Annotated in this window: 73 protein-coding genes, 4 tRNA genes, 2 pseudogenes and 1 other annotated feature (1 of these 80 only partly in view); of the genes and pseudogenes, 6 read left to right on the forward strand and 73 right to left on the reverse strand. The window is 49.7% G+C overall.

The window, feature by feature from the left end:
* The 7 genes from VNA68_00290 to rplJ all read right to left on the reverse strand — a co-directional run.
* Window positions 1-345: hypothetical protein (locus tag VNA68_00290; protein ID HVE80574.1), on the reverse strand; the 345-nt coding region annotated here is incomplete at its 3' end.
* 2 nt (window positions 346-347) lie between these two features.
* Window positions 348-830 (reverse strand): GtrA family protein, encoded by a 483-nt coding sequence (locus tag VNA68_00295; protein HVE80575.1) that lies wholly within the window; start codon window positions 828-830, stop codon window positions 348-350.
* 48 nt (window positions 831-878) lie between these two features.
* Window positions 879-2240, reverse strand: coding sequence for a replicative DNA helicase (gene dnaB / locus VNA68_00300; protein HVE80576.1), 1362 nt, complete (start codon window positions 2238-2240; stop codon window positions 879-881).
* Complete coding sequence (dnaX, locus tag VNA68_00305; protein ID HVE80577.1) at window positions 2233-3675, reverse strand: DNA polymerase III subunit gamma/tau; 1443 nt, start codon at window positions 3673-3675, stop codon at window positions 2233-2235. Before dnaX ends, dnaB begins: the two co-directional genes overlap by 8 nt.
* A gap of 130 nt (window positions 3676-3805) precedes the next feature.
* Window positions 3806-4318 (reverse strand): hypothetical protein, encoded by a 513-nt coding sequence (locus VNA68_00310; GenBank protein HVE80578.1) that lies wholly within the window; start codon window positions 4316-4318, stop codon window positions 3806-3808.
* A 107-nt stretch (window positions 4319-4425) separates the two neighbouring features.
* The gene (rplL, locus tag VNA68_00315; GenBank protein ID HVE80579.1) at window positions 4426-4812 is read right to left on the reverse strand and encodes a 50S ribosomal protein L7/L12; all 387 of its coding nucleotides are present in this window, start codon (window positions 4810-4812) and stop codon (window positions 4426-4428) included.
* Between the two features lie 108 nt (window positions 4813-4920).
* On the reverse strand, window positions 4921-5451 hold the full coding sequence (rplJ, locus tag VNA68_00320; GenBank protein ID HVE80580.1) for a 50S ribosomal protein L10: 531 nt from the start codon (window positions 5449-5451) through the stop codon (window positions 4921-4923).
* Window positions 5444-5565, reverse strand: a sequence feature (ribosomal protein L10 leader region). It overlaps the preceding gene by 8 nt.
* A gap of 101 nt (window positions 5566-5666) precedes the next feature.
* Between rplJ and thyA the strand changes: the two genes are divergently transcribed.
* Genes thyA through VNA68_00335 form a run of 3 tightly spaced genes read left to right on the forward strand, consistent with a single transcriptional unit; the run spans window position 5667 to window position 7509 of the window.
* Window positions 5667-6575: a thymidylate synthase gene (gene thyA / locus VNA68_00325; GenBank protein HVE80581.1), complete on the forward strand. Its 909-nt coding sequence runs from the start codon at window positions 5667-5669 to the stop codon at window positions 6573-6575.
* Entirely contained in the window at window positions 6572-7060 is a 489-nt protein-coding gene (locus VNA68_00330; GenBank protein HVE80582.1) for a dihydrofolate reductase, read from the forward strand. The genes thyA and VNA68_00330 overlap by 4 nt, the downstream gene beginning before the upstream one ends.
* On the forward strand, window positions 7057-7509 hold the full coding sequence (locus VNA68_00335) for an HIT domain-containing protein (GenBank protein ID HVE80583.1): 453 nt from the start codon (window positions 7057-7059) through the stop codon (window positions 7507-7509). The genes VNA68_00330 and VNA68_00335 overlap by 4 nt, the downstream gene beginning before the upstream one ends.
* A gap of 27 nt (window positions 7510-7536) precedes the next feature.
* On the opposite strand, the gene VNA68_00340 is transcribed toward VNA68_00335, so the two are convergent.
* From VNA68_00340 to rplC, 49 genes and pseudogenes are all read right to left on the reverse strand, one after another.
* Window positions 7537-8379: a deaminase gene (locus tag VNA68_00340; protein ID HVE80584.1), complete on the reverse strand. Its 843-nt coding sequence runs from the start codon at window positions 8377-8379 to the stop codon at window positions 7537-7539.
* Window positions 8376-8966, reverse strand: a complete 591-nt coding sequence (locus tag VNA68_00345; GenBank protein HVE80585.1) for an adenylyltransferase/cytidyltransferase family protein — start codon at window positions 8964-8966, stop codon at window positions 8376-8378. Before VNA68_00345 ends, VNA68_00340 begins: the two co-directional genes overlap by 4 nt.
* 95 nt (window positions 8967-9061) lie before the next feature.
* Window positions 9062-10138, reverse strand: a complete 1077-nt coding sequence (rplA, locus tag VNA68_00350) for a 50S ribosomal protein L1 (protein ID HVE80586.1) — start codon at window positions 10136-10138, stop codon at window positions 9062-9064.
* Between the two features lie 61 nt (window positions 10139-10199).
* A complete protein-coding gene (rplK, locus tag VNA68_00355) occupies window positions 10200-10631 on the reverse strand; it encodes a 50S ribosomal protein L11 (protein ID HVE80587.1) in 432 nt (143 codons plus the stop codon).
* Window positions 10631-11170: a transcription termination/antitermination protein NusG gene (gene nusG, locus VNA68_00360; GenBank protein HVE80588.1), complete on the reverse strand. Its 540-nt coding sequence runs from the start codon at window positions 11168-11170 to the stop codon at window positions 10631-10633. The genes rplK and nusG overlap by 1 nt, the downstream gene beginning before the upstream one ends.
* A 273-nt stretch (window positions 11171-11443) precedes the next feature.
* On the reverse strand, window positions 11444-12655 hold the full coding sequence (locus VNA68_00365; protein ID HVE80589.1) for a hypothetical protein: 1212 nt from the start codon (window positions 12653-12655) through the stop codon (window positions 11444-11446).
* A 76-nt stretch (window positions 12656-12731) separates the two neighbouring features.
* Window positions 12732-14750, reverse strand: a complete 2019-nt coding sequence (locus VNA68_00370) for a collagen-like protein (GenBank protein HVE80590.1) — start codon at window positions 14748-14750, stop codon at window positions 12732-12734.
* A gap of 88 nt (window positions 14751-14838) precedes the next feature.
* Window positions 14839-15195 carry a hypothetical protein gene (locus VNA68_00375; protein HVE80591.1) on the reverse strand — a complete coding sequence of 119 codons (357 nt, stop codon included), beginning with the start codon at window positions 15193-15195 and terminating at the stop codon, window positions 14839-14841.
* Window positions 15195-16598, reverse strand: a complete 1404-nt coding sequence (locus tag VNA68_00380) for an amino acid--tRNA ligase-related protein (GenBank protein HVE80592.1) — start codon at window positions 16596-16598, stop codon at window positions 15195-15197. The genes VNA68_00375 and VNA68_00380 overlap by 1 nt, the downstream gene beginning before the upstream one ends.
* 56 nt (window positions 16599-16654) lie before the next feature.
* On the reverse strand, window positions 16655-17836 hold the full coding sequence (locus VNA68_00385; protein HVE80593.1) for an FAD-dependent oxidoreductase: 1182 nt from the start codon (window positions 17834-17836) through the stop codon (window positions 16655-16657).
* Window positions 17833-18399, reverse strand: a complete 567-nt coding sequence (locus tag VNA68_00390; protein ID HVE80594.1) for an ElyC/SanA/YdcF family protein — start codon at window positions 18397-18399, stop codon at window positions 17833-17835. The genes VNA68_00385 and VNA68_00390 overlap by 4 nt, the downstream gene beginning before the upstream one ends.
* A gap of 288 nt (window positions 18400-18687) precedes the next feature.
* Window positions 18688-18764: transfer RNA gene (locus VNA68_00395), tRNA-Trp, on the reverse strand.
* A gap of 39 nt (window positions 18765-18803) precedes the next feature.
* The gene (gene rpmG, locus VNA68_00400; protein HVE80595.1) at window positions 18804-18965 is read right to left on the reverse strand and encodes a 50S ribosomal protein L33; all 162 of its coding nucleotides are present in this window, start codon (window positions 18963-18965) and stop codon (window positions 18804-18806) included.
* Window positions 18966-18982: 17 nt separating this feature from the next.
* Window positions 18983-19057, reverse strand: a tRNA-Thr gene (locus tag VNA68_00405).
* Between the two features lie 12 nt (window positions 19058-19069).
* A tRNA-Tyr gene (locus VNA68_00410) sits at window positions 19070-19155 on the reverse strand.
* 54 nt (window positions 19156-19209) lie between these two features.
* Window positions 19210-19285, reverse strand: a tRNA-Thr gene (locus VNA68_00415).
* A gap of 53 nt (window positions 19286-19338) precedes the next feature.
* Window positions 19339-20010: a hypothetical protein gene (locus VNA68_00420; protein HVE80596.1), complete on the reverse strand. Its 672-nt coding sequence runs from the start codon at window positions 20008-20010 to the stop codon at window positions 19339-19341.
* Window positions 20004-20897, reverse strand: coding sequence for a hypothetical protein (locus VNA68_00425; protein ID HVE80597.1), 894 nt, complete (start codon window positions 20895-20897; stop codon window positions 20004-20006). The genes VNA68_00420 and VNA68_00425 overlap by 7 nt, the downstream gene beginning before the upstream one ends.
* A 7-nt stretch (window positions 20898-20904) precedes the next feature.
* Entirely contained in the window at window positions 20905-21801 is an 897-nt protein-coding gene (locus VNA68_00430; protein ID HVE80598.1) for an RluA family pseudouridine synthase, read from the reverse strand.
* A gap of 116 nt (window positions 21802-21917) precedes the next feature.
* A complete protein-coding gene (locus VNA68_00435; protein HVE80599.1) occupies window positions 21918-22907 on the reverse strand; it encodes a TrkA family potassium uptake protein in 990 nt (329 codons plus the stop codon).
* A gap of 258 nt (window positions 22908-23165) precedes the next feature.
* Window positions 23166-23591: a 30S ribosomal protein S9 gene (gene rpsI, locus VNA68_00440; protein ID HVE80600.1), complete on the reverse strand. Its 426-nt coding sequence runs from the start codon at window positions 23589-23591 to the stop codon at window positions 23166-23168.
* Window positions 23584-24024: a 50S ribosomal protein L13 gene (rplM, locus tag VNA68_00445; protein HVE80601.1), complete on the reverse strand. Its 441-nt coding sequence runs from the start codon at window positions 24022-24024 to the stop codon at window positions 23584-23586. Before rplM ends, rpsI begins: the two co-directional genes overlap by 8 nt.
* Entirely contained in the window at window positions 24021-24515 is a 495-nt protein-coding gene (gene rplQ, locus VNA68_00450; GenBank protein HVE80602.1) for a 50S ribosomal protein L17, read from the reverse strand. Before rplQ ends, rplM begins: the two co-directional genes overlap by 4 nt.
* Window positions 24515-25444, reverse strand: a complete 930-nt coding sequence (locus tag VNA68_00455; GenBank protein ID HVE80603.1) for a DNA-directed RNA polymerase subunit alpha — start codon at window positions 25442-25444, stop codon at window positions 24515-24517. The genes rplQ and VNA68_00455 overlap by 1 nt, the downstream gene beginning before the upstream one ends.
* 113 nt (window positions 25445-25557) lie before the next feature.
* On the reverse strand, window positions 25558-26175 hold the full coding sequence (gene rpsD, locus VNA68_00460; protein ID HVE80604.1) for a 30S ribosomal protein S4: 618 nt from the start codon (window positions 26173-26175) through the stop codon (window positions 25558-25560).
* Window positions 26175-26570 carry a 30S ribosomal protein S11 gene (rpsK, locus tag VNA68_00465; GenBank protein ID HVE80605.1) on the reverse strand — a complete coding sequence of 132 codons (396 nt, stop codon included), beginning with the start codon at window positions 26568-26570 and terminating at the stop codon, window positions 26175-26177. Before rpsK ends, rpsD begins: the two co-directional genes overlap by 1 nt.
* 11 nt (window positions 26571-26581) lie before the next feature.
* On the reverse strand, window positions 26582-26968 hold the full coding sequence (gene rpsM / locus VNA68_00470; GenBank protein ID HVE80606.1) for a 30S ribosomal protein S13: 387 nt from the start codon (window positions 26966-26968) through the stop codon (window positions 26582-26584).
* The gene (gene rpmJ / locus VNA68_00475) at window positions 26968-27081 is read right to left on the reverse strand and encodes a 50S ribosomal protein L36 (protein ID HVE80607.1); all 114 of its coding nucleotides are present in this window, start codon (window positions 27079-27081) and stop codon (window positions 26968-26970) included. The genes rpsM and rpmJ overlap by 1 nt, the downstream gene beginning before the upstream one ends.
* A gap of 11 nt (window positions 27082-27092) precedes the next feature.
* The gene (gene infA / locus VNA68_00480) at window positions 27093-27314 is read right to left on the reverse strand and encodes a translation initiation factor IF-1 (protein ID HVE80608.1); all 222 of its coding nucleotides are present in this window, start codon (window positions 27312-27314) and stop codon (window positions 27093-27095) included.
* 66 nt (window positions 27315-27380) lie between these two features.
* On the reverse strand, window positions 27381-28694 hold the full coding sequence (gene secY / locus VNA68_00485) for a preprotein translocase subunit SecY (protein ID HVE80609.1): 1314 nt from the start codon (window positions 28692-28694) through the stop codon (window positions 27381-27383).
* Window positions 28691-29167 (reverse strand): 50S ribosomal protein L15, encoded by a 477-nt coding sequence (gene rplO, locus VNA68_00490; GenBank protein ID HVE80610.1) that lies wholly within the window; start codon window positions 29165-29167, stop codon window positions 28691-28693. Before rplO ends, secY begins: the two co-directional genes overlap by 4 nt.
* Before the next feature lie 2 nt (window positions 29168-29169).
* On the reverse strand, window positions 29170-29697 hold the full coding sequence (gene rpsE / locus VNA68_00495) for a 30S ribosomal protein S5 (protein ID HVE80611.1): 528 nt from the start codon (window positions 29695-29697) through the stop codon (window positions 29170-29172).
* The gene (gene rplR / locus VNA68_00500; GenBank protein HVE80612.1) at window positions 29698-30045 is read right to left on the reverse strand and encodes a 50S ribosomal protein L18; all 348 of its coding nucleotides are present in this window, start codon (window positions 30043-30045) and stop codon (window positions 29698-29700) included.
* Window positions 30046-30047: 2 nt separating this feature from the next.
* Window positions 30048-30587, reverse strand: coding sequence for a 50S ribosomal protein L6 (gene rplF, locus VNA68_00505; GenBank protein ID HVE80613.1), 540 nt, complete (start codon window positions 30585-30587; stop codon window positions 30048-30050).
* Between the two features lies 1 nt (window position 30588).
* A complete protein-coding gene (rpsH, locus tag VNA68_00510; protein HVE80614.1) occupies window positions 30589-30984 on the reverse strand; it encodes a 30S ribosomal protein S8 in 396 nt (131 codons plus the stop codon).
* A gap of 6 nt (window positions 30985-30990) precedes the next feature.
* The gene (locus VNA68_00515) at window positions 30991-31176 is read right to left on the reverse strand and encodes a type Z 30S ribosomal protein S14 (protein HVE80615.1); all 186 of its coding nucleotides are present in this window, start codon (window positions 31174-31176) and stop codon (window positions 30991-30993) included.
* Window positions 31176-31721: a 50S ribosomal protein L5 gene (rplE, locus tag VNA68_00520; GenBank protein ID HVE80616.1), complete on the reverse strand. Its 546-nt coding sequence runs from the start codon at window positions 31719-31721 to the stop codon at window positions 31176-31178. The genes VNA68_00515 and rplE overlap by 1 nt, the downstream gene beginning before the upstream one ends.
* 2 nt (window positions 31722-31723) lie before the next feature.
* Window positions 31724-32047, reverse strand: coding sequence for a 50S ribosomal protein L24 (rplX, locus tag VNA68_00525; GenBank protein ID HVE80617.1), 324 nt, complete (start codon window positions 32045-32047; stop codon window positions 31724-31726).
* A complete protein-coding gene (gene rplN / locus VNA68_00530; GenBank protein HVE80618.1) occupies window positions 32044-32412 on the reverse strand; it encodes a 50S ribosomal protein L14 in 369 nt (122 codons plus the stop codon). Before rplN ends, rplX begins: the two co-directional genes overlap by 4 nt.
* Entirely contained in the window at window positions 32409-32660 is a 252-nt protein-coding gene (gene rpsQ, locus VNA68_00535; GenBank protein ID HVE80619.1) for a 30S ribosomal protein S17, read from the reverse strand. The genes rplN and rpsQ overlap by 4 nt, the downstream gene beginning before the upstream one ends.
* Window positions 32653-32865, reverse strand: a complete 213-nt coding sequence (gene rpmC, locus VNA68_00540) for a 50S ribosomal protein L29 (protein HVE80620.1) — start codon at window positions 32863-32865, stop codon at window positions 32653-32655. The genes rpsQ and rpmC overlap by 8 nt, the downstream gene beginning before the upstream one ends.
* Window positions 32865-33290, reverse strand: a complete 426-nt coding sequence (rplP, locus tag VNA68_00545; protein ID HVE80621.1) for a 50S ribosomal protein L16 — start codon at window positions 33288-33290, stop codon at window positions 32865-32867. Before rplP ends, rpmC begins: the two co-directional genes overlap by 1 nt.
* Before the next feature lie 3 nt (window positions 33291-33293).
* A complete protein-coding gene (gene rpsC, locus VNA68_00550) occupies window positions 33294-33989 on the reverse strand; it encodes a 30S ribosomal protein S3 (protein ID HVE80622.1) in 696 nt (231 codons plus the stop codon).
* A gap of 80 nt (window positions 33990-34069) precedes the next feature.
* Window positions 34070-34399: pseudogene (gene rplV, locus VNA68_00555) on the reverse strand (50S ribosomal protein L22).
* Complete coding sequence (gene rpsS / locus VNA68_00560; protein ID HVE80623.1) at window positions 34399-34671, reverse strand: 30S ribosomal protein S19; 273 nt, start codon at window positions 34669-34671, stop codon at window positions 34399-34401. Before rpsS ends, rplV begins: the two are co-directional and overlap by 1 nt.
* Entirely contained in the window at window positions 34671-35504 is an 834-nt protein-coding gene (gene rplB / locus VNA68_00565) for a 50S ribosomal protein L2 (protein ID HVE80624.1), read from the reverse strand. Before rplB ends, rpsS begins: the two co-directional genes overlap by 1 nt.
* Window positions 35504-35788 carry a 50S ribosomal protein L23 gene (gene rplW, locus VNA68_00570; GenBank protein HVE80625.1) on the reverse strand — a complete coding sequence of 95 codons (285 nt, stop codon included), beginning with the start codon at window positions 35786-35788 and terminating at the stop codon, window positions 35504-35506. Before rplW ends, rplB begins: the two co-directional genes overlap by 1 nt.
* Window positions 35785-36489, reverse strand: a complete 705-nt coding sequence (gene rplD / locus VNA68_00575; protein ID HVE80626.1) for a 50S ribosomal protein L4 — start codon at window positions 36487-36489, stop codon at window positions 35785-35787. The genes rplW and rplD overlap by 4 nt, the downstream gene beginning before the upstream one ends.
* Complete coding sequence (gene rplC / locus VNA68_00580; GenBank protein ID HVE80627.1) at window positions 36482-37150, reverse strand: 50S ribosomal protein L3; 669 nt, start codon at window positions 37148-37150, stop codon at window positions 36482-36484. The genes rplD and rplC overlap by 8 nt, the downstream gene beginning before the upstream one ends.
* 232 nt (window positions 37151-37382) lie before the next feature.
* Between rplC and VNA68_00585 the strand changes: the two genes are divergently transcribed.
* On the forward strand, window positions 37383-37601 hold the full coding sequence (locus tag VNA68_00585) for a hypothetical protein (protein ID HVE80628.1): 219 nt from the start codon (window positions 37383-37385) through the stop codon (window positions 37599-37601).
* A 57-nt stretch (window positions 37602-37658) separates the two neighbouring features.
* On the opposite strand, the gene VNA68_00590 is transcribed toward VNA68_00585, so the two are convergent.
* From VNA68_00590 to VNA68_00600, 3 genes are all read right to left on the reverse strand, one after another.
* Window positions 37659-39437 carry a hypothetical protein gene (locus tag VNA68_00590; protein HVE80629.1) on the reverse strand — a complete coding sequence of 593 codons (1779 nt, stop codon included), beginning with the start codon at window positions 39435-39437 and terminating at the stop codon, window positions 37659-37661.
* On the reverse strand, window positions 39434-42028 hold the full coding sequence (locus tag VNA68_00595; protein ID HVE80630.1) for a hypothetical protein: 2595 nt from the start codon (window positions 42026-42028) through the stop codon (window positions 39434-39436). Before VNA68_00595 ends, VNA68_00590 begins: the two co-directional genes overlap by 4 nt.
* A gap of 139 nt (window positions 42029-42167) precedes the next feature.
* Complete coding sequence (locus tag VNA68_00600) at window positions 42168-42482, reverse strand: hypothetical protein (protein ID HVE80631.1); 315 nt, start codon at window positions 42480-42482, stop codon at window positions 42168-42170.
* 94 nt (window positions 42483-42576) lie between these two features.
* Here VNA68_00600 and VNA68_00605 point away from each other — a divergent pair.
* Window positions 42577-42765 (forward strand): annotated as a pseudogene (locus VNA68_00605) (general stress protein).
* Between the two features lie 252 nt (window positions 42766-43017).
* Here VNA68_00605 and VNA68_00610 read toward each other — a convergent pair.
* The 11 genes from VNA68_00610 to VNA68_00660 all read right to left on the reverse strand — a co-directional run bounded on the left by VNA68_00610 (window position 43018) and on the right by VNA68_00660 (window position 49706).
* The gene (locus tag VNA68_00610) at window positions 43018-43464 is read right to left on the reverse strand and encodes a chromate transporter (protein ID HVE80632.1); all 447 of its coding nucleotides are present in this window, start codon (window positions 43462-43464) and stop codon (window positions 43018-43020) included.
* 67 nt (window positions 43465-43531) lie between these two features.
* Window positions 43532-43993 carry a hypothetical protein gene (locus VNA68_00615; GenBank protein HVE80633.1) on the reverse strand — a complete coding sequence of 154 codons (462 nt, stop codon included), beginning with the start codon at window positions 43991-43993 and terminating at the stop codon, window positions 43532-43534.
* Between the two features lie 3 nt (window positions 43994-43996).
* Entirely contained in the window at window positions 43997-44128 is a 132-nt protein-coding gene (locus tag VNA68_00620; protein HVE80634.1) for a hypothetical protein, read from the reverse strand.
* Window positions 44129-44200: 72 nt separating this feature from the next.
* Window positions 44201-44866: a hypothetical protein gene (locus tag VNA68_00625; GenBank protein HVE80635.1), complete on the reverse strand. Its 666-nt coding sequence runs from the start codon at window positions 44864-44866 to the stop codon at window positions 44201-44203.
* 56 nt (window positions 44867-44922) lie between these two features.
* Complete coding sequence (locus tag VNA68_00630) at window positions 44923-45078, reverse strand: hypothetical protein (protein HVE80636.1); 156 nt, start codon at window positions 45076-45078, stop codon at window positions 44923-44925.
* 181 nt (window positions 45079-45259) lie between these two features.
* Window positions 45260-45598, reverse strand: coding sequence for an ASCH domain-containing protein (locus VNA68_00635; protein ID HVE80637.1), 339 nt, complete (start codon window positions 45596-45598; stop codon window positions 45260-45262).
* Between the two features lie 485 nt (window positions 45599-46083).
* Window positions 46084-46770, reverse strand: coding sequence for a hypothetical protein (locus VNA68_00640; protein HVE80638.1), 687 nt, complete (start codon window positions 46768-46770; stop codon window positions 46084-46086).
* Window positions 46771-46783: 13 nt separating this feature from the next.
* Window positions 46784-47551, reverse strand: a complete 768-nt coding sequence (locus VNA68_00645; protein HVE80639.1) for a hypothetical protein — start codon at window positions 47549-47551, stop codon at window positions 46784-46786.
* 3 nt (window positions 47552-47554) lie between these two features.
* Entirely contained in the window at window positions 47555-47896 is a 342-nt protein-coding gene (gene rpsJ / locus VNA68_00650; GenBank protein ID HVE80640.1) for a 30S ribosomal protein S10, read from the reverse strand.
* A 25-nt stretch (window positions 47897-47921) separates the two neighbouring features.
* Window positions 47922-49100: an elongation factor Tu gene (tuf, locus tag VNA68_00655; GenBank protein ID HVE80641.1), complete on the reverse strand. Its 1179-nt coding sequence runs from the start codon at window positions 49098-49100 to the stop codon at window positions 47922-47924.
* Between the two features lie 183 nt (window positions 49101-49283).
* Window positions 49284-49706, reverse strand: a complete 423-nt coding sequence (locus tag VNA68_00660; protein HVE80642.1) for a hypothetical protein — start codon at window positions 49704-49706, stop codon at window positions 49284-49286.
* Window positions 49707-49861: 155 nt separating this feature from the next.
* On the opposite strand from VNA68_00660, the gene VNA68_00665 reads away from it, so the two are divergent.
* Window positions 49862-50824, forward strand: coding sequence for a hypothetical protein (locus VNA68_00665; GenBank protein ID HVE80643.1), 963 nt, complete (start codon window positions 49862-49864; stop codon window positions 50822-50824).
* A gap of 41 nt (window positions 50825-50865) precedes the next feature.
* On the opposite strand, the gene fusA is transcribed toward VNA68_00665, so the two are convergent.
* From fusA to VNA68_00680, 3 genes are all read right to left on the reverse strand, one after another.
* Entirely contained in the window at window positions 50866-52947 is a 2082-nt protein-coding gene (fusA, locus tag VNA68_00670) for an elongation factor G (protein ID HVE80644.1), read from the reverse strand.
* A gap of 107 nt (window positions 52948-53054) precedes the next feature.
* On the reverse strand, window positions 53055-53546 hold the full coding sequence (locus tag VNA68_00675) for a hypothetical protein (GenBank protein HVE80645.1): 492 nt from the start codon (window positions 53544-53546) through the stop codon (window positions 53055-53057).
* Window positions 53547-53624: 78 nt separating this feature from the next.
* On the reverse strand, window positions 53625-53676 hold the 3' end of the coding sequence (locus VNA68_00680; protein ID HVE80646.1) for an NUDIX domain-containing protein. 611 nt of this gene lie beyond the right edge of the window; 52 of the gene's 663 nt are visible here — the last part of the coding sequence; the start codon falls outside the window, past its right edge; the stop codon is at window positions 53625-53627.

The raw sequence follows: 53676 nt of genomic DNA on the forward strand, positions 1-53676 counted from the left end.
GCTGCCAAACCAGCTCTTACCCCAGGCATAAACAGCTATAACGGCAGCTACACCAATAATTGCGGGGGCTATACGGAGCGCAAGAATGCTGTTGCCCAAGAGTCCGACAAATATAGCCTGCAAATAGAAGAACAGCGCCTCTCTCGGTCCGTTCGTATCATAAAGCGGTCTAAAATCTAGATTATCGAACATCCTGAAGACATCCAGTCCATTAGCCGCTTCATCTGGATGCAGTCCTGGAGGTAATGAATCAAGCTGCCAGAAGCGCAGGAATATGGCTATTAAAATAATAAGGACAAGCGCTGTGCGGTGACGGTCTATAAATAATAAGCGCAGCTTCTTCATTCTTAACTCTTAAAAGCCCAAAATTTGTAGAGTAGAAAGTTCCAGCTCATGCTGGCTATAGTGGCGAGCCCAAAGGCGACGGTTTTAATTACAAAAGCTTGAGTAATGACTGCTGGCAGCAGGGCTGTTACGCCCAGGCTAGCCGCAATCAGGTAAAACAACTGGCCAATATCGGGGAAAACACTTGAGAAGAACTGCACCAGACCCAACTGAATAATAAAGACGCCCACTAGGGTTGAAACCATAAAGCGAGCGAACTGCTGCCCGGCATGCTTATTGCCGGATTTAAATACCCAAGTTTTATTAAAGTAAAAACTATTAGCCATAGCTAGAGCTCCAGATACCAGCTTGGCTGTCCATACCCTGTCGAGTGGTATAGAGAATAGCTTAGTCAGCCCTATAAAGACCACATAATCGATGACTGTATTGAGCACACCAATCAGCCCGAAACGACCGACTTGAGCACCTGTTTTCTGTTTTGCCATAGCGTTTCCTGACTCAAGCATAACCGCTACAAATATCTTTTGTAAAGCTTAAACTGCCGGTGCAACATGTACACGGTCGATATCTCGGAAGATCAGCTGCTCTGGCTGGAAGTAGAGTTCAGCATCGCCAGTGGGGCCGTTACGGTGTTTTCTAATCAGAATGTTAGCAATTCCCGGCTGTTGAGAATCTTTATTGTAGTAGTCCTCCCGGTAAATAAACATCACCACGTCAGCATCTTGCTCAATAGAGCCTGATTCACGCAGGTCAGACAGCTGCGGTATCTGCGGGCTACGCTGCTCTACCGAGCGCGACAGCTGGCTGAGTGCAATTACCGGTACATTTAATTCACGGGCCAAGCCTTTTAGGCCACGAGAAATTTCAGATATCTCCTGTACCCTGTTTTCCTGTGAGTGGCTCCGGCCGCTCATTAGTTGCAAGTAGTCGACCACTATCAGCCCCAGGTCATGCTCACTCTGCAGGCGCCTGGCCTTGGTGCGCATTTCCATAACATTGGTTAGCGAAGAGTCGTCTATGAAGAAAGGCGCATCTGAAAGGATCGCCATGGCATCATTAATTTTGGGGAAGTCACTGTCTTCAAGCCGGCCGTTACGCAGCTTCCAGGAATCAATGCCAGATTCAGCAGCCAGCAAGCGATCGATCAGTTGCTCTTTACTCATCTCGAGAGAAAACAAGCCGACTGGAATCCCTTGCTTTACAGCTACCTGCTGGGCAATATTAAGCGCCAGGGTTGTTTTGCCCATACTTGGCCGTGCAGCCAGAATGATTAAATCTGATTTCTGCAGACCGGCCAGGTGCCTGTCTAGCGCTTTAAAGCCGGTGGGGATACCTCTTAAGGTATTTTTATCTTTATGTAGCTCGTCGATGCGGTCGAATGATTCAGCAAGTACCTCGCTAATTGGAATAAAGTTTTGCTTTAAATGTTTTTGTGAAACCTGAAAAAGCGTCTGCTCGGCTTTATCCAGCAAGCCGTCAAGCGGTTGGTCTTCTTTGTAGCCAAGTCCCGTAATGCTGGCAGCAGCGTTAATTAAGCGCCGCAGTGTGGCCTTATGGGCCACTATATTCGCGTAATGCACTACATGGGCTGCAGTTGGAACAGAATCAATCAGGCTGGTCAGGTAGGCTGCGCCACCAATACGCTCCAGCTCTTTGGCCTCCTCGAGCTTGTTAGAGAGTGTTAAGAGATCAAGCGGTTGCCGGCCTTCATATAAATCAGTAATAGCGCTGAATACGAGCGCGTGTTTGTCTACGTAAAAATCATCGGCTGTGATTATATCGGCTATTTTGATAATCGCCTCTTTATCTACCAGCAAAGAGCCTAGCAGGCTGGTTTCGGCCTCTATGTTCTGCGGCGGTACTTTTGAAGGCATTTTAGAGCTTTGGTTAGTCATGGGCCACCTCTCCCCCTAAAATCTCCAGAGCCGAGGCTACTAACTCATTGGATTGATCGGTTTGAGCAACACGCGGAGATGCCTCTACCTGAACTTGTACAAGAAGCTTGCGGCCATAAACCCTGGCTAGGGCAGTCTCTATAATCAGCATGTTTTTCTGCTCTTTCAGGCGGTCACGGTGGAACCCGAATCTACAGCCTAGAATCACATTATTATTGTCGAACGTAACAGTGCAGGAAGATCCCAGTAGGGCGTATAGCGAATTATTGCGCTGTTTAATTTGAGCTAGAGCCTTCATCCACAAATCTTTATCCTCTACCTGCTGCTTCGGCAGCGCTTGCGGCTTGGCTGCCTCCGGCTTGGGCACTGCTGGCGGCTGCGGCTTGGCAGTAGCTGGGTGCGCCTGAGGTGTAACAAATGTTGTTTCACCCAGGGCCAGCCTGACTACAGCTGCTTCTAGCGCCAGATCCGGAAGCGGCTGGCGGCTAGCGATGATTAGGGCTTCAAACAGCTTGACGTATTCACTAAGGCTGGCCTCTGGCGGATTTACCGATAAAGCCTTACGAATAGCTTCACGACAGAAGCGCATAAGCTGTAAAGTTAGCTGCTGGGGCTGAGCGCCTTGGCTTAGGCAGTCGTCGATTAGAGCCAAGGCCTTGGCTGGCTGGCGCGCAAGTACAGCGCCTACTATACCTTCAATTAAGTCCTGACTGCTCCAGCCAAGCATACGGCGGATAGTTTCGTAATCGATCTGGTTGCCCGTCCCAGCTGCCAGTTGATCTAGCAGGCTAATTGCATCCCTGAAGCCCCCATTTGAAGCTTCGGCCAGAAGTGCAGCTGCATTTTTATCCAGTCCTATCTCTTCTCTTTTGGCGATATATAGAAGCTGTTTAACCATATCGGTAACCGTTATAGGCTGGAACTGGAACCGCTGTGTGCGCGATATGATGGTATCAGGCAGCTTGTGAGACTCAGTGGTAGCCAGAATGAATATCGCGTGCGAAGGGGGCTCCTCTATGGTTTTAAGAAGCGCATTAAAGGCCTCGGTAGTCAGCATATGGACTTCATCTATGATGTATACCTTATACTTCCCCATGGCCGGCGCCAGACCGATTTTCTCTCGCAAGCTTCTAGCGTCATCGATTCCGCGATGGCTAGCAGCATCTATCTCTATTATATCGAGGTGAGTGGAGCCAGCCAGGCAGTTTTGGCATTTCTTACAAGGAGCCTCTCCCGTACCGGTGCAGTTGACGCTTTTAGCCAGCACTCTGGCAACAGTTGTTTTACCTACCCCCCTGGGGCCAGTAAAAAGATAGGCATGGCTCACTCGGCCGGCATTAACGGCACCCTTGAGGGCGGTAATAATATGATCCTGTCCTATTACCCCCTTGAAGTCATCGCTTCGGTATTTTCTGTATAAGGCTATCTCGCTCAAATCACCACAAGCATTACTATTAAGACCCAGTATAGCTTTTTGAGCGTCTAGCTACTAGAGGGCAAAATGACGAATAATGTGCAAAAAACTGTGCAAAAAGCAGTAAATGGCAAAATAATGTAATTTTAGGCTAAGCGATGACGGCTTCTATAGCCGCCCATTCAGCATCACCATCATCTGGAATAACGACTGTTACCTGATCTCCCGGCTGGGCTTTATAGTAGCTGACGCTGGCAAAAAGCACCTTGTAGTCCTTGCCCTGGGCCTCGACGTAGTACTGGCCATCTTTCAGATTCAGGGTACCTATTAGTTTACGGCGCTCTGCCGGAGATATTTGCTTGTACAAAAAGGTGCCGTCCTCTTGGATGGTCAGCTTTAAGGTGTCATTCTGAACTAGCTTCGATTTAGAGGCATAATTAGCCGGTACTGGATATAGCTTACCGTCTGGGCCTATCATATTCTGCCCATCAAAGACACCTTCTATGATTTTACCCCCACTGGGCAAATCTGGGCTGGCTGGAGTGACAGTCTTTTCGTCACCCACCAAGCCAACCAGCAACTCTTTAGCGCCAGCCAGATTAGCTTCAGCTGTTTCAATCAGTTTTTTGAGCGTTTTTAGTTGTTTATCGGCTAAATCTGCCACACCATTTTCCTTTTGTTTTGGTATTACCGTAATTAACTACATTCAAACACACTTACAGTGTAAAGTAAAAACTTTTTACAGATTGAGCCAGATTGTCTCTACGGGTCTTACTGTAGTTCGACGGTAGCGCCAGCTTCTTCCAGCTTCTTCTTAGCCTCTTCAGCCTCAGCCTTGGGTGCGTTTTCCTTAACTGCCTTAGGAGCACCGTCAACGATGGCCTTACTCTCAGCCAGGCCAAGCCCGGTTACTTCACGTACGGCCTTAATGACGTTAATCTTCTGATCTCCGGCGGCGCTCAGCATAACAGTATAGGCGCTCTTTTCTTCAGCGGCTTCTTCACCGCCACCAGCTGCAGGAGCAGCAGCCACAGCTGCAGGAGCAGCAGCGGAAACACCATAGTGGTCCTCTAGAACTTTTACCAGCTCACTAAGCTCGAGAACGCTTAGTTTATCGATTTGGCCTACAAGGTCTTTGAATTTAGCAGGAATTTCCATTTTTTCTTCTTTTTCTTCCCTTGCCTCAGTCTTAGTCTCTGCCTTTTCTTCTTTCGCTTCTTCTTTATTCTCTTCTTTTACTTCTTCAGCCATAATGACTCCTTTCAATTATTCCTTACTATTTTTAATTGCGTCCAGCACTGTGACTATTCCGCGTACGTTGCCGCCCATAACCCCTACTAGCCCGCTCATTGGTGCTGTAAAAGTTCCTACCAGCTTGGCTAGAAGCTCTTCCTTGGTTGGCAGTGTAGCCAAAGCCTTAACCTCCTCGGCCGAGAGCAGCTTGCCGTCAGCTGTAATGGCGCCGACGATATCGAGCGCTTTATGTTGAGCGGCGTACTGAAACACTACCCGGGCCGGGGCGATTTCATCATCGGCCGATACGGCTAGTGCCATGGGGCCGGTAAATGAACTTGGATCTATATGCGCCATTGCCGGCGTGTCTTTAACGGCAATACGCAGCAGGGTGTTCTTGGTTACCCTGTAGCTAATGCCTTCTTCACGCAGCGTGTCTCTTAGCTCGTTAATCTCAGCTACGCTTAAGCCGCGGTAATCAGTAAGTACCGCTAGCTTCAGCTGGCTTAAATCCTGCTTGAGCTGCTCTACATTCTGCTGTTTGACTTCCTTGGTTTTGGCCATAAAAAAATCCTTGGGTGTACCAAAGACATGAGTGCGCCGGAAGTGGCGTTTTACCTCGGGAGCGGATTAAGCCCTGAAGGCTGCTCCTGTCTTTGGTGAACTAAAGTATAATAGCGATTTTACTCCCTGGTGTCAACGGTTTTACAGATACAAACGCAAATGCTATTATCCAGGCAGCTTTGTGAGCGAGTGATCCCTACAACTTGAGAGGTAAAATGCCTGAATATCTTCCGTACTCAGAAAGACACCCCTGTATTCAGTACCAAGACCTACTTCGAAGCATCATTAGAGATGGAGAGAAGGTAGCAACCAAGCAAGGGCCGGCTGCCTACTCCAGAATCGGTGTACAGATGCGCTTTAACCTGGCTCATGGATTTCCGATAATCGTCCAGCGCGACATGAGTAAGTTCTGGCGCAGTGGCATCGGTGAGCTGTGCGCGTTCATAAATGGTGCACGCACCCTAAGCGAGCTTGCGCAGTTCGGCTGCAAGTGGTGGGGGCCTTGGGCCACAGAAGACAAATGTCGTTCGCGCGGTCTGGAAGCCGGCGATCTTGGCCCCGGTTCATACGGACATGCCTTTAGACATTTCACAACTTCAGATGATCCGAATGAGGAAGGTTTTGACCAGTTCGGCCATTTGATACGCAAGCTCCGTGATTTGCCCGAGGATAGGACGGCCCTGGTAAGCCCCTGGGTGCCGCCGTTCAACCATCGTGAATATGGCATTAAGTCCCGTAATACGATCGCCCCATGTCATGGCTGGATTCAGGCTCGTGTTATGAATGGCAATCTGCACCTCCATATGAAGCAGCGTTCAGGCGATACGCCGGTTGGCGTGCCTTCTAATATGGTGCAGTATGCCGCTCTGGGCCTCATGATCGAGCATCTGACGGGCTACAAGTTCACGGAGTATGTGCACTACATTGTGGATGCGCATATTTATGAGGACCAAGAAGAACATGCACGTGAGATGATGGTGCGATGGCCAAAACGTCTGCCAGCGGTGGTTCTGAATGAAGCTGGCCAAGCCGTAAGTGACATTCATGATTTCCGGGCAGAACATTTTGATCTGTACGATTACGATCCTCATCCGGAAATTTCGGGCATACCGGTGTCGGTATGAGCGTGGTACTGGTAGTGGCTCACAGTCTAAACCGAGTTATCGGTAATAAGGGGCAAATTCCCTGGCACATCCCTGCAGACCTAAGGAGGTTTAAGGAGATGACAATGGGTCACACGGTCGTTATGGGCCGTAAGACCTATGAGTCGCTCCCAGACAGGTTTAGGCCATTGCCGGGAAGAATCAATGTAGTTGCTACCCGCAACCCTGACTACCAGGCAGAAGGCTGTATTGTCATTCATGACCTTCCTGCTATGCTGAAATCTGCCAGCTTGGAGTCTGCCATATATGTGATCGGTGGATCTGAAATATATGCAGACTCCCTTGCACTGGCTACCAGTGTAGAACTGACTCTGGTGGAGATAACCTGCGAAGGAGATGCAGTTTTCCCAGAACTGGATCATCAATGGCGGTGCACGTACCAAGGTCCGCATCAAGAAGATAACGACATCTGCTTTAGCTATGTAAGGTTCGAAAGGAAGTCATGAGTCTCTACAACGTCGAGGCTGCGCGCACTCCCGAGCAGCTCGAGAAAATGAGGCAGCTGGAGGATGAGGGTATCTGTGTATTCTGCTTGGAATATTTTGCTCAGTATCACACAGAGCCAATCTGTATGGATGGTCAATATTGGTACGTTACCAAGAACGACTATCCATACCAGGGAGCCTTGGTGCATCTGCTAATTGTAGCCAAAGAGCATGTGACGGCTATTACAGAAATGCCGACGGAAGCCGGCAGTGAGCTGTTCGCCATGCTGGCAACGCTCAGGCAAGCGCATCAAGCTTCAAGCGAAGCGATTGTGGCAAGAAGCGGCGATATGAGGTTTAATGCCGGCAGCGTGGAACATTTACATATTCATTATGTGATTGGTAACCCCGCCTTGGCTGAGAGCTCCCCTGTACGGTTCAAGCTCAGCTCAGCTCCGAAGAATAATTAACCCCCCGACCTAAAAAAGTCGGGGGGTTTAACTTTGCAAATCTACCCGGATTATCTCTACACCTTGCTGATCCAAGACATCTTGGCCATCTAGCACAGCGTAGCCCTCCGAGTAGTACAGCCTGCTAATGCCGCTGTAGGCTACCTGCTTGGCACATGGGGGGCAAGGGAAATCTGTAACGTACATTTCCGCGCCTTCCAGGGATACTCCCAGCCTGGCAGCCTCGGCAACAATCCTAGCCTCGACATGGATTACCGTCGAAAGCTCGAGGTGTACTCCTTGGTAAAAGTTGCCCCTCGGGTCGCCATTGGCATATGGGGTATGCTGCGAAGGTACATGATCGTTCCTGGCACTCAGCAGCACCTTACCATCTTTTACTGCTAGTCCGCCGACATGGCGCCACCAGTCCGAGCTGCCTTTTGCAAGCTCCTTGGCCTGGGCCATGAACTGCTTGTCTAGCTCACTGACGGGTATGGCCCTATGCGGCTGGACCTCATTCAGGGCAACAGTATTACGGCGATCCCAGCGCAGGAATACAGTGTCGTACATGATGTGGCAGCGCTGAAAGTACTTCTCGGCAACCATCCGGCTGATGTCCTCATCTGGGAGTACTAACCTTGGATTCCCCATCGCTAGCTGTGAGGCTCCCATGGAATCCAGAATTTCGACTGAGTCGCATATGCCAAGTGCATTAATAGCAAATGCCATATCAATAGCTCGTAAGGCCCTGATCTCTTTTTCGATTGGCCTATATCCAGCTGTCAGCTCCGGGCCAATCAAAAGGAGTCTGCCTCCGTATGCATGGCGCTTAATAAAACTAACATAGCCGCTATGCAGCACCGGGATATAGGCGACCGCCAACTGGCTCATCGTTTGCCCCTGGCAATGTCGTCGATCAGCTGTGGCAGTATTTCCGCTAGTTGCGGGCCGAGCTTTTCGCCCAGATGCATAAACATCTGCCGAATCCGCTCACTGGTTGTAGTAGTAGACTGGCGCTCCATCACGGCTATTTCACCGCAGAACTTCTTCAGCGCTTTCATTTCTCCCGGCTTGTAGCCATGATCATTTGATAGCACCAAAACATCCGGCTGGACAGTACTGATCAGAGACCAGCGCTCGTCGTCAGCACCTTTCACATAAAGGATATCCACTGGTCTCTGGTAGGCCAGTGTTTCCAGTCGCTCGTCTTGCGGGACCATCGGCCTGTCTGGGCCTTTACGCCGGCGAATTTTTTCGTCGCCGTCTACCCCTACAATCAGAACATCGCCCATGTTTTTCGCGAGCTCCAGATACTTCAAGTGCCCGAGGTGGATCAGATCGAAAGAGCCGGAGGTCAAAACAATCTTTAGTCCGATGCCTTTCAGATGCTCCACCAGCTGACATAAATCTCCTAGCTCGGTAATGTAGCGATCACTAAAGTTCGCCTCATCACCGAAGATACCGCTGGTGATTGCCATCCCTGCTCCTAGAGTAGATTTCAAGGTAAGGTAAGCCGTCTCACCTCACCGACTTTACAGGGTGGATATTACCATAGCGGGTTTAGGTTGGGCAATTAGGTATTACGCGGGTTAGAATCGGCTATGGCCTTTTGAGCATCCAGTTTTATACCCGGGCCCATAGAAGTAGTTAGCGATATCGCCTTAATATATGAACCTTTAGTGCTCGATGGTTTGGCTTTTAGGATGCCATTCACGACCTCTTTGATGTTTGCCAGTAGATCTTCCTCCTTAAAGCTTACCTTGCCGACAGGCGCGTGAACAATAGATTGCTTATCAACCCTAAACTCGATCTTGCCGGCCTTGGCCTGTAAGACGGCGCTTTCTATATTAGTCGTTACGGTACCGCTTTTCGGGTTCGGCATAAGGTTTCGCGGGCCTAGCACCTTGGCTACCTTTCCTAACTTCGGCATCATATCGGGTGTGGCAATCAAAACGTCGAAGTCGAGCTTACCCTTTTCTATTTGCTCCAGTAAATCGCCATCACTTATAATATCGGCTTCGGCTTTCTTGGCCTCAGCGTGTTTATTAGCTGTAGCAAGTACCGCTACGCGAGCCTGCTTACCGGTTCCGGCTGGCAGCACTACGCTAGCCCGTACCATTTGGTCGGCCTGCTTAGGGTCAACACCCAGATTAACATGCAGCTCCACTGTGGCATCAAATTTGACTTTTGAAGTCTTCTTGGCCAGCTCAACTGCCTCACTCAGGTCGTACTGCTTAGTTTTGTCAATTAGCTCACTAACTGCCAGATAGTTCTTGCCGTGACGGTTTTTGGGGTTTGGCTTGTGCTCTGGCTTCTTTACAGCTGGCTTTGGCTCGGTTTCAATATTTTCCTTGCGGTCTGCTTCATCATCAGCCTCCCTGACCGACTTCGCTGAGCGCTTACCGGCCTTGGCCGCAGGCTTTTTAGGCTCTTTCCCCGGCTTGTCCTCCGCTTGCTCTTCCTCTATTTTTTCATCCTCATCCTCGTTGCGCAAAATATGCTCACCCGTAACATCTGTTGTGTCCTTAGGTGTCGGCAGTGCCGATGCATCTATATCTTCGGAGCCGGATTCTAGATCTAGTACTTCTTCCCGCTCGAAGGCTTCAGCTTCTAGTTCTTGTTTCTTTTCACTTTTATCTTGTTTAGCCATTTATCCTCCTGTGGTACAAGCCCCTTCGACTTCTCTCAGGGTCCCACTGTCATATTAGTTATTAATCGTCTACCGTTACTCCCATGCTTCGGGCCGTCCCGGCAATAATCTTGGCGGCGGCGGCAGGATCATTGGCACTCAAGTTGGGCATTTTCTGAGCAGCAATATCAGCTACCTGTTGGCGAGTTAGGTTGGCTACCTTTTCTTTGTGTGGTACCCCTGAGCCCTTTTCTATTCCCGCAGCTTTACGGATTAAATCGGCTGCCGGGGGTGTTTTTGTAACGAAAGTAAAGCTCTTGTCCTCAAACACGGTAACCTCCACTGGAACGATTTGGTCGCCTAGGTCCCGTGTCTGCTCATTGAAGGCATTAATGAAATCCATCATGTTCAGGCCATGCTGACCTAGGACCGACCCAACTGGAGGCGCCGGAGTGGCCTTACCGGCCGGTACCCGGATTTTGATTTTAGCTGTAACTTTTTTTGTAGGCTTCATTAGATTTTCTTTACCTGCAGGCTGTCTAGCTCTACCGGGGTTTCGCGGCCGAACATGTTTACCAGCACCTTAATTTTACCTTTATGTTCATCAATCTCATTTACAGAACCATCAAAGCCCTTAAACGGCCCGTCGATTATGTTTACAGGCTCGCCAATAGTGAAATCGATCTTGTATTTTGGCTCCTCTACTCCCATTCGCTTCTGTATCTGCCGCACCTCATCTTCTGGAATCGGTGTCGGTGTGATACCGCTACCCACAAAGCCAGTAACATTCGGTGTGTTACGTACTACAAACCAAGAATCTTCGGTTACGATCATCTGTACAAGGACATATCCGGGGAATATACGGCGCTCTACAATCCGCCGGCGTCCGTTTTTAATCTCTATCTGATTCTCCTTGGGCACGATCACATCAAAAATCTTATCTTCGTATCCGAGGGAAACAATCCTCTGGCGCAGGTTTTCTGCCACCCGGTCTTCATATCCGGAGTAGGTGTGGATTACATACCAATGTTTTTGCTCTGTAGCTTTTGTCATTGCAGCAGCTATCTCCCTTTTAGTAATACAGTCTGAGCGAGTTGAGCTAATAGATAGTCAATCGCGCCCAGGAAAAAAGCCATGACCAGGGAGAAAATAATGACTACCACTGTCAGCCTGAGGGCTGTACGCCTGGTTGGCCAAACGACTTTTAGCAGTTCGGCTTTGGAATCCCTTATATAGGCCAGTAGTCGCTTCATGTATCCCTTTTAAAGCAATTTTAAAAAGCCTCTCGGCTTCTTCTGTAATTGTATATCTATAATGAGTCTTTCGTCAAGGTTTGGTCTTGGATACACGACCGGTTAAAAGCTTGAGCCGTAAGTGGGGCATAAACTGGGGTGCTAGCCGTCGGTAGCGCTTAAGCCAAAGTGCAATCTCAACCTCTAGAAAACCAAGTACGGCTATAAATATAGCTGTTGCCACTCCGCCGGCAATAATACTAGCTGCAATCTCAGCTGGCTGACCTAAAGATACAAGGTAGCTGCCGGCTACAAGAGCTACTGCGGCTGCCAGGATGATAACTCTCATAATGACGGTTTCAAAACCTGAGAGCAGCATGGCCGCACCTTCGCGCCAATACATCCGCCAGGCTAGCTGAAGGGCCCGGCTCGATGAGAAGCCCCCGATAACGACTGCCGGAATGGCTATATGTCTTGTGACATACAAGCCGATTACAGCCCAGGACGTAAGAGCATTTGTTATTAGCAGAAAGGCTATTTTATAGTTTGTATCCAACGGTATCAATTTGGCTATCTCAAAGAAGCCATAGCCAGATAGGGCTAGAAACAATAAGGCCATAATTGAAGTCAGGTTGATGTTTATTACATCCATAAAGCTGGCCCGGGCAGCCATCCACCATTGGCTTCTCGGCAGCGGGCGGCCGTTACCAGCAGCTGCCTTGCCATACAGCAAGGCACATTCGGTTAATACGAATGTGATAAATACCATTACTAGAGCAGCTGCGGCGGCGTAGAGAATAATGTCGCTATCGAACTTCAGCCAGACAGCGGCTCCGATTACTGCCCCCGTTGGGACTGCGACTCCTAAGGCAGTTTTTACGGCTACTAGTAGGCTACGGGTGGAGGGGGTCTCAAAAACCGGCTTCTTAGATGGGCCGGGCGTAGGCTTTGATGCTATTTTTGCTGCCGGTTTATAGGCAGTTTCCTTTGGTTTTTTAGCATTTGCTACTGGAGTGGCAGCAGGCTTTGTCGGAGCCGTAGGCAGAGTATCAGTAGAAATCGGTTCAGCTGCGAAGTGTTTAATGGAAATATCTCCTACCGGTTTACTGGCGGGCTTATTAAGCGCTACCGGTGCCGATGTTTTGGCTGGGCTAACATCTTGCATGATTCTGGGCCTGGCGGTGGGTGCAGCTACGACCTTTGCGGTTTTAGAAGCCGACTCACCAAGCTTATGCCCGCAGTTAATACAAAACTGCTGGCCTTGAATACCGACAATGTCATTTGATCCGCAACTTGGGCATACCATAGTGATATTTAACCATTATTGAACCATAAGCACAATTAGCACATACATTGCATAACACTGGCGCCAAATTAAGACTTTACGGCCCTACCCTTCTCGGTGTAATACGTAACCAGCGGTGCTGCACAGTTGAGTTAGCCGCTATCCCAGTCCGGTATTTCGAAGTTACGGTTACAGCGCTAAGACCAGTGTGTAACTTTTCCCTGGAAAGGGAGGCTTGGACCCGTTCGAACTGAGATTCGGTGTTCGTTATCCAGATTGAATCAGCATCGGTTGCGGGGGTTGCTCCGATTTGATAGCTCATAAAGGTAGAATGCCAACTTACGTTATTGGCCAGCATGTTAGAGCCGTGAGAAATAATGTAATCTCCGGCCAAGGGCAGGGTTATGGACGGCCCCACCGTAGCCAAATCGTGATAGGCGGTGCCATTATTATTTTCGGCAGTATCTATTTGACTCATCAGGTCTCCGCCCCCCATAAACTCCCACTTATGCGCACTAGCCGACCCCGCCCGATATCTCAGATGCCAGTAAACACCATTAGTGGCATCGGCTTGGTAGGTTACTTCATCGCCATCGCTGGGGCTAGAGGGTAGCGTAGTAACCACAGGCGCAGACACGGCACTCCAGGCTCCGTCCACACAAACCTTACCTTGCTTGGTAGAAGAGTTGTAGTACACGGCTCCGCTAGTGCAGGTCGGGTCCCCGGCCGTGTTCTTTGTACCCAGCACCAGCAGTACTGGTGTGGCTGAGGCTGCGCCTAGGGTGATCTTTAGGCCGGAAGTATCTACCGTAAAGATAGCAGCCGAAGAGGCGTTTTGGACTTGGAAGGCGGTGGTGGAGTCTGTAGCTGTTTTAACCAAGAAGTCGTCATCCGTCTTCAGTTGATTAGCTGCCCCTCTGTACAAATTAACGTCACGTCCTGACCCAAATAATATTCCATTAGCTTCGTTGGTGAATGTCCCACCAGCTCCAAGCCATAGCGCCGCATTGTCAGCACCATCAATCCTAATACCAGCATCGAAACTAGAGCCGGCTATCTGGTTGTCTATCCTAATTCCATAATTGTTTAAGATATTTCCGCCGCCAGATGGATTCTGAATGTGAATACCCCTCGCCTGCGTAACAGTTCCCGTTGTCTTGTCCGATCCTACTAAAACCTTAATGCCGTTCATTTCGGTAACGTTGCCACTTTCAGTAAAATCATCATCATTGAAAGCCAGAATATCTAAGCCGTTTAGAAATTGGACTGTTCCTGTTCCATAATGCGTAGCTTTCGCATAAACACCATCCATTTTGTGAACATTGCCGGTAGTCGAATTATTTTCTGTAGTAACTTCACCCATGACCCCTATGGCATCAACATCTTGTGTCTCCATATCTTGTGTTGAAACAATCCTAATTTTCCCGATGACGCCTCTTAGATCCATGGGAGCAGTTAATGCCGCCGAGGGCGTATAGGTAACACGGAAATGTCCGCCATATATATTAGAACCTGAGGTCTTTGTGAATAGTTCATGCCCATCAACAACAGCATCATAATTGCTGGTACTTGGATATTCACTAGTGGATCCGAATACCCCCTTACCATTTGCAGTAACATCACCAATAACATTGAAACGATTATTAACTGTATCGATTCTAACAACTGCAATTCCCGCCGCATTCTGCACCTGAAAAGCTGTAGTGGAGTTAGTATTATTCTTAAACGCCTGATTATTACCAGTGAAAGTCTGTGAGTTTCGGTCAAGTAACGCTACATTGACTGAAAGCTGAGAATCATTAATGCTGCCACTAGGGCCTTCGGGCCCGGTTGCTCCAGTTGCACCAGTAGCTCCGCCGGAGCCTTGGAGACCCTGTGAACCAGTGGCTCCTGTTGAGCCTTGCAGGCCCCGGGCTCCCTGAGGGCCGATGGAGCCATTTGCACCAGTGAGGCCGGTCAGACCAGGGGACCCGGTGGGGCCTGGGGATCCTTGAATACCGGCCTCACCCCTTTCACCGGGGTAGACTAGGTGCTGGTCGGCCAAAAAACCAGAGGTAGCGCCAATTATAGTGGTGATTACAGACAGAACTGCGAGTTTGCTAAAAGTAAGCTTCACAGGCAATAGCTCCCACCAGAAAAATACGCGGATGTATACTCCAACATAATCCCATTATATTGCTTATGCTGATCTGATGCAACAGGGCTTATATGTGGTGCAGACGTCTGGCTGTAATGTATAAACCGACCAGCACCAGTGGGATTAGCAGTATCCAATATTCTGGAGTTTCATCGGCTGGGGCATCAGATGAGGATTCCACCTCACCCTGCATATATATCTTAATTTGCTCACCTGAGGCCGGGCTTTGCAGAGCCTCACTTCCTGCGGTTTGCTGGGCACCTGGTGCATTCTGGCTGGCCTGTAGACTGCTTGGTGCTGGCTGCAGGGTTGCTGCTTGCACCGACCCCTGTCCCCCACTAGCATTTGCAGCCTGTAGGTTATCCTGGGCAGAAACAGTGGCCGGCAGGGCTAGAAGGCCGATTATAATAACGATTCTGCGCACTAGTTGCCTTTGTCTTTTTTGGGCGGCTTTACTTCTATATGGGCTTCTGTCAGATGATCACGGGTAATAGGCGCCGGGGAGCCTGTGAGCGGATCGCGCCCGTCGCCCGTCTTCGGAAATGCAATAACCTCCCTAATGTTTGGCTCGCCTGCCAGAATCATTAGTAAACGATCAAATCCATAAGCTATCCCGCCATGAGGGGGTGCTCCATATTCAAAAGCTGCAAGCATGTGGCCAAACCTCTCTGTGGCTTGCTCTTCCGTCAAACCCCAGGCTTTAAACAGCTTGCTTTGCAGATCGGCCTGGTGGATTCTAATAGATCCGCCGGCAATCTCTTCCCCGTTCAGAACGAGATCATAAGCCAGGGCTTTAACGCTGGAAGGATCAGTATCTAGTTTCGGTATATCCTGCGGTTGAGGTGAGGTAAATGGGTGGTGAGCCGGATTTAAATTGCCGGTTGCCTGATCGCGTTCAAACATTGGAAAATCAACCACCCAGGCAAATGCTAGCTCTTCTGCGTCTTGCGGGTCTTTGCGCAGGTCAGGGCGGTCAGTCTTATGCTTTTTTATAGCCTCATCATAGCTTAAGCGCGGGAAAGGAGCAGAACTGATTTTTTTATCTGGGGCAATGGCTTTTACAATATTCCGCATCATATCCTCGTTCAGCTGCAAAATAGCCTCTTGATCAGCAAAAGCCAGCTCAATATCAATCTGGGTAAATTCCGGCTGGCGGTCGCCACGCTGGTCTTCGTCTCGCAGGCATTTAGCGATCTGATAATACCTACCAATACCACCGACCATCAGCAGCTGTTTAAACTGCTGGGGCGATTGCGGCAGCACATAAAACTCACCGGGGTGCAGCCTGGAGGGCACTAAAAACTCACGCGCTCCCTCGGGCGTTCCTTTTGTAAGCAATGGCGTATCGACCTCTATAAAACCAGAGCCATCCAGGTAGGCCCGTACCGTCTTCATTAGATTGTGCCGGAGCTTAATATTCTTTATCATGCGCTCGGTTCTTAGATCCAGGTACCGATGCTTAAGCCTTAGCTCCTCATTAATACCTCTTGTGTCCTTACGGACCTCAAAGGGCAGCTCAAGACTAGGGCTTATGACCTCTACCTGGCTTACATCTAATTCAACAGTACCCGTGGCAAGCTTGGCATTAATATATTGCTGGCTACGGTTCTGCACCTTACCAGTAGCTTCTATGACATACTCATTGGCTAATTTCGGAAGCTTATCGGGCTGTGTAGTAACTAACTGCAGAATGCCAGTGTGGTCCCTCAGCTCTACAAAGGCAATTTGGCCGAGATCGCGCACATTATGCACCCATCCTTTTACGGTAACGGTTTGGCCAACATGACTCAAACTCTCTATCGCGATGATAACGCTCGACTTACTCATAATTCCTCATAGTTCAAAGCATACCCAAAACGGCTGGCAATTGCGAGAGTCCCCGTTCACAGTTTACTCCTACGACAAATGAGGCATGATTCTTGCATGTGACTGCCTTGTGTCCAGGTTTTGATGGCTAACCGGAGCGGTAGTAGCCCGATGTACAAATGTAAATCGGCTAAGCGCCGAATTACCCAACCGGGCCGGCCAAACAGCTGCCCACCCTTAAACTGCACTCCGCACCACTCGATGCCTACCGGGACAGCGCCAATCGGAGCCAGCGGACGATAATCAGGTACCGGCTTGCCCGAGAGCTGAAGCTTAAGGCTGCGGGCTACGAACTCGCCATCGTAAATTGCGGTTTGAGCCCAGCCCGAATATTGAGTGGCAGCACTGTCACCTATGACATAAATATTCTGGGCAGCGGCGAGAGAAGCACTAACGGCCACTTTGCCATGCTCAAACTGAAATAGGCTTCCCTGCGCAGCGTAGAAGGGATGATTGCTAACCCCGGCAGTCCATATAACTGTGTGTGTTTTAATACTCCCCTCGGGCAGCTGCAGCTTACCGGCGCTTTCGCCCTTAACAGCCGTACTGGTGTATATCTTTACCCCCAGCTTTTTCAGGCGGGCGGTAATCCGAGCCGAAAAAGAAGCATGCATGCCCGGTAGTATCCTTGGGGCCGCCTCCACAAGATTAACCGCAAAGGGCTTGGTAATATGATGGTTTCTCCTGATGCGGCGCAGGTAGCCTACAAGCTCGGCTGCTAGCTCTACGCCGGTAGGGCCGGCTCCTACCACAACATAATGCAGGTCAGGCTTGTTCGAACTCAGCTCCTTGTGCAGGTGCTCCTTGAGGCTTAGAGCCGCTTCTATATGCTTAACACCATAGGAGAATCTGTCTAGCCCTTGGATACCGAAGTATTCAGTTACTGAGCCCAGTGCCAATATTAATTCGTCGTATGCATACTTGGCGCCAGATTCACAAACTAACTGCTTGCTCTTTACATCTATCGTCTGGGCAGTATCTTTTACTAGGCTAATATTTTGCCGGCGCCCGAAAATCCGCTTGAGTGGTATTAGCACCTCAAGTGGTGATCGGCCGGTTGAAGTACGATACAGAGCGGCATGGTATTCGAAGTGGCTGCGATCACTGATTAAAGTAATGTGAAACCTCGGATCGCGCGCCAGACTGCTGGCGGCTTTGATACCGGCAAAACCACCCCCTACAATTACAACTTGCCTCACACCCAGCCTTTAAGTTTGTAATAGATCATTGCCAGGGGCTCCTTGCCGCGCCACTCCCCTAAACTTCTGGTCCACTTTTGGCTAGATGAGAGATCGAACTCCACCCCGCCGCGCAGTTCACTCGTTACAATCGGCTTAATTCCAAGCTTTTGGCAGACTGCAACCACCCTCGGTATATGATAGGGATGCGCTAGAATTACTGCACTCTTCCACTTGTGACGGTCCATGATCTGTTTGGCTTGATCTGCCACCTCTCTTGTGTCCAGATATCCCATTATTTTGCGGCTAGCATAGACCCGAAAAATCTTGCGGGGATCATTGCAGTCAGGAGCCTCCATGTCGCAGTAGGCCTCAGCAATTTCGATTTGAAATATTTTAGGCAATTTGCCATATCGGCGCATGGCGATACTAGCCAGATCTTGATTGCTAAGCCCAGGCTTTGCCTGCTTGCGCTTGCCTCGATAGCCAAAAGCAAATCCTATGACGCAATCGGCATACTCGGGATTTCCATACACAGTGTAGCGGCCGGTCCATGACTGGATTATGCTTTTTGCCAAACTCATAGCCCTAGTATGCCTTACTGGATTTGCTCCGGTCAAGATAACCCTTATGCTTTTTGACGAAACTGCAAATTGAAAGGCCTCCTCAAAATCGAGGAGGCCTTGGCCTTTGCTTATGACGGCTTGGCTGAATCTTGCGCTGTTTGTTGCACTTTTTCTTACGCCTGCGCGTCAAAATGGAAAATATGTCTTGTAGGTTCATTTTGCAACCCAACCTCCTGTTTCTTCTTTTTGTAAAACAAAATGGTCTTGCCAGAATGAAACTTTGCAGTAAACAATCAGTAATTTGTATGGCAGGGGTGGCAGGAATTGAACCCGCGGCCTTCGGTTTTGGAGACCGACGCTCTAGCCAACTGAGCTACACCCCTATGCAGACCTGCCTTGCAGGTCAAAGATATTGTAGCAGTTTATTTGCTCTCTTTGTGCTGGGTATTCTTACCGCAGTGCTTGCAAAACTTATTCAGCAGCAGGCGATCGGTAGTGTTTTTGGGATTTTTACTGGTCGTGTAATTGCGGTTGTGGCACTCGGGGCACTCCAGTGCAATAAACGGCCGATTGCGTTTAGGCATTATATCTCCTTGCTTTATGGAGCCCAAGAGGAGATTTGAACTCCTGACCCCTTCCTTACCATGGAAGTGCTCTACCCCTGAGCTACTTGGGCGCATAATTAAAATGGTGCCGGGTGAGAGATTTGAACTCCCGAAGGCATACGCCAGCTGATTTACAGTCAGCCCCCGTTGACCACTTGGGTAACCCGGCACATCAGTATGCTATTTAAGCTTACGATATTGGTTCATATTGTACAAAATGAACTGGAGCCGATGGAGGGACTCGAACCCACAACCTGCTGTTTACAAAACAGCTGCTCTAGCCGTTGAGCTACATCGGCATATTCGCTAAAAACGAATTTTGCCCGTTTTTAACCTGAAAAGAATACCATTATCAGCTGGCCTTTTCAACCTTAATGGCCTTCGCTTTTGGAAGCACTTTAGCACGAGGATGCTTGGCACTGAGGGTATGTAGTTTCTCCTGCACTTCACGCAATTCGTCTAAGCGGCCATGATTGCGCAAGGCTGCCGCCAGAGCCTTTAGCACCCGACCGGTGTCGTCTAGCTCGGAAGCCTGGCGTAATGCATCAAGCGTTTTTTCGGTATTACCCATTTTCTCATGAGCCTTGGCTAAAGCCAGGTAGCGCTGCAAAGCCGGCTCAAACATATTGGCTTTTTCGAAAGCAGCAATGGCTTTTACGAAATTACGGTTCTCATAGTAGCCCAACCCCAGGTTATAATAAGTAGCCCCGCTTGGCTGAAGCCTAGCCGCTATCTGAAAACACTCAATAGCATCAGCATAATTTTTTACGGCAGAATATAACAGACCGAGGTGAGTGTATGTCGGCACATGCTTGTGATCAAGCTTTAAAATCTGCAAAAATATCTTCTCGGCCACAAAGAATTTTTTATCTTGCTTTAGGCGCTGGGCATACTGGCTAAGTTCTTCAATCTTGTTCTTGGTGGCAACAGCTGGGTTGCGTCTATCCATCCTCAGCATGGGAGCCCCACCAAGGGCCGTGTAGACGATGTAGGCTGCCAATGCCAGGAAAAGATACGTCAGCATGAAAGTTCCACCGCCAGGGCCTCCAGAGCCGCCCGTGGCTGCACATTAGCCCGAAGTCTTTTAATAAACGACTCAACCGCCTCTAAATCAGCCGCAGATTCCTGGCTTGGCTGCTGTCTAATGCGAATTTTGGCCTTGGTTACGAGTAAACTTGCCAGCTCAATATGCACCGGCAGTTTTTGATTGGCCATATCAGCTGCAATAATTAAGCGCTCATGAAGAGCTGCAGTCAGTAATGAGGTTGCAGATTCTTCAAGCTTAATCCTCCGATCTAAGGCCTTAGAATCTGTAATATATGTGCTAGCTAGACCAACACTGGCGCCGGCCAGGGCGGCTATAGTTCCAGCTTTGTTTTGGTCTAGAGCGTGTGTTTTTATCAGCCACTCTTGCAGCTTAACTGCTTCAATCGGCGGAATGTATATTACCCGGCAACGAGATATGACTGTAGGCAGTAAGCGGCTTTTATTATCTGAAGTTAAAATCATTAATGTGCCCGGTGGTGGTTCCTCAAGAGTTTTTAATAAGGCATTTTGAGCCGGTAGGGTCATAAGCTCAGCGCCTCTTATTATTACAGCCCGGTGGTTAAACTGGCGGTATTTAGCCAGCGCCAGCTGTCTCTGTAGCCCTTGGATAGCCTCTATGCCAATCTTCCCTTTCTCATCAGGAGAGAGAGTAATGATATCCGGGTGTGCTCCGGCAGCAGCCAGCTTACAGCTGGGGCAGCTACCCTCCCCGCGGCAACGGCAATTAAGCTCTTTGGCGATAGCTAGTGAGGCAGTATATTTGCCGATGCCTGCCTGCCCATGGAGCAAGACAGAGCCACCAGGATGGGCCAGCACAGCCTGCAACTGCTTAGCAGCAGATGGGTGTAAGAGCAGATTCTTCATGATGCAATTATACCCTAGGCTGCAACTGCTTGAGATAATCCGCTAAATCAGCAGTGAGGGTGCTCTGAACTGAAATTTGCTTACCACCGTAACCAGTGAAGTTCAGTGAGCTTGCGTGAAGAAATTGCCGGCTGAGCTTGGGTAGTTTGCCAGGTCGGCCATAAAGTTTGTCGCCCACAACAGGATGGCCAATGTGCGCAAGATGCACTCTGATCTGGTGCGTACGTCCTGTAGCTGGCTCGAGCTCAACCAGGCTAGCGGCCGGCAACTGACGGATTACCCGATACTTTGTAGCTGACTCACGCCCGCCGGGTATTACGGCTCTTTTTACCGGACGCTGGCGACTGCGACCTATGGGCAGTTTGATTATGGCCTCCTCGGGGATTACACGGCCTTCGACTAGCGCAGTATATGTCTTTTTTACGAGTCTTTTGGCAAAAAGTTCCTGCAAGTATGTTTTGGCAGCCATGTGCTTGGCAATAATAAGCAGCCCTGAGGTGTCCTTATCTAAGCGATGCACGATTCCTGGCCGGCTGCGGTCAGGATCATCCCGGTTAATAGTAGTCGCGAAGTCGGCCACTGTTGCTGCATTGCGGCCTGTTTCAGGGTTATGCACGTTCAGGCCTGCCGGTTTATCGACTATTACCATATCACTATCTTCATACAGAACCTTTAGCTTAGGCGCCTTTAGTTTTGGCTCGGGTGAATCTGCAATAATCTCGATTACCTCTCCTCCAGTTGTTATATGGCTGGCTTTTGCCGGTTCCAGGCCAAGCATCACACGATCTTCCTTTAGCAGCTTTAACACGGCGCTACGGGTGATAGGCAGGTGGCCAGCCAGAACAACATCGAGCCGCTTGCCGGCATCTTCTGGTCCCAGTTTAAATTTCTTTTCTATACTCATAGGCTTAATGAGATTAGTACAATTCAAGGAAAAATTGAAGCCCGGAGTGAGGCATAGACGTACTACGGTTAACGAGGACTGGATATTTTGACGCCAAAGTGTGCAATATCGTAAGCCTAACGGATTAATTCTGAGGCCTTGGTGAGGTCGCCCTTTGCGCCCAATATCACCAAACGATCTCCCGGGTAAATCATTTCCCTACCGGTCGGCCGCACCTTACTGCTGCCATCTGCTCCGTTAATAGCTATTACTGTGGCGCCAATGTCTCCCTCGGCCAGTTTTTTGCCTAAATGATGCCCAGCTAGTGGAGACTCCTCGCTCACAATCATCTCCTCTACCTCTAGATCATGAGAGGAGCCGGAACTGCTAACGATATCCATATAGTCAACCACATTCGGCCTGAGCGCCATGGAGGCCATATGGTATCCGCCGATTTGATATGGCAAGGCAACCTTATCGGCTCCGGCGTGTTTCAATTTAAGTTCATTTTCCTGCCGGTTAGCACGAGCCACAATGTAGAGCTCGGGGTTGAGCGATCTGGCCGCTAGCGTTACCAACAAGTTAGCCGGATCTTCCCCTAGGCTCGCCACCAGGCCTGCTGCCCGCTTAACGCCGGCTTCTACCAGCACCTCTTCAGAGGTGCTGTCGGCCTGCACGGCAATATAGCCCAAGGCAAGGGCATCATCGACTTTAGATTTGTCTCTGTCCAGAGCTACAAACGGTACGCCCTCAGTTGCCATTTCCCTGGCCACCTGACTGCCGACCCGCCCCAAACCGCAGACTATGTAGTGATTTTTCATTTTATTAATCTTTACCTGCAACCGTTTTTTGTGAACAGTGTCACTTACACCCATGATATATTCCGCAAACCACTTAAGCAAATAGCCTATTAGGGCGAAGCTGCTCAGTATCAAGAATATGTTCAAAGCCCTGGCTAGGGGGTGGTGAAGCTCGGCGTATCCGAAATGCCGCAGCATAACAAGCAGCGACTGGTAGAGGGCATCGCCAGTCGAAAGCCCTTCAGTCGCGCTGAACCCGGCTGTTCCAATAGCCAATAAACTAATAAACAGCAGTATGACTACTACTGGGCGTTTATGAGTACTCACACTGTTATTTTATAACGGTAACGCTTATTTTGCCATATCGACCCGTATATTGACACATTACACTTCTTATGTTAATATATCACCTGTTGTTGGTAAGGAATATTAAAAAATAGCGGTTTGGCAGCGGTAATAAGCACTTATGTTATGAGGATTTACTACCGGGGCCAATACAGGCCCGCCTATGAAAAGGAGGGCTTGGTGGCCGCTCACCCTTTTTATATCTGTTCCAGTAAAAAACCGCCTTTACGGCGGTTTTTCTTATCGTTTAGAGAATTGCGGGGCTTTACGGGCCCGTTTTAGGCCAGGCTTCTTGCGCTCTTTCTCACGCGGATCACGCGAGAGATAGCCGGCTTTCTTAAGCGTGCCTCTAAGATCTTCATTCAGCTCGGTAAGTGCCCGGGTAATAGCTAAGCGGGCGGCCTCGGCCTGGCCGTGCTTGCCGCCTCCCTCTACACGCAGGCTAACCTCAAACTTCTTGTCGTAGCCAGCTAGAACAATAGGCTGGTTCAAAAGATGAATTAAAGTAGCATTATTAAAGTAGCTCTCTGCCGGTGCATCGTTAACGAAAATCTCCCCTTTACCAGGGTATAATCGTGCGGTGGCTATGGCCTCTTTGCGACGGCCTAAACCGTAATGGTATTTGCCTTTAGCTTTGGTGGTGTTTTGCTCAGTGTTTTCAGCCATTAGTTACTCCTTGAATCGGTTTAGGTGATTGGGGTGCGTGGGGGTGGTCGGCGGCCGGGTAAACCTTGAGTCGCTTCATGCGCTGATCCTGCAGCTTATTGTGCGGCAGCATACCGCGCACGGCTGATTCTATAGCTCGCTCAGGATGCTTAGATAATAGCTCCTCTAGGGAAATCTCTTTTATACCACCTGGGTAGCCTGAGTGACGGTAGTACTTCTTATCTGTTAGCTTATTGCCGGTCACCTTCACCTGAGCCGCATTAATAACCACCACGTGATCGCCGCAGTCGATATGGGCAGTATATATCGGCTTATTCTTACCAGTTAGATGAGAGGCAATCAGAGTAGCTATTCGGCCCAATGTCTGCCCCGCAGCATCTACAATATACCAATCACGTTGTACGTCTGTTGGTTTAGCAGAGTAAGTCTTCACTTTTTAGCCTCAGGTTTAGTTTTTGCCTTTGGTTTGTCTGCTGCTTTAGCCTTAACCTGGGTTTTGGCTGCAGCGGGCTTTTTGACCTTAGAGTCAGCCTCAGGCTTTTTCTCAGCTTTCTCGGCCGGATTTGCTAGCTCGGTTAGACTAACAACAGCCATAGGGGCATTGTCGCCTCTGCGGTTCTCGATTTTTACAATCCGGGTGTAGCCGCCCTTACGATCCTTAAAGCGGGGTGCAATCTCCTCTACCAGTTTTTGAGCTGCCTTATCTGTTAGAAGGAAGGCCCTTATCTGGCGCTTATTATGCAGGTCGCCCTGCTTGGCCTTGGTAACCATTCTCTCGAAGTAAGGGGCGATGGTCTTGGCCTTCGTTAAAGTAGTGGTAATCTGCTCATGCACAACCAAAGAAGTCACCTGCCCGCGGATTAAAGCCTTCCGCGGACCTTGTTCTAATGACAGCTTAGACTCCTTGTGGCCGTGATGGTGCATTAGATTACCTCTTCCTCCTTGGCAAATCCTAATTCTGCTATTTTGTCATTAACTTCATCGTAAGCCTTGGCACCAAAACCCTTAAGGTTTTTAATCTCGCCGTCGCTTAGGCGCAGTAGATCCTTCATGGTCCTGATATCGTTATTCAAAAGTGCATTAGTGGTGCGGGGAGAGAGATTGATCTCTTCTATCATAATCTTTGCAGCATTGGCATCTTGGCTCTCATCTGCTCCTGCTGTTTGTTTGGTTGCGGGAACGCCATGGCCGGCTACAACCGAAAAGTGAGTAACTAAGATATCAGCCGCCTGAGTAATAGCCTCTTGCGGAGAAATCGAACCATCGGTTTCTATATCCATCACTAGCCGATCGAGATCAGTCATCTGCCCAACACGAGTGTTCTCGACGTTATAACGCACACGGCGCACAGGACTGTAGAGCGCGTCAACCGCGATCATCCCGACTTCCAGCTTTTCATCGCTGCGATCTTCGACCGGCACATAGCCCCGGCCCTTTTCTAGCTTAATCTCCATACCGACCTTGCCCTTGGCGTCATCTACGGTGCCAATAATCTGATCGGGGTTAACGATCTCGACATCGGCATTGGCCTTAATATCGCCAGCCTTAATTTGGCCTTTTCCGTTTTTGGTCAAAACCAAAAACTGCGGTTCATCGCTGTATACCTTGAAGCGAATCTTCTTTAAGTTGAGAATAATCTCAACCACGTCTTCTTTGACGCCTTTAATAGTTGAAAACTCATGCGATACGTTGTCGATCTTAACGGCCGTAATAGCGGCTCCGCCTAAGCTCGAAAGAATAACACGGCGCAGTGAGTTGCCTAAAGTCATACCGTACCCTGAATGCAGCGGCTCGATGGCAAAAGTAGACTTATTGCCGTCCTCCTTTACTACTTTCAGTTCTGGCAGATGCATTTCGTATAACACCTTCTAATTCCTTTCGTCATTATTTAAATTCGCAGACATAAAGCTGTCTAAGCTAGTACAGTTCGGGATAAAAAGTGAAATGTACAACATAGACGTCTCCATTACCTTGAGTAAAACTCAATAATTAATTGCTCATTAATCTCCTCAGTAATATCCTCGCGCTGTGGCAAGCCGGTTACCTTGGCCTTCAAGTTTTTACTGTCTGAACTCAGCCAACTACTGACCGCTTGGCCGGATACCAGCGTCTGCTTCAAGGTGGCAAAGTAAGAGTTCGCTGCGCTCTTGGGGCGAATAGTCAGTTCGTCACCCGCGCTTAAGCGGATTGAAGGAATATCTACTCGCTTACCATTCAAGAGGATATGCCCATGAGTCACAAGCTGCCGGGCAGCCTGGCGCGAAATCGCCCAGTTAAGCCGGTATACAGCATTATCCAGTCGCAGCTCAAGCGCCTGCAAGAGGTTATCGCCAGCCACGCCTGGGCGCCTCTCGGATTCGGCTACCAGTTTACGGAACTGCTTCTCGAGCAGGCCGTACATTCTCTTAACTTTCTGTTTTTCACGAAGCTGAACGGCATATTGGCTTAGCTTTGCGCGAATACCTGACATACCATGCTGCCCTGGTCCATAGTTGCGCTTAGTCATACCTTTAATCGCCTTAGGATGCAGGGCTGTCTTTTCGCGCCGGGAACGCTTTACGATTGGTGCTAGATCCCTAGCCATTACACGCGCCTCGCTTTCCGGGGGCGACAGCCATTATGCGCAATACCGGTTACATCTTTAATACTGCTGACAGCAATGCCGGCCGATTGGATAGAGCGCACAGCCGATTCGCGACCGCTTCCGACTCCACGCACAAATACATCTACTTTTGTCATACCTAGGTCTTTAGCGATTGCAGCTGCCTTTTCTCCGGCCATTTGGGCGGCATAGGGTGTAGATTTACGCGAACCCCTGAAGCCAGCACCGCCGGCACTAGCCCAGGTGAGCAAATTACCTTTTTCGTCAGTAATAGAAATAATAGTGTTGTTAAAGGTGGCCTGAACATGAACCTGTCCAACCGGTACGTTGCGCTTGACCTTTCGGCGTCTGGTTTTAGTTGTGCTGGAATTTGCCATAAATAAATCCTTTAAGTCTTAGCCGTAGCTTTTTTACGGCCACTGCCCATAGTAATCTTTCGGCCGCGCTTAGTGCGGGCATTGGTCTTAGTGCGCTGCCCCCTAACCGGCAGATTATTCTTGTGCCTGAGACCGCGGTAAGTGCTGACTTCTTTCAAGCGCTTAATAGCCAATGTAACGCTTCGCTGCAGGTCGCCTTCTACCGTATAATCACGCTCAATCTGTTCTCTGATCTTAGCTATGTCAGATTCGGCTAAATCCTTTACTCTGGTATCTGGGTTAATCCCGGCTGCCTTTAGGATTTTACGGCTGCTAGTCAGCCCTATTCCGTGAATATAGGTTAGGGCTATCTCTACTCGCTTATCATTTGGAATGTTTACACCGGTTATACGCGCCATTATCCCTGCCTCTGCTTATGCTTAGGGTTGTCGCAAATAACATATACAACGCCCTCACGGCGGACGATTTTGCATTTGGAACAGATTTTTTTAGCGCTGGCGCGAACTTTCACTGCTTGCCTCGTTATTTATGCCGGTAAGTTATGCGCCCCTTAGTAAGATCATAAGGGGTCATTTCCAGAGTAACTTTGTCACCAGGAAGTATTTTGATGTAATGCATGCGCATTTTACCCGAAATGTGGGCTAAAACAACGTGACCGTTCTCGAGCTCCACTTTGAACATTGCATTGGGGAGTGTCTCCAGAACGGTTCCGGTTAATTCAATTACTTCCTTTGTATCTGACATAACTTGAGCTACAGCTTGTTATTATAGGGATTTTTATTACTTCTGTAAAGGAGTTTTTGCTTCTGGCTAGTATTTATCATAAGAAATAGATATTACACGCGATTCGAGCTGCTTCATTGTCTCTATCGCAACTGTAACCACAATCAAGAGACCGGTGCCACCAATGGTTAAGATTTGGGTATGAGTAAAGCTTTCGACTATAAACGGCAATACTGCTATTAGCCCCAAGCTAATCGAGCCGAACAGAGTCAGGCGGTTCACTACATTCTGCAGATAGCTGGCTGTTTCGCGCCCGGGACGAATACCTGGTATAAAGCCGCCCTGCTTCTGCATGTTTTCGGAGATATCCTTGGGGTTGAAGATAATCGAAGTGTAAAAATAGGTAAAGGCCACGACGAGCACGAAATAGCTGACGGCATAACCGGCGCTGGCTGGCGCAAAAAAGGTAGTCATCCAGTTGGCAAAATCTGCCACCCAATCAGTTTTAACGTTGCGCAGCAGCTGGCCGATAAAGGCCGGTATGGAAAGGAAGGCCAGAGCGAAGATGATCGGTATAACACCGGCTGTAATCAAGCGGATTGGCAAATAGGTATCTACTCCCGATAAAATACGACTGCCGCGCACTTTCCGGGCATAGGAAACCGGTATTGAACGCTGGCCTTCGTTTAGCAGTACAAGAACATATATTACGACTAGAGCCAGGGCACCAATCAGGATCAGCTGGAGTATCTTCCCGCTGTCGTTGGCTACCAGGTTCAAATACTGACCTGCGCTAGTGGGCAGAGCCGCGATAATTCCGGCAAATATAATGAGCGAAATGCCATTACCAATACCGCGTTCCGATATGAGCTCACCCAGCCACATGAGCAGCATGGTGCCGGCCGTCATGGTAGTGATCATTAGGAACCACTGGAAAAGAGAAGGATGCCCAATCAGATCGGTCTGGGCAATCTGCTGGGACATCTGCTGGATTAAAAGCACCATACCGATAGACTGCAGGATAGCCAGCGGCAGGGTAAAAAGCCTGGTATACTGACTGATCTTGCGCCTGCCGGCATCGCCTTCTTTACTCAGCGATTCCAGATGGGGCACTACTTTAGTCATTAGCTGAATAATAATCGAGGCATTAATGTACGGACCCAGGCCCATCATTACAATCGAAAAGTTAGTAAGCGCTCCACCAGAGAATAAATCGGCAAAACCGAGTAACTGACTAGAGCCGAACAGGCGGGTTAAGAAGGCCGCCAGAGCCGCATTATCGGGAACCGGCACCGGTATGTAGGAAAGAATTCTAAAAAGAATCAGCAACCCTAGGATTACAAGGATACGGTTGCGCAGCTGCGGGGATTTGTAGCCTTGTTTCAGGGTCGCAAGGTTCACTTCTGAGCTTTCTCCTTGGCTACATGCCTTCTGGGTATAGGTACCGCCTCAAAACTGCCGCCGGCACTAGCAATAGCCTCCTGGGCCGATTTGGTAGCAGCTTGCAGTTTAATAGCTAATTTCTTTTCTAGACTGCCTGTACCGAGTATTTTTACAGGACGGAACCTGTTTTTAATAATACCGGCTTCAGCCAAAGTTTCGTTAGTTACAGCGCCGGCGCTTAGGCCATTCAAGCGCTCCAGGCTAATGCACGTGTAATTAATCTTATTAATCGGCGTAAATCCACGCTTCTTGGGAAGTCTTTTAGCCAGGGGGTTCTGACCGCCCTCGAAACCAAGGCGCACGCCGCCACCAGCACGGGAATTCTGACCTTTGGTACCGCGACCGGCAGTCTTACCCTGACCGGCTGCAATACCGCGGCCGATCCGCTTCTTATTATTCTTAGATGTAACTTGTAGTTGATGAACCTTCATAGCTATACCTTTACCTTTGCGGGTTTTGCCTTTGCGGCAGGTTTTTCTTCCTTTGCTGCCGGATTGGGCCCCGCACCCGCTTTAGCACGCAGCTGCGAGAGGGCCATTATTGTAGCGTAGGCGTTATTGAGCTTATTGGTCGAGCCAAACGATTTAGTCAGCAGGTTGTGAATACCGGCTACCTCAACGACATTACGAACCGCACCACCAGCGATCACCCCTGTACCATCTGAGGCCGGCTTTAGTAGAATCTGCGCGCCAGAAAAGCGCACGCTAACTTCGTGGGGGATACTCCCCTTCTCTGTAATTGGTACAACGATCATATTCCGCTTAGCGCGCGAAACGGCCTTGGCAATAGAAGTCATTACCTCAGAGCCCTTGCCAATTCCTACCCCTACTCGTCCCTTGCCGTCGCCTATTACGACCGTGGCCCGGAAGCGGAATCTGCGCCCGCCTTTAACCACCCGCGCTACCCGGTCTATAGCAATCACTTTTTCATCGAACTCTTTTGGCTGGTGTGTAATAGCCATTTAAAACTCCAATCCTTCTTTACGGGCGGCTTCAGCCAGCGCGTGCAGGCGCCCATGATACAACTTTGAACCGCGATCAAAGATAACTTTCTTAATTTTATGTTTTTTGGCCTGGACGGCGATTTGCGTACCGACCCAGGCTGCTTTTTCTGTCATAGTGCCCTTAGCCTCAGACTTCACTGTGGTGGCGTGAGCCAGCGTCTTACCCGCATCATCATTGATTAACTGGGCGGTTATGTGCCTGGCTGTCACCCTGGCTGCAAGTCTTGGCCGCTCGGCAGTGCCGGCAACCTTGGCTCGAACGCGCCTGGCGCGGCTAGCTGCTTGTAGTTTAAGTAGTTTACTCATAATTAACCTTTCGCCGCCGTTTTGCCGGCCTTGCGCCTAATGCGCTCTTCGGCATATTTAATGCCCTTGCCCTTATACGGCTCCGGCTTTCTTAGAGAGCGAATATTGGCAGCTACCTGGCCGACCATCTGCTTATCGGCGCCGCTAATAGTTAGAACGTTCTTCTCCACCTTTGCCTCTATGCCCTTGGGCAGTGCAAATACGATCGGGTGCGAGAAACCCAGCGAGAGATTAATGGTCTGACCACTTACATTGGCCCGGTAGCCGACACCGTTAATCTCTAGCTTGCGTTCATAGCCGCGGCTTACACCGATCACAATATTTGCGATCAAAGTCCGCGCCAGTCCATATAGGCGAATCGTTTCGGCACTCTCGTGCTTTTTGGCAACTGTTAGCTTGCCGTCAGTCTGCTCGACTTTAATGCCAGGCAGAATAGGTGCTTCAAGCTCACCCTTTGGCCCTTTAGCAAGCACACGGCTAGCCTCCAGGGTAACAGTGACTCCGGCTGGAATTTCTATTGGTTGTCGGCCGATTCTACTCATGTCACCATACCTTACAGATTAATTCACCGCCCAGGCCTTTTTTCCTAGCATCTCTGCCGCTCATAACTCCGTTTGAGGTTGAAACTATTACCATTCCCCTGCCGCCAAGAACTAATGGAATGTCCTGGCTCGAGGCGTACACCCTACGACCGGGCTTAGAAACGCGAGCCAAGCTTGAAATAACCGGCTGGTCGGCATCAGCCTTAAGGCTAATAATGAGCATCTTAAAGCCCGCCTCTTTGCCTTCTACCTTGAAGCCGGCAATAAAACCGTTTTCTTTCAGTATACCGGCAATGGCCTCTTTCATTTTGGAATGCGGAACTACCACGGTTTCTTTGGAAACCGCCAGTCCGTTACGAATTCTAGTTAACATATCTGCAATTGGGTCGCTCATCATTCCTCCTTACCAGCTAGCCTTTCTCACGCCAGGTATCTGCCCACGGCTGGCGTGTTCCCTAAAGCAGATCCGGCACATACCGAACTTACGAATATAACTTCCGCTCCGCCCGCATAGCTTGCAGCGGTTGTGCTGCCGAGTAGAAAATTTCGGCTTGCGGCCGGCTTTAAGTACCAATGCTAATCTTGCCATCAGCTGATCCTCCTAAAGGGAAATCCCATTAATTCCAGTAGCCTTTTACTCTCCTCAGGAGAACGGGCCGAAGTAATTATATTAATCTGCAGGCCGTGACTGTTAGACGCGTCTTCGAACGAAATCTCTGGAAATATCTGCTGCTCAGTCACACCAACGCTGTAATTACCCTGCTTATCAAATGCCTTAACCGAAACTCCTCTGAAGTCGCGGATACGCGGCAGAGCCACAGATATTAGTCGGTATAGTAAATGATACATTCTATCTCCGCGTAAGGTGACCTTGGCACCAATTTTACTCTCTTCACGCAGCTTGAAGCCGGCAATACTGTGCCTGGCGGCAGTAGTAACGGGCTTTTGGCCGGTAATAGTTGTAAGGGTTGCCAGTACAGCCTCAAGCTGTTTGGAGTCGTTAGCGGCTCGGCCCACCCCAGAGTTCACAACTACCTTTTCTACCTTTGGTACCTGGTGCACGTTCACGCCCAACTCTTTCTGCAGAGTCGGTTTGATTTCTTTACTATATTTTTCTTGTAAACGATTCTTCATCATTATTCCTTAGATTTCTTAACTTTTGGGCGTCTAGTAGGCTTAAAGTAGCGTTCTTTAACTCCCTTTACCTCTTTGTATCCTACGCGCGAAGGCTGGCCAGTAGCCGGATCGATAACCATGAGCTTACTGATATCGATTGGCCGATTGATCTCTAAAATGCCGCCGCGGGGGTTTTTGTTCGAAGGCTTGGTGTGCCGCTTGGCAACATTTATCTTATCTACCACCACTTTGCCCTCTTTTGGGAGAACAGCTGTAATCTCGCCTGTCTTACCCTTATCTTTACCGGCTATAACCAGCACCTTATCTTTCAGTTTCAGCTTCATAGAACCTCCGGTGCTAGGGATATGATCTTCATATAACCTCTGTCACGCAGTTCACGGGCGATCGGGCCAAATACACGGGTAGAGCGGGGCTGACCATTCTTGTCTATAATCACAGCCGCGTTGTCGTCAAAGCGTACAGAAGAGCCGTCGGGGCGCTTGGTGGGCTGGGTAGTTCTGACCACCACTGCCTGCACTACCTCCTTCTTCTTTACATTGCCGGCTGGCAGAGCCACCTTAACTGTAGCCGTAATGATATCTCCCACTCGGGCGTACCGGCGCCTTGAACCGCCCAGCACTTTAATGCAGAGAATCTCGCGTGCACCGCTGTTGTCGGCTACTTTCAATCTAGACTCAGCCTGAATCACGCTGCCACCTCGCTAGCTGTAATCTTACGGGTCACGACCCAATGCTTGTGCTTACTGATAGGCCTGGACTCTTCAATCTCTACCTTGTCGCCCACTTTGTAAGCATTCTCAGCGTCATGGGCCTTGAAGTTACTGTTTACGGTGTACTTCTTACGGTAGATTGGATGCTCTTTGACCCGCTCAACAGTTACGACTACTGTCTTATCCATTTTGTCGGAAGATACTATTCCAATTAATTTTCTAGCCATTTGATTCCTCCAGTTTGCTCATCTCCCTTGCACGCCGCTCCGTCTGAATGCGAGCAGCCAGTTTTTTTACAGCCAGAATCTGCTTAACATTACCGACCTTCTGGGTCTTCATGTCGATTGCCAGCTTAGCCAACTTCTGCCGCTGTTCGTGAAGCAAGGTTATTAGCTCCTTATCGGTCTTAGTTTTAATTTCCTGATATTTCATCAACTGTTCTCCCCTGGCGTGTGGCGAATGACAAATTTGGTCTTAATAGGCAGCTTGCCGGCAGCCAGACGCATAGCTTCTCTGGCCACTTCCTCCTGGACACCCTCCATTTCGAACAGGATTCGTCCGGGCCGAACTCTAGCTACATAGCGGTCTAGCGAGCCCTTGCCCCCACCCATGCCGACCTCAGCCGGCTTTTTGGTAACGGGCAGATCGGGAAAGATACGGATCCAGATTTTACCGCCACGGCGAATGTAGCGGGTCATTGCCCGTCTGGCAGCCTCAATCTGGCGCGAGGTAATGCGCTCGGTGCCATCGGCCTTCAAGCCATACTGGCCGAAGCTCAAAGTGTTGCCTCGGGGGGAGAGGCCGGTAATGCGCCCCTTGTGTGCCTTTCGGTATTTGGTTTTCTTAGGCATTAACATGGCTTAAGCTCCGGCTCCTTGGTTATTATTGTTATTCTTATCGATATTCTTGTCGGTGTGCTTATCAATATGTTTATTGCCCTTATATATCCAGACCTTTACGCCCAGTACACCATATGTGGTGTAGGCCTCGACGTGAGCGTAATCGATGTCGGCCCGGAGCGTATGCAGAGGAATGGAACCGCGGGCTACCATTTCGCGGCGGCTCATCTCGGCTCCGTTCAGCCGACCGGCCACGCCGATTTTAACGCCTTTGGCGCCCGACTTCATGGTGTTCTCGGCAGTCATTTTCATTGCCCGGCGGAACGAAATACGCCGCTCCAGCTGGCTAGCTACATTAGCTGCTACCAGGGTGGCATTAAGTTCCGGCTTTTTAATCTCTTCCACGCTAACCTTTACCGGCGCGCTAGCAATTTTAACCAATACGTTCTTCAGCTCTTCGGCTCCTGAGCCGCCGCGGCCTATAACTACGCCTGGTTTTGCAGTGTGCACAGTAACTGTAATGAGGTTCGGCGAGCGTTCGATATCTATGCGGTCTACACCTGCCCGTCGGCCGAGTTTCTTCATGGCCGCCCGGCGCAGCTTAACGTCTTGCACTACAAAGAGGGCATATTCACGCGTGCCACCGGCAAACCACTTAGACTGCCAGTCTTTATCGATCGGCAGGCGCAGGCTGCGGGGGTTAATTTTCTGACCCATTACTTGGCCTCCTTTGCGGCTGGCTTAGAGGCCTTAGCTTCTGTTTTTGCACTGGCTGCAGCCGGTTTAACTGTTTTGGGCTGCTCAGAAAGAATGATTGTAATGTGGCTCGAGCGATGTTTGATGGGAGCAGCCGAGCCCTTAGCACGTGGGCGAAAGCGCTTAAGTGTCCTGGACGGTCCAACCAGCACAGATGCGACCTGTAAGTCTTTAGCGTTCAAGTTGTAATTGTTCTCAGCGTTGGCAATAGCTGAACCCAGCACCTTACCCATGGGCGTTGCTGCACCCTTGGGAGTTTGCTGCAAGAGGTTTAGAGCCTCCCGCGCCCCCCGGCCGCGGATGAGGCCCGCTACCAAGCCGACTTTACGACTAGAAGTACCAATGAATTTTGCGGTAGCACGAACGTTCATTATTTGCCCTTCGCTAACTTACCGCCATGCCCGCGGAATTTACGTGTAGGTGCGAATTCACCCAGCTTATGGCCGACCATGTTCTCTGAAACATAAACAGGGATGTGGATTTTGCCATTGTGCACGGCAAAGGTATGCCCAACCATTTCGGGGGCAATAGTACTGGCTCTGGCCCATGTCTTAATGACGGTTTTATCGTTCGCGCCTAGCTTGGCTACTTTCTTCATTAGCTTCTCATCGACATATGGGCCTTTTTTGAGTGAACGGCTCATTACTTTCTCCTACCCTGTTTACGGTTACGAACAATCATTCTATCAGTTAATTTGCGTCGGCGGGTTTTTAACCCTAGTGCCGGCTTGCCCCAGGGGGTCTGCGGAGACGGCAGACCGATGTCGGTACCGCCCTCACCACCACCATGGGCGTGATCTACCGGGTTCATGGCTTTACCTCGTACAGTAGGCCGCCAACCCATCCTGCGTCTGCGTCCGGCGCTGCCATATTTAATGTTCTGGTGGCCTTCATTACCCACGGTGCCGATGGTCGCCATACAGTTTTGGTTAATGAGGCGCACTTCGCCGCTAGGCAGCCGTACCTGGCAAAACTCACCTTCTTTGGCTGCTAGCTGAGCCTTGGTACCGGCACTTCGCACTAATTGCCCGCCCTTACCCAGTACTAGTTCGATGTTATAAATCTGTGTACCTACGGGAATATTCTTTAACGGCAGGCGGTTAGAGGTTGTAATCTCCACATCCAGACCGCTAGCAATTTTCTGGCCAACCTTCATGCCGCTGCCAGCTAGTACGTAAGCCTTTTTGCCGCTCTCTAGCTCTACCAGGGCAATTCTAGCCGTACGGTTCGGATCGTATTCGATGGCAATAATTTTGCCCTTGAGGCCGGCGGCCTTAAAATCAACCAAACGGTAGAAGCGCTTTGCGCCGCCGCCGCGATGACGGGTGGTAATACGCCCCTGGTTATTGCGGCCTGAGCCGGTTTTTTTAGCAACCAGTAGTGATTTTTCGGGCTTTTTCTTGGTAATTGTGCTGGTATCAGCCGCTACCATACCGCGCCTAGCCGGGGTGGTCGGTTTGTACAGTTTCAGTGCCATTACTTGGCTCCCTCGAATAGTTTAATGCTCTGGCCCTTTTTGACTGTAATCATAGCTTTTTTTAAGTCTTTTCGGCGTCCGGCGTTCTTGCCATAGCGCTTTGAGCTTGGCTTGCCCTTAATTATCGCCATATTTACAGCTTCCACCTCTACCTGAAAGGCTTCCTTAACGGCTTTGGCTACTTCGATTTTGTTAGCGGTCATGGGCACTTCAAATACATAAACATTTCGCTCAGCTAGAGCAATCGCCTTTTCGCTGACGTGTGGTGTAAGGAGTAGGCTCATTTGGCTTCTCCTGCTGCTACCTTAGTCTTGGTTGCAGCTTTTGGCTGGGCCTTCTTCTCTGATTTTTTAGATTCTCCCAGCCAGTTTTCGATTTTGTCTGCGGCATCAGCCGTAATTACGACAGTGTCGGCATTTAGAATCACAAAAACATTCAGGTAGTTAGCGGCGGAGACGACCAGCTCGGGGATATTACGGGTCGAGCGGTCTATGGCATCGGTTTTCTCGGGCACTACCAAGAGCACTCTGCCGGTAACGCCAATCTTCTGCAGCAGCGCGAGGGCTGTTTTAACTTTGCCATTTCCGCCATCGAATGATTCCAGAATAATTACTTTCTTATCAGCAGCTTGGGCGCTCAGCGCCTGGCGAATAGCCAACCGGCGAACCTTTTGCGGAAGCTGAACTTTGTGATTCTCCTCGCCTGTTGGGCCAAAAGTTACACCGCCGCCCTTCCAGTGAGGTATGCGGATAGAACCGGCCCTGGCCCGCCCGGTACCCTTCTGTCGCCAAGGTTTACGACCGCCGCCGCGCACTTCGCCGCGGGTCAGCACTTTGGCCTGGGCGCTGCGGCCATTAGCCAGATAGGTGTTGTATGCCAGCTTTAAGAGATCGTGGTTCAGTTCCAGCCCAAAGACTTCTTTGGCTAGCGTTACCTGAGCCTCTTTTTTAGCTCCGGTCTTGGAATATGCGGTTACCTTACTCACTTGCAGCCTCCTGGCGCTCAGTCGGCTTGATTAGCTTGATCATTACCAAAGATTTACGCGGACCGGGCACGGCGCCTTTTATAGCTACTAGGTTTTTGTCGGCCTCTACCTGTACTACTTTCAAGTTTTTGACGGTTGTGCGCTCACCGCCCATGCGGCCGGCCATTTTAATACCCTTAAAGACCTTCTGGGGGTAGGCGCCGCCGATAGAGCCGGGCTGGCGATGGTTGTGCGAACCGTGGCTCTTGGGGCCGGTAGCAAAATTATGCCGCTTTACGGTACCGGCAAAGCCCTTGCCTTTACTGGTAGAAGTTACCTGCACGGTGTCACCTGCCTGAAAAATACCGGCGTCTATCTTAGCGCCGACCTTAATCGGCTCTTCACCCTCTACAGCCTCTACGTCAGTTACCGAATCTTCCATCCGTACCTCACGCAGAACCTGTGGAGTAGCTTCACTAAATGTGGCATGTCCGGCTTGCGGTTTTGCCGGGTTCTTGGCCTTGCCAAGCCCCATCTGAATTGCCATATAGCCATCTTTTTCGCCGGTCTTTACCTGAGTAACCACACAGGGGCCAGCCTCCAGCACGGTGACGCGCTGAACGTTACCTTCTGCATCGAAGATCTGTGTCATTCCCAGTTTTCGGCCCAAGATAGCCTTCATCCCGTTTGTTTTGCTCCTTAAACATATAAAATCCTAGGATTCGATCGGTTTTCCGCCTTTAGGGCGAAACCCTATCAACTCCTAGTTGGGTTAATGTGTATCTGGTCCGGCGGGCGCCGGATGCATTACTACCAAGTGAATATACCAGTAAATATGCTCTCCTGTCAACAGATATAGCCCAGTTACTTTAACTATTGACAACATAAGCTCTTTAGTGTATAGTATTTGCCATATGAATACTAATGATTTGTTCTACAATTTAGAGCGCGCATACGGGCGGATTACAGCTATTAATATAGTCCGCTGGGTTATTGCTTACGTGGTATGGATATTTATCTACACCCAGTTGCCGGAGTCGGTTTGGGTCGTGCGGCCATTTATGACATTCGTGGCTCAAGTGTTGATAGTAGTTATTATGATCGCGGCTATCGAAAAAGCCCGTAAGATGTAACGTCGCCTATCGTTCGGGTAAAGCAAGAACAAAAGGGTGAGGAGTTTAGAGGTATACTCATGACGCCTTGCCTATTAGTTCGCAGGCAAAATTGGTTGTCCCTGCACCATCTGCATTCACCGTGGAGCTGTTTCCGCTGCCGATTCCAACATTAACCTGGAAGTAATCAGTTGTGCCGTTAGCTAGGAACGTTCCGGTTGTACTAAGAACCGGGTTTATGGCCCCGGGAATACCATACCACTCCGCAGCCGCTTTACCGGTGTTGTTATTAACGATAGACCAGCTAACTGTTTGGCTGGCGGCCAGGGTGGACATATATATTTGGGCTGAACAGCGATAGTAGCCCTTGATCGTGGGAGTAAACCGGCTGTTGCTGGTATCAAACCAGTTGGATACGTCCCAATCCTCAGCGTTAAAGGTCACATTCACACCCGCGCCCCCTGGGGTTGGGCTTTGAGAGTTGGTCGTTTTTCTTACACGAAAGCTGCCGGCAGCAAATCCATTAGCATCCTTGCCGGTTGAGCTCACACTGACACTCTCTGTAGTAATAAACCCGTCTTTATCTATCACAAACTTATCGCCTAGGGAGCCGTTGGTAAGAACCAATAGCTTAGCCCCAGAGGTGGTTAAGTTGGTATTGGCTTTCAGCTGAAAAGCTATAGTGCTGGCACCATCAGCCTTATTAGAGAACAGTATGCCTCCGGAAGTATCTACACCCAGTAAGGTAGTCCCCGCCGCATTCTGGACTTGGAAGGCAGTAGTAGAGTTGGCGGCGTTTTTGAATAAAGCGGTACCTTCTCCGGTAAAGTTATTAGAAACCACCAGGGAGCCACTGTTAGTTAGTGTGGCAGCGGCTGAACGATATAGGGCAACGTCAATATTTGCGCCTGAATACCAATCTATCTCACTGCTAGCATCCAGCAGTATGCTAGCTCCTGAGCGCATATCCAGTGCTGGGCCATTGATGTATATGCGGCCACTAAATACTCCGTTGCCTGCTACATCCAGAGTATCGGTCGGTGTTTTGCCTATGCCTACCCAGGCGTTAGTGGTGTCGGCCACCAGCAGGTTAGCTCCAGCTGCATTCTGGATTCTGAAGGCAGTGGTAGAGTCGGCGGCATTACGATGCAGGAGTGTGCCATTGAACCGGTTGTTACCGGTAAAGGTCTGAGGGCCGGTGCCGTTTAGTAGGGCTATGTTAGAGCTTAGTGCACTATCTGCTACCTTGCCAGCAGTCGAGATGGTGTTTAGCTTAGAGTCAGCTATAGAGCCGGCCAGTTCAGCATTCTCTATCAGCTGGCCGAGTAGAGAGACGGAAGAGCTTAGTCTGGCGTTATCTAGAGTGCCAGAGGAAAGATTGGTGGCATTAAGGGAGGTAAGGGAGGCACCGGAGCCTGCGAAGGTACCGGCTTGAACCGTACCTGACACATTGATGTTACCGGTCTCTTGCACTCCTGGGCTGGTGGCCTGGAGTGAGACACAAGTGCCATTGGGGCAGGTGGCAGTACCACTGGGGCCTTGGGCACCGGTGGCGCCGGTTGCACCTGTTGGGCCAGTGGCTCCGATTGCACCAGTGACTCCCTGGATGCCTTGTTCCCCTTGTGGGCCGGTGGAGCCTTGCAGGCCTTGAGATCCCTGGGAGCCTGGCGCACCTTGGAGGCCGGCTGCGCCGGTGAGGCCTATGGGGCCAGCAGTACCGGCTATGCCTTGTTCACCTCTTGGACCGCGCTCACCGGGGTAGGTTAGGAATTGATCAGCTAGGAGGCCGGCGCCTGAGCTAATGAGGGCGGTGGCTAGGATTAGGGTTAGAAGTTTGGGGGTGGTTAGGTTCATCATTCTGCCCTAAAGGTTATGCCATCAAGTGGGAGATACTCTGTAGCGCCAAAGATGTACAATACTTCACCTGCGGATCCTGGAGTAAGATTTTTTGATTTAATTACGAAACCACCCAGTATATAGCCAGTACCAGAGCTCCATGAAGCAGTAGAAAACTCCGCATCAGATGTACCATCGGGTGCGTACCCTGAAGGCAAAGTGAATATCCTACTAGCTGTTCCCGATGACCGTTTTGCCTGACCTTTAAGGTGAACTACTCCCATAGAATCCTTAAAGAAGGCAACTGGCCTGTTTGCATCATAATTACCCCAGCCCGTATTAAAGGCCGGCTCTCCGACACCACCTACAAGATGCCAATTTTCCTGCTTAATATAGCCATCTTTATCTATCGAGAACTTCTCCACTCCATTATTCTTGAGGGATAGCAGTTTAGCACCGGAGGTAGCTAGAGAGACGGTGGTGTTGAAGGTAAAACCTACCGCAGTAGCTCCATCTGCTACGCTACTAAATATGCGTGCGTTACTGGTATCAACACCGAATAAGGTAGTCCCAGTTGCATTCTGCACCTGGAAGGCGGTGGTGGAGTTGGTGGAGTTTTTGAATAAGACTGTCCCCCTGACAGCTAGCTCCTGACCAACCGAGACAGATTGGGTAAAGGTGGCTGGTCCCTGCACTTGAAGTTGGCCGACCACATTGGTATTGCCCGCCGTCAATTCACCACCCGTCCCGCCTTCAGCCAAGTTTTGGCCGCCCAGACCAACCAGATCAACCGCCCCACCAATCTTCAGCCGGGAGACTGAGGCATAATAAATAGTGTTTTGAATGCTCTCACCATCATAACCAGCCATTACATAGACCCAGCCATTAGCGATGATTGAGCTAGCTGCCCTTCTTGTTGTTGGAAGAGCGGCTAAGTTAGTACTCCAACTGCCTACAGACCCATCGGCATTCAACTTTCCATAGTGGACAGTGGCTGCGGAATTGCCACCAATTACATACACGTATCCGTCTGCTACTACTGATGAGTGGTTCTCCCGGATAGCAGGCAACGTATTACTATTGGTTGACCAAGCCCCAGTTGAACCGTCGGCGTTTAACTTTGCGTAGTAAACAGTTGATTGAGCAGCACTGTCGTTTGCACCACCAATCACATAGACATAACCGTTTGCCACAATAGAGCTGTGTGAATTTCGAACAGCTGGCAGAGCGTTAGCATTGGTACTCCAGCTGCCAGTGGAGCCATCGGCGTTAAGTTTGGCGTAGTAGACAGTTGATTGAGCACTAGCATTAAATCCACCCAATACATATACGTATCCATTTGCAACTACAGAACTGGCAAAACTTCGAGCGGCAGGTAGTGTATTAGAGTTGGTTTGCCAAGCATCGGTTGAGCCGTCGGCGTTGAGCTTAGCGTAGTAGACAGTAGAGTCTGGTGTGCGCCCACCAATCACGTAAATATATCCATTAGCCACAACTGATGTATGGGCTGATCGTACGGCAGGCAAGGCATTCGCATTGGTGGACCAGGTTCCAGCGGATCCATCAGCATTTAGCTTGGCATAATAGACAGTGGATTGGGCATTTCCAGATCCAGTCGAATTTTCTCCACCAATCATATACACAAACCCATTAGCAGTGACTGAAGAATGTAACCAGCGGACACCTGGCAAGGCATTACTGCCAGTACTCCAACTCTGCAGTTCACCCGAATTTAGTCCGTTAAGAGTTAAATTGCCATTGGTAGTATCTACCTGAAAAAGACTACCTGCCGCTGCATTCTGTATCTGGAAGGCGGTCGTGGAATTGGCGGCGTTTCGGTGGAGAAAGGTGCCGTTGAGTAAGGCTACATTGGCACTTAGTGCACTATCTGCTACCTTGCCGGCAGTCGAGATGGTATTTAGCTTAGAGTCAGCTATAGAGCCGGCCAGTTCAGCATTCTCTATCAGCTGGCCTAAGAGTGAGACGGAAGAGCTTAGTCTGGCGTTATCTAGAGTGCCAGAGGAAAGATTGGTGGCATTGAGGGAGGTTAGTGAAGCTCCGCTCCCGCTGAAGGAGCCGGCTTGAACCGTACCTGACACATTGATATTACCGGTCTCTTGCACCCCTGGGCTTGTGGCCTGGAGTGAAACACAAGTGCCATTGGGGCAGGTGGCAGTGCCGGATGGGCCGGTGGCTCCGGTTGCACCTGTTGCACCAGTGGCTCCAGTTGCACCAGTGGCTCCCTGGATACCCTGCTCCCCTTGCGGGCCGGTTGAACCTTGGATACCTTGGGCGCCCTGCTCGCCTGGCGAGCCCTGCAAGCCGGCTGCACCGCTTAGGCCGATGAGGCCAGTGGCTCCCTGGGTACCTTGCTCGCCTTTTGGTCCACGCTCCCCAGGGTAGGTTAGGTACTGGTCGGCAATGAGACCGCCTGCGGCTCCGACTATGGCAGTTGTAAAGAAGATCATAAGTAGTTGGTTGAAGGAGAGGGAGAGTATCCCGGCTTGATTCTTGAGTAACGCAAATAGACCCGTTGGGGGCGGGGTGTTTGGTTGGTGCGAATGCTTCGCAATGGAACCTTTGATGCCTTTTAGGCCATGAAGGTTAACCAACCGGATGATAACTCCTCTTTAGTTTTTATTTACTCCACCTTGCTTATGCCAAGAACAGGGTGTTTAAGACCCCGAGAAAGCATAAGCGTGATGTGTAGTAATTATACCGCTTATGCTCAGGGAGTGTAAAGGGGTAAAATTAGAATCGCCAAGTGACAGTAATGCCGATACCGAAGAGGCCTAGCAATGAAGCAATTACAAGTATGGCGTACTCTATTTTGCGATCAATCTGCAGCTTTTCATGACGAACTGCAAGTAAGCCCAGAATCAGGCCGAAGGGCAGCAGGCGGGCCTCGTTAAAAGCAAACCAAACGCTTCCGATAATGAAGTACAGCAGGATTTTTAAAAAGTAGATGCTATCGAGTTCTTGTTTTACAGGTTTCATACCCCTATCTAACCACAAAATGCTTATGCTGTCATCTCCAATGCGCTTATCTTGGCGTTCCCACAACATTCCCCTTGCCCGCCTCAGAAGCTCTTGTTAATGCTCCTAATGCCTAACGGCACCTATTGCCTGTAGGATGGAGACAGTAATAAAGGGGGTATGCATGGCAAAAGAACGAGGCAAAATGAGTCGGGCCGAGGCCGGCAAGCTAGGCGGCGAGGCTACGAGTAAAAAACATGATTCAGAGTTCTACTCTGAGATCGGTCAGAAAGGCGGCCAAGAAAGCGGAGGGAACTTTAAAAATGACCCCGAGCGGGCCAGGGAGGCCGGCAAGAAAGGCGGCCAGGCATCCACTAGCCGGAGCAGAGAGGATACAGAAGAAATATAGCCTGATAAAAGAGCCCCTTCGGGGGCCTTTTTTATTTCTCTCTTTAAAACAAAATAACGCCTTTGCTGGAGTGGAGTACAAGGCAGAATCGATATCTAAATAAGTTTATATTTTGATGAGATGCAAGGCGGCGCTGAAGCGCGCCAGTGAGCAGTAGCCAAACCTACTGTGAATGCGCACTGGAAGCGCCAACGCCGCAGCTCGCGAAATACAAAGTTATTGCTTGTAGTAGGAGCGGATTTGGAACAGAATGTACAACCCTATAACCGCGCTCACCAGACCGCTTACAATCTGACCGTTCATAATGCTGTAAACGAGGTTAACGATGTCACTGTAGAACACTAGGTTCCAGCCGCTCATCTTGCGGGCAAACAGGCCCGGCAGAGCTGCTATCATCAACACTACCTGCACAATGAGGGCAATTAAAGCCGCGCCCAAACCGGCGGCTGCTGTAGCTCCCCCGAGGCCAGAAAATGGCAGTACGGCCGCGCCTAAGCCCAGCGCCACTAAGATGGCCGGTGCCAGAAGCACTAATATTACGATGTTTATCCATGGAGCGTACTTTACTATCCAGTCTTTAGCGCCTTTGGGGATCTGGAAGGGAGCCTTTGTTACAAAATAATACTCCATCTTTTGCATGATACCTTGTGATTGCTGGGCCATAAGTTTTCCTTTACTTAAGGTTAATTTGCTTTAATTAAAGCACTACGGCACCCAAAAAGCAATACGCTTATGCTTTGTAATAAGAGCGAATTTGGAGCAGTATATAGAAGCTAATGCCGGTTATTACTACAGCCGTTACGTAATGGCCAAAAACGATATCGTATATTGTATGGGTTATGGCAGCCGCGGCCAGCAGATTCCAGCCCTTCATCTCTCTGCGCTCTAGCGGCTTAATGGCCAGTGCGATCAATATAAACTGGATGATTAATGCTACCGCCCCGCCGCTTATATCACTGGCTGAACTTGGTATACCCAGAAATGCCAGCGGCAGCTTGTTTATACCCAGCACCACGGCCAGCGCTACTACCGGCAGATAGAGAATGGTGAGCAATATGGCTACCCAGTGAGCGTTGCGTACGATCCACTCCTTAGCCCAGAAAGGCAGGCGGTACCCGCCGCCATCGCTGTAGCCGCGCACGGCTGCCTGACGGCCAGAATTGCCCCGGTTTACCTTGCGTCCGCCCGCCATCTGCTATTCCCCTTCGACGCCCGGCAGATCTACCTTGTGGCCGTTCGTACAGTGGCCATGATTGTCTTGTTCCTGGCAGTCTTCATCTTGGCAGTTTAGAGCTACTTCTTCGCTACATTCTACGCATTTAGCCATAAATTCCTCCTGTTAGGTTTATTAATGCTTATGCTTATATTTTAGCACATCTGGTGAATATTTTAGAAAAAGTTAGCTCTTAAGCCGAGAGTACTCGGCAATAAGCTTTACCTTATCCTTAAAGTCAGGGGTCGCGCGCCACTTACTCAGTAGCTGCTTGTCTGTCCTTAGGCTATATGAAGCCCTAGATTTTTCCGCGCTTAAATCTTTAAGCAGTAAGTCGGTCATTAATTCCATAAATAATCTATTTTGGCCCTTACCAATGTCAACTTTGGATTGCCTAATATATTCGATAATATATAAATGCATCAGCTCATGCAGTAGCGGATCTATAAAGTTCGGCCAGTCATAATAAAGATCAATGCGTTTTTTATCCGAGAAAGCAATATGCGGAGGAATTGCCGACAGGCCAATAATACAAATACCAGAAATTTTTACTGGTACAGTTGCTTCACAAATTTTTATTACTCCCCCTCCGTCTTGAGTCAGTTGTTTTTGCAACCGATCTTTTGCCTTTGCAAATAAGCCTCTGTTTTGCTTATAAAAGTTATCAAAGTAATCTTCTAGCGGTTTGAGCGCGCTTCCTTTTGGATAGGTCTGATAAATATTGGCGAGATCAGGATGCCGACTCACTATCACATTATAGTAGCTTAATCCTGACCACTCAGGCATTGAATATCCAAATGCCCCTGCCTTAAGCGGGTCAAAATCCTTTGCCAGTTGGATTGTAAACTTCATAGACCATCTATTATAAAGAAAAATGGCCAGTTTGGAGACATGGCCAGGTCTTTTTTCTACTTGTCCTCCCAGCCAGGGTATATCCGCTCCATGGCCTCGTCGGACTTCTGCTCGTCAGAGGCAGAACCCGGAGGGGAGGAGGGAGATGAGGAAGAACCAGAGGAATCCGAGCTCTCTGAGCCCGAGGAACCGCTACTGGACTCTCCGTCCATTTGCACTCCTTTGTCTGGGCATCCAATTTTTTAAGCTGCCGGACTATCCGGCCTCTTGTCGTATTGGGCGCCGTTTGATAGGTGCTTGGAGGGGATAGGCAGAGCCTAGACGCCATCTCCGTAGCAGTACGCTAACTTATACAACAATTACTGCAATTATTCAATAGATGAGTAGCTATGTTTACAAATAAAACGCCAAGATGCCATGTTCGGCAATTTTTTCTCTATAGCCCTGAAAGCCATAATAAACCTTTTCGGCTTCCTCTAGGGATTCTATACCTGGCATAACCTTGCCAAAATCACCTGATTTATAGATGTCTTCTACAGATTTATAGTGCCTAATGTCTTTCACGGTCTTTTCGATCGTGTCGCTACCGCATTTGATTACTAACGTATCGCCAACTTCGATTTTCTTAAACTTAACTGTGCCAGCGCGGGTTTCTACCGTCTTCCGCCCCACCCGAATATCTTCGAACTCATCCTTATCCCCCGCCCTGAATCTTAGAATATGCTTTTTCATTTTGCCCCCACTGTGGATAAATCTATTGTCATAGCGCTTATGCTTGCTACAATAAGCATAAGTATAATATTCAGAACTAATGCGAGTGGGGAGTGTAGTTGCTTCCCTCTCGTTTTTTGATCCTTAACTAGTCGTTAAGAAGATCATTAAGCGAGTCTTTGCCGCGCCGCTCGAGCAGCGTGTCGAGATACATATCAGAGCGAACATTAAAGTCCACCCCATATTGCTCCTCGATCGTGCGTACGTGGGTATCCCCACGCTTCTCACGAAGCGGGCCTCTGGAGTTTCGGGAGCGGTGACCCCGCATCCCTGGAGCATCCTTAGCCATTGCAAGCCTTTCTAGCCGGTGTCTTAAGGTGTTTATCCGGCCAGTCCTCAACCGAACACCACACCGTAAAGGAGAGAGGCCTCCCCACTCACATCAATTCTCAAGGAATGAATACTAGGTTAGCAAAAACTCACGTGTCGCACAATACTTATGCTTGCTACTTGAGGTAGTTGGGCAAGGCTTGGCGGTTTGGCAGCCACTTAGTATACCAACCAAGCAGTTCCGGAGGCAAAAGACTGTCATGCAATTCAGTACCGATGAAAGAATGCAATTCGTCAGTAAAATCAGTAGATCCCGGCAGCACACCCCTATGATGGTATGATGCAGTGCGTTGATCAAACGCCGCTTTGTGCTGACCATACACAATATTTAAATATGGGGTCAGGCGGTTTCTTTCAGATTCTGAACTAATAAACCACACGTAATGTAGATATTCATGGGCTAAAGTTGCCCTTTGCTCTAATAAATCTCTCTGTAAAATCTCCGGCGCCAAGTAAATAGTGCCGTCTTTAATAGCGCCATAGGCATGATATGAAGCTGCAAAGCAGCCTGTAGAGCCTGGTGGGCAACCCATTGGAAGAGGGGCAATCCTAGCCTTTGTTCTTAGTAAATCGTCTCGATTAATACCTAAATCTGCGCCCCACTGCTCAATGCGGCGATCAAGAACAAACTTAGGGTCAATCGGGAAAGAGCCAAGTCCTATTCTTGGGTTATAGCCTATCTTCTCTCGCACACTCTTGATAAGAGGGTGCTCAATCGCCGTGGGATCCAAGACCAAGCCAATTGCTAACACGGCAATGATGACTGCAACCTTAAAGCCCGTTTTGAAAACATGCTTTTTCATCTTTTAGAAGTTACTAGCTTTCTTTCTGATCCCAAATAATTACTTCTTTGTGCAACTCTTGAACTGACTGAAGATAGAAGAGCATATCGCGAGCAGCTCTCTCGACTACATATCCGCGAAGTGAACGCCAATTTTCAACATTATCTTGCGACCAGTCTTTTTCAGGAGAATTCAGTAAGAAAGGAAAAAGATTCACATTTTTCTCTAGTTCGGTTAATGCACGTCTTACTTTGAGCATTTTTGCATAAACGGTTTTTGGCATCACAGAAGAATAATACTGTAGATTCTCATTGGCTGATTTTCTTAATTCTTCAATATTTTTTATTAGGCTGTCCCACTTGTCGGGTGGTAGCTTAGTCATAGCTTGACCCAGGTCAATTGCAATTAAATTACTGAGTATAGCCTCTTGTGCAGCTTTAGTGGATTCTTCCTGACGGTCGGTATCAATTTTGTATTGGGTTATATCAAAGCCTAAAGGTGATGACACCCAGATGATAAGCGTATTACGAAGTCTTTTCATATCCTCAAGGGCGGATTCCATGCCCTCGCGAAGGCTAAGCTTATCCTTCCTATCCTTCAGTACCTCGATGAAAAATACGGTGAGCAGGGAGCTAAAGGCGCCGGCAGAGAGGTTAAGGGTCATGTCACTCCACCGAAAGTGCTTTTCCTGATAGCCTAATGCCACAAAGAGTCCAACCGACATCACCAAAAGGGCGAGAAAAATAATGATATTAGCACGAGAGTAAAGGAGCCTGTAAAATTTCCTAAAGGCCCGACGCATACATTACATCTTAATTTCTATGTCCACCCCAGCGGGGAGGTTCAAATTCATCAGGTTGTCTACGGTCTTTGGCGTAGGCTCTGTAATGTCTATTAAGCGCTTATGTGTGCGCATCTCAAACTGTTCCCGCGCTTTCTTAAAAATGTGCGGGCTTTTAATAACGGTAGTCACGTTTCTATCTGTCGGCAGCGGAATCGGCCCGGCCACTTTGGCGCCGGTACGAATCGCCGTATCTAGAATCTGCTTGGCAGACTGATCTATCACCTTATTGTCATACGCCTTTAAGCGAATGCGTATTCTCTGTTTGGGTGCTTCAGTATTTTCTTTCTTTTTTGCTTCTGCCAAGGTGCTATAGTTCCGTTATTATCCGTTACTTTAAGATCTTACTTACGACACCGGCACCTACTGTGCGTCCGCCTTCGCGAATAGCAAAGCGCAGACCGTCTTCCATGGCAATTGGGGCAATCAGCTTAACTTTAACGCTGATGTTATCGCCCGGCATGACCATTTCTGTGCCCTCCGGCAGGGTAACCTCGCCGGTAACATCGGTGGTACGAATGTAGAACTGAGGCTTGTAACCCTTGAAGAATGGGGTGTGACGTCCGCCTTCCTCTTTCTTCAGTACGTATACTTCTGCGTCGAACTCAGTGTGAGGGGTAATAGTACCGGGCTTAGCCAGAACCTGGCCGCGCTCAATGTCATCGCGCTCAATACCGCGCAACAGGGCGCCAACGTTATCGCCGGCCTGTGCGTCTGGCAGAAGCTTCTTGAACATTTCTACCCCGGTAATCACGGTCTTCTTGGTAGCATTAATGCCGACAATTTCGACTTCGTCGTTTACAGCCAGCTTACCGCGCTCAATACGGCCGGTAGCAACTGTACCGCGGCCTTTAATAGAGAACACGTCTTCTACCGGCATTAAGAACGGCTTTTCTACATCGCGCTTTGGCTCTGGTACGTAGGAATCCAGGGCGTCCATAAGGTCGGTAATGCTTTTTTCAGCATCGGCGTCGCCTTCTAGCGCTTTAAGAGCAGAACCCTTAACAATCGGGGTGTCATCGCCCGGAAAGTCATACTTCTTCAGTAAATCACGGATTTCGAGCTCTACCAGCTCAGCCAGCTCTGGGTCGGCCATATCCATCTTGTTCATGTAAACAATGATGTAAGGCACACCAACCTGACGGGCAAGCAGAATGTGCTCGCGGGTCTGGGGCATTGGGCCATCGGCAGCTGAAACCACAAGAATAGCGGCATCCATCTGGGCGGCTCCGGTAATCATGTTCTTAACGTAGTCGGCGTGGCCTGGGCAGTCTACGTGGGCGTAGTGCCTTTTGTCTGTTTCGTACTCCTGATGAGAAGTAGCAATAGTAATACCGCGCTCTTTCTCTTCTGGAGCGTTATCAATATCTTCGTATTTGCGGGCCGTAGCCTGACCTGATTTGCTAAGTACGTGTGTAATAGCGGCTGTCAGGGTAGTTTTGCCGTGGTCAACGTGGCCAATGGTGCCGACATTGATGTGGGGCTTGGTACGTGTAAATGTTTCTGCCATTTCTTCTCCTTATGGGCTGTTTCATTTCAGATTGTTAACCCCGTGAGGACGATCAGCTATCTGAAATGAAGATTTAGTTAACAAAAAATAATGTCCGGTAATCGAACCATTAAATTATAGGGAGAAGTTCTCCTTTTGTAAAGGGGGTAAAAAGGAAAAGCGGCCCGCTAATTGCGCGAGCCGCTATGTGGCAAACCTTTCTGTACGCTGCCTGGAGACGACAACCATCTTAATGTACCTATCTGCCAGCTGGGCGTACATTTCCTGCTCCTCCTCAGTAAACCGCTGATTAATGATTATCGGCGCTAAATCGGCAGTAAATCGGATAGCATACGCCTCTATACTTGGCAGATACTTAAGAATCGCGTGGTGAGCACGCAGGTTTTCATCTAGCTCCGGGTAGTAACAGGTGCCCAAATTGAGCTTCCCGTACCACATCGCCTCAGCTTCGGGCCGGCCCTCTTTCTTCCACTGCTTTACCTGTTCTAGCATCGGCATAAGATACTGGTGGTGAATATTACCTCCAGCCGGTATTTCTGTAACGCCTCTCTGTGCCAGTGCACAGCAAAAACCTAGGAAAAAGTGTAGAGTAGGGTGCTCTTCCATGCTCCTCACCTCGCTCGAAAATGTGTATATGCAACCCAGCTTTGTGCTCGGTTGGCTCGATTATAACAGATAAAACCGAAACCTGGCCTTATAGGGTATAATGGGTTCGATTTGGAATAAACCAAGTTGACCCTCTACAAGCGAAAGCGAGCCGCATGAAGCTCAGAGATATGGAGTTCGGCAATGTCTTCTGTGCTCCGGGTGCTCGCGGCTTCGGCGGCGAGGGCTACCCGTTCCACAAGGCAGCCCGGCTGCTAGGTATGACCTGGAAAGGCACCACATTCGTAGCCAAAACCATGACCATGAGAGCCTGTATCGGCAACCTGCCGCTAAAGGGTGACGGGATGACACCGAAAGAGAAGCGGCCGAGGTCGGTTGTAGTTAAGCCATTCAGCGGGCACGTGCTGAATGCAGCCGGCCTGAGTAATCCGGGTGCGGCCTGGCTGTTTTCCCGAGCTGGGTGGAATAACCTCACGGAGCCTTTCGTGCTCTCCTTTATGGCGGCTGAGGAAACCCCGGAAGCGCGAATGAATGAGCTGAACCAGTTCGTAACAGTGTTCGAACATTACCTGTACGCACTGAGTGATTTCCAGGCACCGGTGGCGCTTCAGCTGAACTTCGGTTGCCCAAATATGAGCTTTAGGGCCGACGCACTGCTAGATGAAATCCGCGAAATGCTAGAACTCGCCTCTGGACTGAGCATTCCCCTGATTGCCAACTTCAGCCCGGTGACGCCAGAGCAGGTAGTTGCCCAGACGGCCTCACACCCGGCTTGTGACGCGCTCTGGATTGCCAACACCGTACCATGGGGCTACCCCGAGATCGATTGGCAAAGGATCTTCGGTACAGAAGCTTCACCACTAAGAGAGCAGGGCTTTGAGCAGAGCGGAGGCTTAAGCGGCCCGGCCTGCCTGCCGCTCACGGCCGCACTGGTTAAGAAAGCCCGGGAGTACGGCATAAGTAAGCCAATCGTAGCCGGCAATGGCATTCAGCGAGCAGAAGACGTATTACTGCTGAAGGATGTCGGCGCAGATGCCATAGCGCTTGGTATAGTTGGTATGGTTCGCCCCTGGAGGATGCGCGGCATCATCCGTACTGCAAATGAGGTGCTCGCCTAAATAAAAAAGCCCCTGACTTAGAAGTCGGGGGCTTTCGCCTTTTAAGCCTTGGCTGTGCGCTTACCTATAATTTCTTCAGCCACATTCGGCGGCACTTCCTCGTAATGATCAAATTCCATCGAGTTCGAGGCCCGGCCTTGGGTCATTGAACGCAGAGTGGTGGTGTAGCCGAACATCTCTGCCAGCGGCACGAACGCGTCTACCACCTTGGCCTGGCCACGGTCATCCATTTTCTCTATCCGCCCGCGCTTGGAGTTAAGATCACCGATAACATCACCCATAAACTCCTCGGGTGTTACCACCTCTACCTTCATGACTGGCTCGAGCAGTACCGGGCTGGCCTGCTTTACGCCGGCCTGCAGTGCCATGGAACCGGCAATCTTAAAGGCCATTTCGCTAGAGTCTACATCGTGGTACGAGCCATCGTAGAGCTTAACGTGCACATCTACCACCGGGTAGCCGGCCAGAACACCATTCTGCAAAGCTTCTTTTACACCCTGCTCAACTGGGGCAATGTATTCGCGCGGAATATTACCGCCGGTAATAGCGTTCTTGAATTCAAAGCCTGCGCCCGGCTCCTGCGGGGTCAGCTCCAGCCAGACATGGCCGTACTGGCCGCGGCCGCCGGATTGGCGAATGTACTTGCCTTCGATCTTGGCCGGCTTGCGAATGGTTTCGCGGTAAGCCACCTGCGGGCGGCCAATATTGGCCTCTACCTTAAACTCACGCTTCATACGATCTACAATAATATCCAGGTGCAGCTCGCCCATACCAGAAATCAAAGTCTGGTTGGTTTCGTGATTAGTCGTCATTCTAAATGTCGGATCTTCCTCGGCCAGGCGCTGCAGAGCAATACTCATCTTCTCTTGGTCGGCCTTGGTCTTCGGCTCGATGGCGATGGAAATAACCGGCTCTGGGAAGGTGATAGATTCCAGTACAATCGGGTGAGCCGGATCGCACAAGGTATTACCAGTAGTGGTAGCCTTAAGCCCCACGGCGGCGGCGATTTCGCCCGAATAGACCTCGCTGACTTCCTCGCGGTGGTTTGCGTGCATTCTAAGTATTCGCCCCAGCCGCTCCTTTTCGCCCGTGCTGGAGTTTAGGATATATGAGCCGGATTTTAATACACCCGAGTACACACGGAAAAAAGCCAGCTTACCCACGAACGGGTCGGCGGCGATCTTAAAGGCCAGGGCAGCAAACGGCTCTTCGTCTGATGCCTTACGGGTAATCTCATCGCCGCTTTTAGGCTCGATACCAGTAATTTCTGGCACATCCAGCGGGCTGGGCAGGTATGCATTTACGGCATCAAGCAGCTGCTGCACGCCTTTGTTCTTTAGGGCCGAACCACATAATACGGGGTAGATTTCGTTAGCAAGTACCGCCTTGCGCAGACCGGCCACGATATCTTCAGGACTTAGGTCACCAGCTTCTATGTATTTATCTAGCAAGGCCTCATCGGTCTCGGCTACCCGCTCTACCAAAGTGTGGCGGTACTCAGCGGCTTTTTCCTTCATGTCTTCTGGAATCTCAGCTTCGTCAAAAACCTTACCGAGGTCGTCTTTAAAGATAATCGCCTTCATATTTACTAGGTCTATAATTCCTTTGAATCCACCCTCTGTGCCAATCGGCAGCTGTATGGCTACAGCCTTTTTGCTTAGGCGATCCCAAATGCTTTTAAGGTCGGCAAAAAAATCGGCACCGGTACGATCGAGCTTGTTTACAAAGCAAATGCGCGGCACTTCATATTTGTCGGCCTGGCGCCAAACGGTTTCTGATTGCGGTTCAACACCAGCAACCCCATCAAAAACCGTTACTCCGCCATCTAGCACCCGCAAGCTGCGCTCTACCTCTACGGTAAAATCTACGTGGCCCGGGGTATCGATGATGTTAATGCGGTGATCTTGCCAGAAGCAAGTGGTAGCAGCCGAGGTAATAGTAATGCCGCGCTCCTGCTCTTGCTCCATCCAGTCCATGGTGGCTTCACCCTCATGCACCTCACCGATTTTGTGGGTGCGACCGGTGTAAAACAAAACCCGCTCGGTAACTGTCGTTTTACCGGCGTCGATGTGGGCGATGATGCCTATATTCCTGGTTTTTTCTAAGCTATATTCTCTGGCCATGCTTCATAAATTAAAAATGGGCGTCGGCTGACACCTTGAATAGTCTATCTTATATAACCGGTTTATTCAATAGAAAAGCGGGGTAACAAACGTTACCCCGCATGTAGCTAAAAGCGATGGTCTTTTACCTCACGCCCTATTATCTGTACCTTACCGCAGCAGATGACAAAATACTTCTTTTCCCAAGTATCACCATCGACACTATCGAAGGTTTGCTCGTACGACCTAATAAGCGGCTGAGACGCTCCGCAGCTAGGGCACTCCTCGTGCTTAACTTCTGCCAGCGTCTGGACTAGCCGTCTGTTTTCGGCCACCTCTACCTCCTCCGGCAGAAGCAATTCCACCAGCAGAGGGTAGCCATCTGAGTCCATAAAGGTATAGTGAGCACCATACTTGCCTGGATCTGCGGTATTCCAGCATCTTGGCAATGCCGCCAAGATTTCTTTTATCTCTTTCAGTTCCTGGGCTCTTTGGTGGGTTTCATTTAGATATGCCTGAGCCTGCCCTCGCTTGTAATTGAGTTCCTCTACTTCAGCCTCGAACTCATCAGACGGGAGCAGGCCTGTGCCCTGGGCGGTTCTGACAGCTGTAAGGTTCATCTTCTCTCCAATCGAAAGTAGGTAGCGACATCATACAGCCTGCGGGTGAGAGGTTCTAGTCAAAACCTTTTGACTAAGCTAGGCGTAATTCAATTCTGCGAAGAAGCGCTGGCTGGGGTTTTGGGCGAGC

The sequence above is a fragment of the Candidatus Dormiibacterota bacterium genome, assembly GCA_035536395.1.
GTDB lineage: Bacteria > Patescibacteriota > Saccharimonadia > UBA4664 > DATLOE01 > DATLOE01.

Coding starts and splice junctions, on each gene's coding strand:
- nusG (HVE80588.1), bottom strand. CDS start 11,170: ATGACAAAAGCTACAGAGCAAAAACATTGGTATGTAATCCACACCTAC.
- rplL (HVE80579.1), bottom strand. CDS start 4,812: ATGGAAATTCCTGCTAAATTCAAAGACCTTGTAGGCCAAATCGATAAA.
- rpmC (HVE80620.1), bottom strand. CDS start 32,865: ATGAAATATCAGGAAATTAAAACTAAGACCGATAAGGAGCTAATAACC.
- rpsQ (HVE80619.1), bottom strand. CDS start 32,660: ATGGCTAGAAAATTAATTGGAATAGTATCTTCCGACAAAATGGATAAG.
- rplW (HVE80625.1), bottom strand. CDS start 35,788: ATGAGCCTACTCCTTACACCACACGTCAGCGAAAAGGCGATTGCTCTA.
- VNA68_00330 (HVE80582.1), top strand. CDS start 6,572: ATGAGCGTGGTACTGGTAGTGGCTCACAGTCTAAACCGAGTTATCGGT.
- rplO (HVE80610.1), bottom strand. CDS start 29,167: ATGAAGGTTCATCAACTACAAGTTACATCTAAGAATAATAAGAAGCGG.
- VNA68_00430 (HVE80598.1), bottom strand. CDS start 21,801: ATGAGTATAGAAAAGAAATTTAAACTGGGACCAGAAGATGCCGGCAAG.
- VNA68_00295 (HVE80575.1), bottom strand. CDS start 830: ATGGCAAAACAGAAAACAGGTGCTCAAGTCGGTCGTTTCGGGCTGATT.
- VNA68_00390 (HVE80594.1), bottom strand. CDS start 18,399: ATGAGTTTGGCAAAAAGCATAATCCAGTCATGGACCGGCCGCTACACT.
- rplE (HVE80616.1), bottom strand. CDS start 31,721: ATGAAGAATCGTTTACAAGAAAAATATAGTAAAGAAATCAAACCGACT.
- VNA68_00455 (HVE80603.1), bottom strand. CDS start 25,444: ATGCATCTGCCAGAACTGAAAGTAGTAAAGGAGGACGGCAATAAGTCT.
- rplQ (HVE80602.1), bottom strand. CDS start 24,515: ATGCACCATCACGGCCACAAGGAGTCTAAGCTGTCATTAGAACAAGGT.
- fusA (HVE80644.1), bottom strand. CDS start 52,947: ATGGCCAGAGAATATAGCTTAGAAAAAACCAGGAATATAGGCATCATC.
- VNA68_00420 (HVE80596.1), bottom strand. CDS start 20,010: ATGCTGACGTATCTTTTCCTGGCATTGGCAGCCTACATCGTCTACACG.
- infA (HVE80608.1), bottom strand. CDS start 27,314: ATGTCAGATACAAAGGAAGTAATTGAATTAACCGGAACCGTTCTGGAG.
- rpsK (HVE80605.1), bottom strand. CDS start 26,570: ATGGCAAATTCCAGCACAACTAAAACCAGACGCCGAAAGGTCAAGCGC.
- VNA68_00645 (HVE80639.1), bottom strand. CDS start 47,551: ATGCGTCGGGCCTTTAGGAAATTTTACAGGCTCCTTTACTCTCGTGCT.
- rpsC (HVE80622.1), bottom strand. CDS start 33,989: ATGGGTCAGAAAATTAACCCCCGCAGCCTGCGCCTGCCGATCGATAAA.
- rplB (HVE80624.1), bottom strand. CDS start 35,504: ATGGCACTGAAACTGTACAAACCGACCACCCCGGCTAGGCGCGGTATG.
- VNA68_00585 (HVE80628.1), top strand. CDS start 37,383: ATGAATACTAATGATTTGTTCTACAATTTAGAGCGCGCATACGGGCGG.
- VNA68_00610 (HVE80632.1), bottom strand. CDS start 43,464: ATGGCCCAGCAATCACAAGGTATCATGCAAAAGATGGAGTATTATTTT.
- rplJ (HVE80580.1), bottom strand. CDS start 5,451: ATGGCCAAAACCAAGGAAGTCAAACAGCAGAATGTAGAGCAGCTCAAG.
- rplK (HVE80587.1), bottom strand. CDS start 10,631: ATGAAGCCTACAAAAAAAGTTACAGCTAAAATCAAAATCCGGGTACCG.
- rplC (HVE80627.1), bottom strand. CDS start 37,150: ATGAAGGCTATCTTGGGCCGAAAACTGGGAATGACACAGATCTTCGAT.
- rplP (HVE80621.1), bottom strand. CDS start 33,290: ATGTTAATGCCTAAGAAAACCAAATACCGAAAGGCACACAAGGGGCGC.
- rplF (HVE80613.1), bottom strand. CDS start 30,587: ATGAGTAGAATCGGCCGACAACCAATAGAAATTCCAGCCGGAGTCACT.
- rpsS (HVE80623.1), bottom strand. CDS start 34,671: ATGAGCCGTTCACTCAAAAAAGGCCCATATGTCGATGAGAAGCTAATG.
- VNA68_00625 (HVE80635.1), bottom strand. CDS start 44,866: ATGAAGTTTACAATCCAACTGGCAAAGGATTTTGACCCGCTTAAGGCA.
- rpmG (HVE80595.1), bottom strand. CDS start 18,965: ATGCCTAAACGCAATCGGCCGTTTATTGCACTGGAGTGCCCCGAGTGC.
- VNA68_00425 (HVE80597.1), bottom strand. CDS start 20,897: ATGAAGAATCTGCTCTTACACCCATCTGCTGCTAAGCAGTTGCAGGCT.
- tuf (HVE80641.1), bottom strand. CDS start 49,100: ATGGCAGAAACATTTACACGTACCAAGCCCCACATCAATGTCGGCACC.
- VNA68_00345 (HVE80585.1), bottom strand. CDS start 8,966: ATGGCAATCACCAGCGGTATCTTCGGTGATGAGGCGAACTTTAGTGAT.
- rpsE (HVE80611.1), bottom strand. CDS start 29,697: ATGGCTATTACACACCAGCCAAAAGAGTTCGATGAAAAAGTGATTGCT.
- thyA (HVE80581.1), top strand. CDS start 5,667: ATGCCTGAATATCTTCCGTACTCAGAAAGACACCCCTGTATTCAGTAC.
- rpsH (HVE80614.1), bottom strand. CDS start 30,984: ATGATGAGCGACCCAATTGCAGATATGTTAACTAGAATTCGTAACGGA.
- VNA68_00615 (HVE80633.1), bottom strand. CDS start 43,993: ATGGCGGGCGGACGCAAGGTAAACCGGGGCAATTCTGGCCGTCAGGCA.
- rpsD (HVE80604.1), bottom strand. CDS start 26,175: ATGGCTAGGGATCTAGCACCAATCGTAAAGCGTTCCCGGCGCGAAAAG.
- VNA68_00630 (HVE80636.1), bottom strand. CDS start 45,078: ATGGACGGAGAGTCCAGTAGCGGTTCCTCGGGCTCAGAGAGCTCGGAT.
- VNA68_00380 (HVE80592.1), bottom strand. CDS start 16,598: ATGAGTAAGTCGAGCGTTATCATCGCGATAGAGAGTTTGAGTCATGTT.
- VNA68_00675 (HVE80645.1), bottom strand. CDS start 53,546: ATGAACCTTACAGCTGTCAGAACCGCCCAGGGCACAGGCCTGCTCCCG.
- VNA68_00515 (HVE80615.1), bottom strand. CDS start 31,176: ATGGCAAGATTAGCATTGGTACTTAAAGCCGGCCGCAAGCCGAAATTT.
- VNA68_00635 (HVE80637.1), bottom strand. CDS start 45,598: ATGAAAAAGCATATTCTAAGATTCAGGGCGGGGGATAAGGATGAGTTC.
- VNA68_00600 (HVE80631.1), bottom strand. CDS start 42,482: ATGTTGTGGGAACGCCAAGATAAGCGCATTGGAGATGACAGCATAAGC.
- VNA68_00335 (HVE80583.1), top strand. CDS start 7,057: ATGAGTCTCTACAACGTCGAGGCTGCGCGCACTCCCGAGCAGCTCGAG.
- VNA68_00365 (HVE80589.1), bottom strand. CDS start 12,655: ATGGTATGCCCAAGTTGCGGATCAAATGACATTGTCGGTATTCAAGGC.
- rpsI (HVE80600.1), bottom strand. CDS start 23,591: ATGGCTGAAAACACTGAGCAAAACACCACCAAAGCTAAAGGCAAATAC.
- VNA68_00340 (HVE80584.1), bottom strand. CDS start 8,379: ATGAGCCAGTTGGCGGTCGCCTATATCCCGGTGCTGCATAGCGGCTAT.
- VNA68_00640 (HVE80638.1), bottom strand. CDS start 46,770: ATGAAAAAGCATGTTTTCAAAACGGGCTTTAAGGTTGCAGTCATCATT.
- rplA (HVE80586.1), bottom strand. CDS start 10,138: ATGGCTAAACAAGATAAAAGTGAAAAGAAACAAGAACTAGAAGCTGAA.
- rpsM (HVE80606.1), bottom strand. CDS start 26,968: ATGGCGCGTATAACCGGTGTAAACATTCCAAATGATAAGCGAGTAGAG.
- rplX (HVE80617.1), bottom strand. CDS start 32,047: ATGAAGCTGAAACTGAAAGATAAGGTGCTGGTTATAGCCGGTAAAGAT.
- rplR (HVE80612.1), bottom strand. CDS start 30,045: ATGAGTAAACTACTTAAACTACAAGCAGCTAGCCGCGCCAGGCGCGTT.
- VNA68_00665 (HVE80643.1), top strand. CDS start 49,862: ATGAAGCTCAGAGATATGGAGTTCGGCAATGTCTTCTGTGCTCCGGGT.
- dnaB (HVE80576.1), bottom strand. CDS start 2,240: ATGACTAACCAAAGCTCTAAAATGCCTTCAAAAGTACCGCCGCAGAAC.
- VNA68_00660 (HVE80642.1), bottom strand. CDS start 49,706: ATGGAAGAGCACCCTACTCTACACTTTTTCCTAGGTTTTTGCTGTGCA.
- VNA68_00620 (HVE80634.1), bottom strand. CDS start 44,128: ATGGCTAAATGCGTAGAATGTAGCGAAGAAGTAGCTCTAAACTGCCAA.
- VNA68_00590 (HVE80629.1), bottom strand. CDS start 39,437: ATGATGAACCTAACCACCCCCAAACTTCTAACCCTAATCCTAGCCACC.